Here is a 56,252-nt window from a genome sequence, read left to right as displayed (position 1 = left end):
GAGCAGGCTCGCTCCCACAGTGGGCTCGTGTCAGGCCTACAAATCCGCCTCCTGCACCACCCTCACCTTCTCCGCCTCCAACGCATACGCCGCGCTCGCCAGATCGTTGTCGACCTTTTCGATCTTCAGCGTGCCCGTCACCCAGAGCGGCGTGTAGATGTCATCCAGCTTCAGGCCCTTGGGGTAACGCACTAGCACCAATTGGTTAGGCGGCGGTGGCGGGACGTGAATGCAGGCGCCGGGGTAGGGCACCAGGAAGAACAGCGTGCTGTGGCCCTTGGCGTCAGTTTCCAGCGGCACCGGGTAACCGCCGATGCGGATGTGCTTGTCGTTCATCGACGCCACGGTCTTGGTTGAATACATCACCGCCGGCAAGCCCTTGCTTTGCTTCAAGCCACCTTTTTCGGTGAAGGTCCCGTTGGCTTCCGGGGAGTTGTGGTCGATGTCAGGCATGGCCTCGAGGGCTTTCTGGTCCGACTTGGGCATCAGTTCGAGCCAGTCGGTTTCCGGCAGCTCGGCAGCATGGGCCAGGCCACTGCCCAGCAGAAGAAGGGTCAACACTAGACGGCGCATGAAAGGGCTCGGCAATGAATGAAAAGTGAAACGCCGAGCATTCTAGCCCCCTCAGCTCGCGACGCAGAGGGGGCCTTGATGCATTTGGATCAGTTTCTTTTGATCAGGCCGTAGATCACCAGCAGCACGATCGCGCCCACCAGGGCCCCGATGAAACCCGCGCCTTGGCCGGCCTGGTAGATGCCCAGGGCCTGGCCGCCGTAAGTGGCTGCCAACGAACCGCCGATACCGAGCAGGATGGTCATGATCCAGCCCATGCTGTCATCGCCCGGTTTCAGGAAGCGTGCCAGCAGGCCAACGATCAAGCCGATAAAAATGGTTCCGATGATTCCCATGGCATTCCCCTCTCATTGAGTCGCTAAGCCAAAGCCCGATCAGGTTTTGGCACTTAGCCATGAGAGAGGTTAGCCGACGAATGGTTCCAACGGTATGACAGATTATTGCTCGGCGATCAGCGTCTCGACCTTGATGATCTGCTGGGCCAGCGTGGCCCGATCAGCGCAGCGCAGGTTGGCGTGGCCAACCTTGCGCCCGACCTTGAACGCCTTGCCATAGTGATGCAGATGGCAGTCGGCGATCGACAGGACTTTCTCGGTGTCTGGCACCTTGCCGATAAAGTTGAGCATCGCGCTTTCGCCGATCTTGGCGGTCGACCCCAGCGGCAGCCCGGCCACCGCCCGCAGGTGGTTTTCAAACTGGCTGCACTCGGCGCCTTCGGTGGTCCAGTGCCCGGAGTTGTGGACCCGCGGTGCGATTTCGTTGGCCTTGAGGCCGCCGTCCACTTCAAAGAACTCGAACGCCATCACGCCGACATAGTCGAGCTGCTTGAGCACCCGACTGGAATAGTCTTCGGCCAAGGCCTGCAACGGGTGATCGGTGCTGGCGACGGACAGCTTGAGGATGCCGTCCTTGTGGGTGTTGTGCACCAGCGGGTAGAAGCGGATTTCACCATCGCGGGCACGCACGGCGATCAGCGAGACTTCCCCAGTGAACGGCACGAAGCCTTCCAACAGGCAGGCCACGCTGCCGAGCTCGGCGAATGTACCGGCCACGTCTTCAGGCTTGCGCAGGACTTTCTGGCCCTTGCCGTCATAACCCAGGGTGCGGGTCTTGAGCACGGCGGGCAGGCCGATGGCCGCGACGGCGGCGTCCAGGTCGGCCTGGGACTGAATGTCGGCGAAGGCCGGCGTCGGGATGCCCAGGTCCTTGAACATGTTCTTTTCGAACCAGCGGTCACGGGCGATCCGCAAGGCTTCGGCGCTCGGGTAGACCGGGACGAACTGGGACAGGAAGGCCACGGTTTCGGCCGGGACGCTTTCGAACTCGAAGGTCACCAGGTCGACTTCATCGGCCAACTGGCGCAGGTGGTCCTGGTCGCCGTAGTCGGCCCGCAGGTGTTCACCCAGCGCCGCGGCACAGGCGTCCGGCGCCGGGTCCAGGAAAGCAAAGTTCATCCCCAGCGGCGTACCTGCCAGGGCCAACATGCGACCCAACTGGCCGCCACCGATTACACCGATCTTCATTCGTCAACAACCTCAGGCAATGCGTGGGTCTGGATTGTCCAGGACGCTGTCTGTCTGCTCAGCGCGGAATTTTTTCAGCACGGTATGAAATTGTGGATGCTTGGCGCCCAGGATGCTCGCCGACAGCAGGGCCGCATTGATCGCGCCGGCCTTGCCGATGGCCAGGGTCGCGACCGGAATACCGGCCGGCATCTGCACGATCGACAACAACGAATCAACGCCCGAAAGCATCGACGACTGGACCGGCACGCCCAGCACCGGCAGGTGGGTCTTGGCCGCGCACATGCCCGGCAGGTGGGCCGCGCCACCGGCACCGGCGATGATCACCTCGATGCCACGCGCTTCGGCCTCTTCGGCGTACTGGAACAGCAGGTCCGGGGTACGGTGGGCAGAGACCACTTTCACCTCGTAAGGGATGCCGAGCTTTTCCAGCATATCGGCGGTGTGGCTAAGGGTGGACCAATCGGACTTGGAGCCCATGATCACGCCAACCAGTGCACTCATCGTCGTGCCTCTTCTCTCTGGGCGCCCGCAGGCGCGTCAAAAAACAACAAGCCACGCAGGAAACCGGCGTGGCTTGTTGTACGAATGATGGCCGGGCGAACCGACCGAAGGCCGGGCAGTATACCGAAAATGGTGCGTTAAACGCACTTTCGCCGACCATCTGTCATTTGCGCTGAAGCAGCGGTTTTATTGACTCGCAGGTCAGCGTCGGAACACCACAAATCCCTTGTGGGAGCGAGCTTGCTCGCGATAGCGCCAGGTCAGCCAATGCCGTTGTGAATGCCAGGCCCTCATCGCGAGCAAGCTCGCTCCCACAATGGCCCTGTGATCACTCTGATGTCCGTCACATCCACAGGGCTTGCATTGGTTTCAGGATCCGACAGCACCCTGCGCCACACCGCCTTCAAGCTTGCGCCACAACAACCGCACATTGGCCTTGCGCACCAGGGCGCAGCGGTACAGGCGGATCTCCAGGGGCACGTGCCATTGCGTGCCGCCGCAAATCACCAGTTCGCCCCGGGCCAGTTCGGCACGTACGCTCAGGTGCGGTACCCAGGCGATGCCCAGGCCTTCCAGGGCCATGCTTTTCAGGCTGTCGGCCATGGCTGTCTCGTAGATCGTGGTGAAGCGCAGCGCCCGCTGGCGCAGCAACTGGTTGACCGAACGCCCGAGGAACGCCCCGGCGCTGTAGGCCAGCAACGGCACGCTGGCCTCGCCTTCAAGGTCGAACAGCGGGTTGCCGTTGGCATCGGCGGCGCACACCGGAAGCATTTCAGTCTGGCCCAAGTGCAGCGACGGGAAGATTTCCGGGTCCATCTGCATGGCCGAATCCGGGTCGTAGAAGGCCAGCATCAAATCGCAGCCGCCCTCCCGCAAGGCGTGGACCGCATCGCCGACGTTGGTCGCCACCAGGCGCGTGGCGATGTTCATCCCTTCGTTGCGCAGTTGCGCGATCCAGCGCGGGAAGAAGCCCAGCGCCAGGGAATGGGCGGCGGCCACCTGGATGACTTCGCCCTGCCCGCCTTCCAAATGATGCAAATGGCGCAGCACTTCGCCCAGTTGCTCCACCACCGTACGCGCCGTCACCAGGAACAACTGCCCCGCCGCCGTCAGCTCGACGGGCGTACGTGAGCGGTTGACCAGGGTCAGCCCCAGCGCCGCCTCAAGGCTGCGGATTCGTCGACTGAACGCCGGCTGCGTCACGAAACGCCGCTCGGCCGCCTGGGAAAAACTGCGAGTAGCGGCCAGGGCACTGAAGTCCTCAAGCCATTTGCTTTCAAGATTCATCACGCCTCCCTACACGCACCAAAACAGGTCACACGTTCGCCGCATCGTCGGCGTCACACCGGCATTATGCCGAATATGCATAGGCCAGTGTTTAACAGCATTGGCCCTATTTTTCCCCAGAGCCTAGGATCCACAGCGTTCCGGCACAGACCGGGTCCTTATCGAGATGATTTCCGTCATGTCCTCCGCTGCATCATTCCGCACAGAAAAAGACCTGCTTGGCGTACTCGAAGTACCGGCGCAAGCGTATTACGGCATCCAGACCCTACGAGCGGTAAACAACTTCCGTCTCTCCGGCGTCCCGATCTCGCATTACCCGAAGCTGGTGGTCGGTCTGGCAATGGTCAAACAGGCCGCCGCTGACGCCAACCGCGAACTCGGCCAGCTCAGCGAAGCCAAGCACGCTGCCATCAGTGAAGCCTGTGCACGTTTGATCCGCGGCGATTTCCACGAAGAATTCGTGGTGGACATGATCCAGGGCGGCGCCGGCACGTCGACCAACATGAATGCCAACGAAGTCATCGCCAACATCGCGCTGGAGGCCATGGGCCACCAGAAAGGCGAGTACCAGTACCTGCACCCCAACAACGACGTGAACATGGCGCAGTCCACCAACGACGCCTACCCGACCGCGATCCGCCTGGGTCTGCTGCTGGGTCACGACGCGTTGCTGGCCAGCCTCGACAGCCTGATCCAGGCGTTCGCGGCCAAGGGTGAAGAATTCAGCCACGTCCTGAAAATGGGCCGCACCCAGCTGCAGGACGCCGTGCCGATGACCCTCGGCCAGGAATTCCGCGCCTTCGCCACCACCCTGAGCGAAGACCTGGCGCGCCTCAAAACCCTGGCGCCTGAACTGCTCACCGAAGTGAACCTGGGCGGCACCGCCATCGGCACCGGCATCAACGCCGACCCGCGCTACCAGGCCTTGGCCGTACAGCGCCTGGCAACCATCAGCGGCCAGCCGCTGGTCCCGGCCGCCGACCTGATCGAAGCCACCTCCGACATGGGCGCCTTCGTGCTGTTCTCCGGCATGCTCAAGCGCACCGCGGTCAAGCTGTCGAAGATCTGCAACGACCTGCGCCTGCTGTCCAGCGGCCCACGCACCGGCATCAACGAAATCAACCTGCCGGCCCGCCAGCCAGGCAGCTCGATCATGCCCGGCAAGGTCAACCCGGTGATCCCGGAAGCGGTCAACCAGGTGGCGTTCCAGATCATCGGCAACGACCTGGCCCTGACCATCGCGGCCGAAGGCGGCCAACTGCAACTGAACGTGATGGAACCGCTGATCGCCTTCAAGATCTTCGACTCGATCCGCCTGCTGCAACGGGCCATGGACATGCTGCGCGAGCACTGCATCGTCGGCATCACCGCCAACGAAGCGCGCTGCCGTGAGCTGGTCGAGCACTCCATCGGCCTGGTCACCGCCCTGAACCCGTACATCGGCTATGAAAACGCCACCCGTATCGCCCGCATCGCCCTGGAAAGTGGCCGCGGCGTACTGGAACTGGTGCGCGAAGAAGGCTTGCTCGACGACGCCATGCTCGACGACATCCTGCGCCCGGAAAACATGATTGCTCCGCGTCTGGTCCCGCTCAAAGCGTGATCGACACGGCCACCGCTCACCAGGTCGAGGGACTAGACACCTCTCACCTTTTGAGGGCTTGGGGATCTTCCCCAAGCCCTTTTTTTAATTGATAGCCGCCAAGGATGACTGAATCTGTGGGAAGGAACCTGCTCGCGATAAACGACGACGCGCTGCCCGTTGTAAACCGCGTCGCCAGCCAACGCGAGCAGGCTCGTCCCCACAAGAACCTGACCGGAAGGCCAGGTGTTTCAAAGGGTCCGCTTCGTCGGACGCACCACAACTGTGCAGACGGGCACCGCACTGATAGGTATAGTGCCGCCCCTCTTCGCATGACGGTCGTCCGCAACGAGACCTTTAAACATGCGAAAACCGAACTAATAACAAACCCGCGAAAATGGACCGGGACGAAACTCCGCCTCACCTGTCAGGCCGCGCGCCGACCGATGTAACGCGATGTTTCCAAATGGCCAGCATTTGCTTAAACAAAAAACAGCGAGGAATACTCATGCTCGAAGTCATCAACGACTTCCTATCAGGGAAAGTGCTGATCGTGCTCATTGTCGGGCTCGGTGGCTACTTCACGATCCGCTCGCGTTTCGTCCAGTTCCGTCACTTCTTCCACATGTTCACGGTGTTCCGTGACAGCCTGAAAAGCAGCACTGACCAGCTCAGCTCCTTCCAGGCCCTGATGCTCAGCCTGGCCGGCCGTGTCGGCGCGGGCAACATCGCCGGTGTCGGCATCGCCGTGACCCTCGGTGGTCCTGGTGCGGTGTTCTGGATGTGGGTGACCGCGCTGGTCGGCATGTCCAGCAGCTTCTTCGAATGCTCCCTCGGCCAGCTCTACAAGCGCTGCGACTCCGAAGGCCAGTACCGTGGCGGCCCGTCCTATTACATCCAGCACGGCCTGCAGAAACGCTGGCTGGGCATGATCATGGCATTCCTGCTGTTGGTGACCTTCGGCTTCGCCTTCAACGGTCTGCAAGCCCACGCGGTCACCCACTCCCTGAACAACGCCTTCGGCTTTGACACCACCTACACGGGCCTGGGCCTGGCGGTGCTGCTGGGCCTGGTGTTCATCGGCGGGATCAAGCGTATCGCCAAGGTTGCCGACCTGCTGGTTCCGGTCAAGACCCTGGCGTACATCGGCGTGACTCTCTACGTGATCGTGCTGCAGTTCGAACACGTACCGGACATGCTGGCGACCATCGTCAGAAGCGCCTTCGGTCTGGACCAGGCCTTCGGCGGCCTGATCGGCAGCGCCATCGTCATGGGCGTCAAGCGTGGCGTGTTCGCCAACGAAGCCGGCCTGGGCAGTGCGCCTAACGTTGCCGCCGTCGCATCGGTCGAGCACCCGGTCGCCCAGGGCGTGGTCCAGGCGTTCAGCGTGTTCCTGGACACCTTCGTGATCTGCACCTGCACCGCGCTGCTGATCCTGCTGTCGGGCTTCTACACCCCAGGTTTCGAAGGCGACGGCATTGCCCTGACCCAGAACTCCCTGGCGGCGGTCGTGGGTGACTGGGGCCGGATATTCATCTCCGTGGCCCTGTCGTTGTTCGTGTTCACCTCGATCCTCTACAACTACTACCTGGGCGAGAACAACCTGCGCTTCATGATCGGTGACAATCGCAAGGTCCTGATGGGCTACCGCGCCTTGGTCCTGGTCCTGATTTTCTGGGGTGCCATCGAAAACCTCGGCACCGTGTTCGCGTTCGCCGACATCACCATGACCCTGCTGGCGTTCGTGAACCTGATCGCGCTGTTCCTGCTGTTCAAGGTCGGCATGCGCATCCTGCGTGACTACGATGACCAGCGTGCGGCCGGCATCAAGGTCCCTGTGTTCGACTCCAGCAAGTTCCCGGACCTGGACCTGGACCGCAACGCATGGCCAGCCACCCCGTCGGCACCGGTTGCCAAACCTGACGCCGCGACTGCCGGCGTGGCCGCAGCGCAACGCTGAGCCGCAGACTATCGTAGAAAACCGGGCGCATCCCCTGCGCCCGGCGTGACACAGCGTAAGGTCGGCGTCATGCTCGGCCTTATGTTGTGGCGGCTGACCCAAGCCGCCGTTTTCGTCCTCGGAGAACAACCATGAATTCCTTGACCTACCCTGCCGCCCAGCACGTCATGGTGCTCTACACCGGCGGCACCATCGGCATGCAGGCCAGCGCCCACGGCCTGGCCCCGGCATCCGGTTTCGAAGCACGGATGCGCGATTACCTGCACAGCCAGCCCGAACTCGTCATACCGCAATGGCGCTTCCGGGAGATGTCGCCGCTGATCGACAGCGCCAACATGACCCCGACCTATTGGCAGCAACTGCGCGAAGCGGTGGTCGACGCCGTGGATGTGCAGGGCTGCGACAGCGTGTTGATCCTGCATGGCACCGACACCCTGGCCTATAGCGCGGCGGCGATGAGCTTCCAACTGCTGGGCCTGCATGCGCGGGTCTGCTTCACCGGCTCGATGCTGCCCGCCGGCGTGACCGACAGCGACGCCTGGGAAAACCTCAGCGGTGCCCTGGTCGCCCTCGGCCAGGGCCTGGCGCCGGGCGTGCACCTGTACTTCCACGGTGAGCTGCTGGCGCCGACCCGTTGCGCGAAAGTGCGCAGCTTCGGTCGCCACCCCTTCAAGCGCCTGGAACGCCAGGGCGGCGGCACCCCGGCACCGGCCCTGCCGGCGCAGTTGAATTACAACCAGCCCAAGCAATTGGCGAACATCGCGGCGCTGCCGCTGTTTCCCGGCATCAGCGCCCAGGTGCTCGATGGTCTATTGGGCAGCGGCATCCAGGGCCTGGTGCTGGAGTGCTACGGCAGCGGCACCGGGCCGAGCGACAACCCGGCCTTCCTCGCCAGCCTCGAGCGGGCGCGGGACAGCGGCGTGGTGGTGGTGGCGGTGACCCAATGCCATGAAGGTGGCGTTGAGCTGGACGTGTACGAAGCCGGCAGTCGCTTGCGCGGTGTCGGCGTGCTGTCCGGTGGCGGCATGACCCGCGAGGCCGCGTTCGGCAAGTTGCAGGCGCTGATTGGCGCGGGCCTGCCGGTGGAAGAGGTTCGGCGGCTGGTGGAGCTGGACCTGTGCGGCGAGCTGAGCTGATCCGAACCTGCATCAACTTGTGGTGAGGGACTTTTGTGGCGAGGGAGCTTGCTCCCGCTCGGTCGCGCAGCGGCCGCAAGATTTTGGGGGCCGCGTCGCGGCCCAGCGGGAGCAAGCTCCCTCGCCACAAAAGCGACGTCATGCCAAAGTACCCGGCATATAACTTGCTCCATCTCCAGCCTAACCCAGGCTGGAAACGGACATGCTGCATTCCCACCTCACCACCCTCAACGCCGTCTCGTTGGTACTGAGCACCTTCAAAAACGAAGGGCTGTCCAGCGATGCCTTGTTGGCCGGCAGTGGCATCAGCGCCGCGGACCTGAGCCGGGCCGATACGCGCATCACCACCAACCAGGAGATGCAGGTCTGCGCCAACGCCGTGGCCCTCAAGCGCGACATCGGCCTGGAGCTGGGCCTGCGCATGCACGTTTCGTCCTACGGCATGCTCGGCTATGCCCTGCTCACCAGTGCCACCTTAGGTGACGCCTTGCGCCTGGCGCTGCGCTATCCGGCGCTATTGGGAACACTCTTCGAGCTGAACCTGGACGACGACGGCGAGCACATCTGGTTCAGCGCCAGCGACTATCGGGAGAACCCGGCCCTGGCGGTGTTCAATGCCGAGTTCTGCATGGTTTCGCTGAAGGTGATCTGCAATGACCTCCTCGGCCATGTTTTGCCCTTGCACGCTGCGCGCTTCGAACATCCGGCGCCCGACTACCAGGCGCGCTACACCGCACTCTTCGATTGCCCGGTGCGCTTCGACAGCGTCGATAACGGGTTTGCCTTCGACCGCCACTGGCTCGAACAACCCTTGCCCCTGGCCGACCCCATCACCCATCACGCCATGGCCGAACGCTGCCGCCGGCAGAACACTGAATTCACCGGACGCCAGGCCTGGCTAGGAAGGATCCGCCAGTTGCTCGACGCCCAACTGAACGCAGCCCCCGGCCTGGAAGGCTTGGCCGAGCAAATGAACTGCTCGGCGCGCACCTTGCGGCGGCACCTCAAGGACCTGGGCTGCAGCTATCAGGAACTGCTGGACGAACTGCGCTTCGAACGAGCCAAGCAGATGCTCTGCGAGGAGCAATTGCCGATCCATCGAATCGCCGAACGACTGGGCTTCAGCGAAACCGCCAGCTTCCGCCATGCCTTCGTGCGCTGGAGCGGCGTGGCGCCGAGCCAGTTCAGGGCCTGAATTGTCCCTTTCATATACCAGGATATGGCTAATCCCTGTGGTGAGGGTTGTGACTTGAAACAGGGGTGTTTGTGCTGCCGCCATCGCGAGCAAGCTCGCTCCCACAGGGGTTTGGCGGTGGGCACCCGTTTTGTGGACGTCTCGGAACAATGTGGGAGCGAGCTTGCTCGCGATGGCGATCCCGTCAACGCCGCAAAAACGCCTGGTGCAACTCGTCCACCGTCTGGAAGTGATACGCCGGGCGTTCGGTGTTGAGTTCTTCGTGGCTGCCGAACCCATACCCCACCGCCGCCGCATCCAGGCCATTGCTGTGGGCGCCGATCAGGTCGTGCTTGCGGTCGCCGATCATCAGGGTGCTGGCCGGGTCGAGGCTTTCTTCGGCCAGCAGGTGGGCGATCAGTTCGACTTTGTCAGTGCGGGTGCCGTCCAGTTCGCTGCCGTAGATCACCTTGAAGTGCCGGGCGAAGTCGAAATGGCGGGCGATTTCCCGGGCGAACACCCAGGGCTTGGAAGTGGCGATGTACAGATGGCGCCCTTGGCCGCCCAAGGTTTCCAGCAGCGGCATCACGCCGTCGAAGACCCGGTTCTCATAAAGGCCGGTGACCTTGAAGCGTTCACGATAGAAATTCACCGCCTCCCAGGCCTTCGCTTCGTCGAAGTCATAGAACTGCATGAAGGCCTGCAACAACGGCGGGCCGATGAAATGTTCGAGGCGGGTCAGGTCGGGTTCGTCGATGCCCAGCTTGGCCAAGGCGAACTGGATCGAACGGGTGATGCCTTCACGGGGGTCGGTGAGGGTGCCGTCGAGGTCGAAGAGTACGGTCTGGTAGTGCATGGCAGGTCCTGGCAGTGGCATCACGTGGCGAGGGAGCTTGCTCCCGCTTGAGCGCGAAGCGCTCACAAAAATGGGTCTGCTGCGCCCGAAGCGTCGGACCGGCCCAGCGGGAGCAAGCGCCCTCGCCACAATGGGTCATTCAACACTTCGGGGGGCGCTTCACGGTTGGTCGTAGCCTTCGGCCAGATGCAGGTCCTTGAGCTTCACGTAGTTCGCCGCGCTGTAGGTGAAGAACGCGCGCTCCTTGTCCGTCAGTGGCCGGGCCTGCTTCACCGGGCTGCCCACGTACAAAAAGCCGCTTTCCAGGCGCTTGCCCGGCGGTACGAGGCTGCCGGCGCCGATGATCACATCGTCTTCGACCACCGCGCCGTCCATGACGATACTGCCCATGCCGATCAGGATCCGGCTGCCCACCGAGCAGCCATGGAGCATGACCTTGTGGGCGATGGTCACGTCGTCGCCGATCAGCAACGGGAAGCCATCCGGATTGAAGGGCCCTGCATGGGTGATGTGCAGCACGCAACCATCCTGGACGCTGGTACGCGCACCGATACGGATGCGGTGCATGTCGCCGCGAATGACCGTCAGCGGCCAGACGGAGCTGTCTTCGCCGATTTCGACGTCGCCGATCACCACCGCGGTGCTGTCGACAAAAGCCCCACGGGCAAGCTTCGGGCTGTGGTTCTGGTACGTGCGAAGGGTCACGATAGGCTCTCTCTTATCCGGTGATAGGCGCTGCTAGCTGCGGTGAACGTCGATTGTAATTAAGATGGGCCGATGTTTCTTCCAGCCAAGGTGTCGACCGTGAGCGTGAACAACCCTCTTTTGCAGCCCTATGACCTGCCGCCATTCTCGGCGATCCGTGCCGAGCACGTACAACCGGCCATCGAGCAGATCCTGGCGGACAACCGTGCGGCCATCGCCGAAATCCTCAAGACCCAAGTCCAACAGCCTACCTGGGCCGGCCTGGTGTTGGCGATGGACGAGCTCAATGATCGTCTCGGCGCAGCCTGGAGCCCGGTCAGCCATCTGAACGCCGTGCGCAACAGCCCGGAACTGCGCGAGGCCTACGAGGCCTGCCTGCCGGCGCTGAGTGCCTACTCCACCGAGCTGGGCCAGAACCGCGAGCTGTTCCAGGCCTTCGAAGCCCTGGCGAACAGCCCGGAAGCAGCCAGCTTCGACGTCGCGCAGAAAACCATCCTGGAACATTCCCTGCGGGATTTCCGCCTGTCGGGCATCGACCTGCCGCCCGAGCAACAGAAGCGCTACGCCGAAGTGCAGAGCAAACTGTCCGAGCTGGGCAGCCGCTTCTCCAATCAACTGCTGGACGCAACCCAGGCCTGGACCAAGCACGTCACTGACGAAGCCGCCCTCGCCGGCCTGACCGACTCGGCCAAGGCGCAAATGGCCGCCGCTGCCCAGGCCAAGGAACTGGACGGCTGGCTGATCAACCTGGAGTTCCCTAGTTACTACGCAGTGATGACCTACGCCGAAGACCGCGCCCTGCGCGAAGAAGTCTACGCGGCCTACTGCACCCGTGCCTCGGACCAAGGCCCGAATGCCGGCCAGAACGACAACGGCCCGGTGATGGAACAGATCCTCGACCTGCGCCAGGAACTGGCCCAACTGCTGGGTTTCGCCAACTTCGCCGAATTGAGCCTGGCAACCAAGATGGCAGAATCCAGCGATCAGGTCCTCAGTTTCCTGCGTGACCTGGCCAAGCGCAGCAAGCCGTTCGCGGCCCTGGACCTGGAACAGCTCAAAGCCTATGCCGCCGAGCAGGGTTGCCCCGACCTGCAAAGCTGGGACAGCGGTTTCTACGGTGAAAAACTGCGCCAGCAGCGTTACAGCGTGGCCCAGGAAGCCCTGCGCGCCTACTTCCCGATCGACAAGGTACTGAGCGGCCTGTTCGCCATCGTGCAGCGCCTCTATGGCATCGAGATCGCCGAACTGAAAGGCTTCGACAGCTGGCACCCGGACGTGCGCCTGTTCGAAATCAAGGAGAACGGCCAGCACGTCGGCCGCTTCTTCTTCGACCTCTACGCCCGCGCCAACAAGCGTGGCGGTGCCTGGATGGACGGTGCCCGCGACCGTCGTCGCACCTTCGACGGCGTCCTGCAAAGCCCGGTCGCCAACCTGGTGTGCAACTTCACCCCGGCCGACAGCGGCAAGCCGGCGCTGCTGACCCACGATGAAGTCACCACCCTGTTCCACGAGTTCGGCCATGGCCTGCACCACCTGCTGACCCGCGTCGAACACGCCGGCGTGTCCGGCATCAACGGCGTGGCCTGGGATGCCGTGGAACTGCCGAGCCAGTTCATGGAAAACTGGTGCTGGGAGCCCGAAGGCCTGGCGCTGATTTCCGGTCACTACGAAACCGGTGAACCGCTGCCCCAGGACCTGTTGGAAAAAATGCTCGCGGCGAAAAACTTCCAGTCCGGCCTGATGATGGTCCGTCAGTTGGAGTTCTCGCTGTTCGACTTCGAGCTGCACGCCACCCACGGCGATGGCCGCAGCGTGCTGCAAGTGCTCGAAGGCGTGCGTGACGAGGTCTCCGTCATGCGTCCGCCGGCCTACAACCGCTTCCCCAACAGCTTTGCGCACATTTTCGCCGGCGGCTACGCGGCGGGTTACTACAGCTACAAATGGGCGGAAGTGCTCTCGGCCGATGCCTTCTCCAAATTCGAAGAAGACGGCGTGCTCAACGCCGACACCGGCCGAGCCTTCCGCGAGGCGATCCTGGCCCGTGGCGGTTCCCAGGAACCGATGGTGCTGTTCGTCGACTTCCGTGGCCGCGAGCCGTCGATTGACGCACTCTTGCGCCATAGCGGCCTGACCGAGGACGCGGCAGCATGAGTGAGGGTCCTGTGATTACCAAGCGACGCTTTATCGCCGGGGCGGTCTGCCCGGCCTGCAGCGAGCCGGACAAGTTGATGATGTGGAACGAAGACGGCGTGCCGCACCGCGAATGCGTGGCCTGCGGTTATTCCGACACGCTCAACGAGCAAGGCCTGTCGGTGCCCAAGGAATTGGGCACCCGGGTCAATACGTCGGCGCTCAAGACGCCGGATGCGAAAGTCCAGGCCGTGCAGTTTTTTCCCAACCCGAAGCTGAAGAAAAAAACCGACTGACATCGTTGGCATTACCTTCCGGGCCGCCCGGCCCGGAAGCGATACATATGTACCGCAGCGCCTCATGCATTCCTCATCAGACTGGCCTGACACGTCCAGACTGACAGGAAGCCTCCATGCATCGCCCTTATGATCCCCTCTTGCAGGCCTATGTCCTGCCGCCCTTTTCAAACATCCGCGTCGAACACTTCGCTCCCGCGCTAGACCAGATCATTGCCGAAAGCCGTGCCAAAGTCGCCGAGATCATCAAGACCCAGACACCGTTCCCTACGTGGGATGACCTGGTGTTGGCGATGGATGAAATCCACGCACGCTTGAGAAGCTTCGGCTTTGTACTGGAACTCATGGCGTCGACCAGGACTGATGATGCCTGGGGGCAGGTTTCGGACGATTGCCAACAACGGCTGCAGGATTTCCAGGGATCGCTGATGCGACATCCCGAACTGTTTCAGCTTTACCAACGCTTGGCCGACAGCCAGATCGCCCTGCATTTCTCCCCCGTGCGCAAAAGAACGCTGGCAAAAATCCTGCGGCGGTTGCGCCAGCACGGAATGGGATCGCCGTCACCGCAGAAGCTCAATGACCTGAAGCTACGAATCCAAGGCGCCCAGACCTTGTTCCTTGAGCACTTGCACGCAGCGAACAACGCGTGGAGCAAAATAATCCACGATGAAGCCCAGTTGAGTGGCCTGCCGCCATCCTTCAAGCGGCGCATGGCCGAGCAAGCCCGTGAAAAGGGCGGCACAGGCTGGCTGCTGACTCTCAACGACGAGTCGTTTCGCATCGTCACCCGATACGCCGACGATCCTGCCTTGCGCAAGCAAATGTACGTTGCCTATAGCACCCGCGCATCGGATCAAGGGCCGCAAGCCGGGGTCTACGACAACGGCGAAGTGCTGCGCCAATTGCTCAGGGATCGGTATGCACTGGCCAAACTGCTGGGCTATTCAAGCTACGCGCAGATGGCTGTCGAGCCCGAGCAAGCGCAGTCGCCAGAAGACGTCATGACGTTCCTGCAAGGGCAGCTCGACCAACAGCAAGCCGTGTTTGCCGAAGATACGAAGCAACTGCAGGCGTTTGCCAAGACGCAACAGGTCAACGAATTAACGCCCTGGAATGTGCAGTACCTGGCAGAAAAGCTTCGTCGGCAAACAGCCGGTATCTCGGAGCAGGACGTCAGCGCCTGGTTCGCACTGGAACCGACGTTTACCCAGCTGCTGCTGATCGCCACGGATCTGTTTGGCGTGGACTTCATCGAGCGCCAGGACGTGACGAACTGGCATCCGCAAGTGCGTCTTTTCGAAGTCCGGGAGGGGGACGAAACCCTCGGCTACTTTTATTTCGATCCCTTCGAATATCCGGATCAGAATGGCTTTCCCAGTACCACTACCCTGCGAAACCGCCGCATCACCGCCGAGGGCCGGCCGCGTTATCCCGTCGCGGTGCTGCATGGCTGGTTGCCGCGCGGTTCCAGCACCACCCCTCTGTTGCTGGATTATCGGCAACTGCGAGTGCTCTTCCACGAGTTAGGGCACTGTCTGCACCATGTGTTGAGCCGGGTTGAATACCGCGACGTCTCGGGCATCACCGCGCTCAGCCGGGACGCGGCCGAATTCGCTGGCGTGTTGTTCGAACAGTGGTGCACCTCCAAGGAATTCCTCATGCGGATATCGAAGCACCACCAGACCGGAGCACCGTTGCCGGACAAAGACGCCGACCAGTTGATGGTTTATCTACAGACCCAGACCAGTTGGGGCATTGCCGGACAGATACGCGATGCGCTATTCGACATGGAACTGCACCACAGCCACGGTGACGGTCGTACGGTCCAGCAAGTATTCGAGCAAGTGCGTGCAAAAGTAGGCCACTTACCGGTGTTCATGAACGAACGCTGGCCCAATGGCCTGGATTACCTGGTCACGGGCTACGATGCCGGAATTTATGCCTACCTTTGGTCCAGGAGCCTGGCCAGGACCGTGTTCGAGCCATTCAAGCGCAACGGCTTATTCGATAGGGAAACCGGCAGGGTGTTGCGTGAAACGATATTCGAGTGGGGCGACTCACGGCCTCTATCGGAGTCCATCGAGGCTTTTTTGCACGCAACCGCTCACCGTGCGGGAGCCAGCGCTTGAGGGTTGAGGTGATGCGCCGGGGTCGTTGAATTGACCCAGCTTTCCAGGGAGCAAAGGGCGAAGACGCTGGTGCTGCAATCGCCGTTCGCCAACGCCACGCGCAGTTTGTCGACATCGGCCTGCATCATGTAGCGCACGCCGTCCTTGAAGTGATGGCTGTCGCCGAAGCCACCTTCGGTCATTTCATTCAACGCGTCCTCTTTGCTCCAGCCCTGCACCACCACCCGGTACATGGCGGCCACCAGCCCGGTGCGGTCCGAGCCGTGCTTGCAGTGCATCAGCACCGGCCCCTTGGTTTCGGCCGCCTGGACGGCGCGCAAGGCCTTGAGTATGTCGCTGTCATCGACATGATTGGTGCGGTAGGGCAACTGCACCTGCTCGATGCCGGGGGTGGACAGCCAGCGCTTGTCCGACTCCGGCAGGAAGGTGATGACCGTGCCGATCCGCAGCTTCGTCAGCAAAGGCACGGCGCCGCCGTCTGGCAGGGAGCTGCGGTAGAGGGTCGGTGACATCTGGTAGAGGTTGTAGTCCTTTTCCACCGGCTGCGCCCATTCAGCGGGCCTCGCCTCAGGGAGATCGGCCGCTTGGACGGGCGCCTCGGCCAGTCCGGCAAGCAAGGCCAGGCACAACAACGAACGGGAACAGAGCTTGAGCATGCACGGACGACCGAGAGCGAAGGAATACAGGAGGCCCAGTGTCGGCTCGCTGCGGTTAAAAGCCCGTGAGGAGAACGTCAAAGCCTTGTGAACGCTGATCCGGTAGTTGGACTGCCGAATGGCACTGGCCCTAATCGAACACAGCGAATACTGTATGCACATACAGCTTTCGGAGTATTCCCCATGCCTGCCTCCCTTCCACCTCGCGGCCGCGGCACCGCGACCAACCCGCACAACCGCTTCGCCCCGAATCGCTCGGTGGTCGAGGATGACGGCTGGTACCAGGAAGTCCCGCCGACCCAGGGCACCGAAGTGCGCATCGAAACGGCGAAGACCATCATTACCCGCAACACCTCGTCCGATATCCCATTCGACCGCTCGATCAACCCGTACCGAGGCTGCGAACACGGTTGCATCTACTGCTATGCGCGGCCCAGCCATGCCTATTGGGACCTGTCGCCGGGGCTGGATTTCGAAACGAAGCTGATCGCCAAGACCAATGCCGCCGATGTGCTGGAGGAGCAATTGTCCCGGCGCGGCTATCAATGCGCGCCGATCGCACTGGGTTCCAACACCGACCCCTATCAGCCGATCGAACGGGAACAACGGATAACCCGGCGGATCCTCGAGGTACTGCTGCGTTATCGGCATCCGGTGACCATCGTCACCAAGGGCTCGCTGATCCTGCGCGACCTGGACCTACTGACCGAGTTGGCGCAACAACGCCTGGTGCACGTGATGATCAGCCTCACCACCCTGGACGATGAACTCAAGCGCATTCTCGAACCCCGGGCGGCGGCGCCCAAGGCGCGGCTGCGGGCGATCAAGGTCATGCGTGAGGCAGGCATCAACGTGGGCGTGCTCTGCGCACCGATGATCCCGATGATCAACGACAGCGAGATCGAGAGCCTGCTGACCGAAGCCCACGCCGCCGGTGCGCAGAATGCCGCCTACGTGATGCTGCGCCTGCCGCTGGAAGTCGCGCCGCTGTTCGAGGAGTGGCTGCAGGCGCACTACCCGCAACGCGCCGCCCATGTACTGAGCCTGGTGCGCCAGAGCCGTGGTGGCGAACTGTATGACAGCCGCTTCGGTGCGCGGATGCGCGGCGAAGGCCCATTCGCCGACCTGCTGGCCCAGCGCTTCGCCAAGGCGCTCAAGCGCCTGGGACTGGAGCGACGCGACGGATACACTCTCGATTGCGATGCCTTCTGTCCGCCGGGCCGACAGATGTCGTTGATTTGATTAAAGTTGACCCTGGAAAGACCACTGGACATGAGCTGCGCCAGTGTTTCGCCACCCCTGGAATCATTGTCCTAGAGCCTTCGATTTCAGTTTGAGTTAAGTTTCGGCCGCTACCTTGTTCAGCGAGTGACTGACGGGTCGCAGATGTCGACCTGGATGTTTTAGCCACTGGCGTCATACCGTCAAAAGAGGATGAATCATGAGTGACAAGGATAATCAGCCGTTGGCTGCGTCGGCTTCAGCCCAACCCGTGGCGGAAACCGCCGATGCAGCGCTGCAGCATATTGTTGACGGCTTTTTGCATTTCCATCACGAGATCTTTCCGCAACAGGAAGAGCTCTTCAAGAAACTCGCCACCGCCCAGGCGCCCCGTGCGATGTTCATCACCTGTGCCGATTCGCGCATCGTGCCCGAGCTGATCACCCATAGCTCCCCCGGCGACCTGTTCGTGACCCGTAACGTCGGCAACGTCGTTCCGCCTTACGGGCAGATGAATGGCGGCGTCTCCACCGCCATCGAATACGCCGTGCTGGCCCTCGGTGTGCAACACATCATTGTTTGCGGCCATTCCGATTGCGGCGCCATGCGTGCCGTGCTGAACCCGGACACCCTGGAAAAAATGCCCACGGTAAAAGCCTGGCTGCGCCACGCCGAAGTGGCCAAGACCATGGTCCACGACAACTGTCCGTGCGGCGACGAAAAACAGACCATGCCCATCCTCACCGAAGAAAACGTGATCGCGCAGTTGCAGCATCTGCGAACGCATCCCTCGGTCGCATCGCGCATGGCCAGCGGTCAGTTGTTCATCCATGGCTGGGTGTACAACATCGAGACCAGCGAGATCAAAGCCTTTGACGCGGACCAGGGACGTTTCCTGCCGCTCGATGGCAGCCATCCGATACCGGTGGCGACGCCCAAAGCGCGCTTCTAACCACTCCTAATCATCCTTGTGTGGTTCTAGCCTTACCGCTATTTGCGCGGTAGGGCCTCGCCATGCCTGAAGAAACTTCGGGAGAGTCGCCATGCGTGCTGCTCAATTAAAAGCTGTTCTGCCACGGGAGCTATTGGCTTCGGTGGTTGTGTTCCTGGTGGCGCTGCCCTTGTGCATGGGCATTGCCATCGCCTCCGGCCTGCCGCCGGCCAAGGGCCTGATTACCGGGATCATCGGTGGTCTGGTCGTGGGTTTTCTGGCTGGCTCGAAGCTGCAAGTCAGCGGCCCGGCCGCCGGGTTGGCGGTGTTGGTCTTCGAACTGGTGCGCCAGCATGGCGTGGCGATGCTCGGGCCGATCCTGCTGCTGGCCGGCCTGCTGCAACTGTTGGCCGGGCGCTTTCGCCTGGGTTGCTGGTTCCGGGTCACTGCGCCTGCGGTGGTGTACGGGATGCTCGCGGGTATCGGCGTGCTGATCGTGTTGTCCCAGGTCCATGTGATGCTGGACGCGGCGCCCAAGCCCTCCGGGCTGGATAACCTCGCGGCGTTCCCGACGGCAGTGGCCCAGGCCTTGCCGTCCTTCGGCTGGCAGGCCGGCCTGCTCGGTCTGTCGACGATCGCGGTGATGTGGCTGTGGGAAAAGTTTCGCCCCCACAGCCTGCGCTTCGTTCCCGGTGCCTTGCTGGGCGTTGGCCTGGCGACCGTCGCCAGCCTGCTGCTGGCCTTGCAGGTCAAGCGCGTGGAGGTTCCGGAGAACCTGGCCGAAGCCATTGATTGGCTGCGCCCGGCGGACCTGCTGAACCTGGCCGACCCAACGCTGCTGATCGCCGCGTTCGCGGTGGCCTTCATCGCCAGTGCCGAAACCCTGCTGTCGGCGGCCGCCGTGGATCGCATGCACAGCGGTGAACGTGCGGACTTCGACCGGGAACTGTCGGCGCAAGGGATCGGCAACATGCTCTGCGGCCTGCTCGGCGCCTTGCCGATGACTGGTGTGATCGTGCGCAGTTCGGCCAACGTCCAGGCCGGGGCCACCACGCGGATGTCGACGATTTTCCACGGCCTGTGGTTGCTGCTGTTCGTGCTGTTGCTGTCCAGCGTGCTGCAAAGCATTCCGGTGGCGAGCCTGGCCGGCGTGCTGGTCTACACCGGTTTCAAACTGGTGGACCTCAAGGCGTTTCGAAGCCTGGGCCGTTATGGCCGGATGCCGATGTTCACCTACGCCGCCACGGCGCTGGCGATCATCTTCACCGACCTGCTGACCGGTGTGCTGATCGGCTTCGGCCTGACCCTGGTGAAACTGGCCTGGAAAGCGTCGCGCCTAAAAATCAGCCTGATCGACCTGCCTCAGGAAGGCGAGATGGAACTGCGCCTGGTGGGTGCGGCCACCTTCCTCAAGGTGCCGGCGCTGACCCAGGTGCTGGGCACCATCCCAACGGGCGCGACCGTGCACGTGCCGCTCAATAACCTGAGCTACATCGATCACTCGTGCCTGGAGTTGCTGGAAGAATGGGGCCGGGCGAATGCCAGCAAGGGTTCGAAGCTACTGATTGAATCCCGCGGGCTCAAGCGTCGGCTGGAAGGACGGTTGCGGACCACGGTGGGGGTTGGTGCAGCGGCCGGTTAACCATGCCCCTGTGGGAGCGAGCTTGCTCGCGATGGCGGAGTGTCAGTCGACTGCGATGTGGCTGACCCTATGCCATCGCGAGCAAGCGCGCTCCCCAAGGGGGCCGGGGGAGGAACTATGATGGCTGAACACCCCAAATCCACTGTGGGAGCGCGCTTGCTCGCGATGGCGGAGTGTCAGTCGACTGCGATGTGGCTGATGCAATGCCATCGCGAGCAAGCTCGCTCCCACAGGGGGTTTGTGTTTTTTCGGAGGATCAAGCCGCCGGCTGATCCAGCTCCAGGCCCACGCCCAAGCGACGGGACATGCACGGCCAGCGCTTCCAGGCTGCGCCAGTCTCAGGGCTGCTGAGCTTCTCGCGATAGGCTTCTACTGATTCCAGGGCAAACGTCTCGTCGTTGAGCATCTCGTCGAACGTGTGATGCACCACTTCATCGAGCTGGTTGGCAAATGCCTCACCGATCAACTGGTGGGCGATCAGGTTGGCGACCGTCATGTCCAAGGGGATCAGTGGCTGGCCGAAATGCTTGATATAAAGGTCATTCACCTCTTCGACAAACCGGTGCGCCAGATAGGCTTCGTCCAGCAGGCTGTCGAGCCCGACATGCCCGGCCATGATGGTCGGCGGCTGGAGGAAATACTGTTCGGCAATCTTCAGTACCGGTTTGATCTGCGACTCGATACCCGCTTCCCTCGCCACGTCGTTGGCTGCGTCCAGCAGGTCGGGCACTTCATCGATGTACGCCGCGACAAACCGCGCGAGGGCGTTATTGGGGTTCGTGTCCGGCAATTGAATGGTGCGGTGCAGATGCGGTAACTGGGCCTCCAGTTGGCGGGTCAGTTGGCCGGTCTCGGCTTCGTGTTGTTGGGCTTTTTGGATCTGCTCGCGCAATGCGGCGGTGTTCATGACAACTCCAGGAAACAAAGGCAATGAAATAGGGAAGACATAACTTAGCTGGCGCAAAAACACTCCTAAGACCTATTTTTCATAACTGCCCCTTCCTTGCTGCGTCACAGTTATATCGGTTTGCCATCACTCAGTTCGCATCCTTCTCCATTCGTGGGCTCTAGCGCAAGCCCCGGCTGTTTCAAACGATTTACGCCATCGCGTTGCGAGGTTGCAGGTGCTGTCTATACTCGGTTTGGAATGGAGTTAGCTGATGACACCCGATTGCATGTGCAGCAAGGCGCGGCGAGTCAATTAAGCAGTCTGAATAGCCGATCCCTTGCCGCAGGTTTTACGCCTACGGGATAACAAGAACGATAAGGGGAACCCGCAATGACGCGACATCCACACGTATGGATGGGCCTCCTGTTGTGGTCGATTTTCAGTCAGGCACAAGCGGCCTGGACTGTGAATATGGCGCCTGGAGCGACACAGATCAGCAACGCAGTGTTCGACCTGCACATGACCATCTTCTGGATCTGTGTGGTCATCGGCATCATCGTCTTCGGCGCCATGTTCTGGTCGATGATGATGCACCGCCGCTCAACCGGCCAGAATGCCGCGCACTTTCACGAAAACACCCGCGTCGAAATCCTCTGGACCATCGTGCCCTTCCTGATCCTGGTGCTGATGGCGATTCCTGCCACCGCGACCCTGATCAAGATGTACGACTCCAGTGAGTCGGAGATCGATATCCAGGTCACCGGCTACCAGTGGAAGTGGCACTACAAGTACCTGGGCCAGGACGTCGAGTTCTTCAGCAACCTGGCAACCCCCGCCGAACAGATCCACAACCAGAGCGCCAAGGGCGAGCACTACCTGCTGGAGGTCGACAAGCCGCTGGTGCTGCCGGTCGATGCCAAGGTGCGCTTTTTGGTGACCTCCGCCGACGTGATCCACTCCTGGTGGGTACCGGCCTTCGCGGTCAAGCGCGATGCCATCCCGGGGTTCGTCAATGAAGCCTGGACCCGGGTCGACAAGCCCGGCATCTATCGCGGCCAATGCGCCGAGCTGTGCGGCAAAGACCACGGCTTCATGCCGATCGTGGTGGAGGTCAAGAGCAAGCCCGACTACGAGAAATGGCTGGGCGAACGCAAGGCCGAAGCCGCGCAGCTCAAGGAGCTGACCAGCAAGGAATGGACGCGCGAAGAGCTCGTCGAGCGTGGCGACAAGGTCTACCACACCACCTGCGTGGCCTGCCACCAGGCCGAAGGCCAAGGCTTGCCGCCGATGTTCCCGGCGCTCAAGGGCTCGAAAATCGCCACCGGGCCGATCAAGGATCACCTGAACATTGTCTTCCACGGCAAGCCCGGCACCTCAATGGCGGCGTTCGGCAAACAACTGTCGGAAGTCGATATCGCTGCGGTCGTGACCTATGAACGCAACGCCTGGGGCAACAACAAGGGCGACATGGTGACGCCTAAAGAAGTGCTGGAACTCAAACAGGCGGAAAGCCAATGAGCCGGCCCGACGCTCGTTCCCATAACCGGTCGGGGCGCGTTGCCCCGCGCCGTCCAGCCCATTGGTTCGAAGGAGAAAGGACATGAGTGCTGTGATCGATGACCACGGTCATGCCGACCACGCCCACGGCCCCGCCAAGGGCCTGATGCGCTGGGTGCTGACCACCAACCACAAGGACATCGGCACGCTGTACCTGTGGTTCGCCTTCTCGATGTTCCTGCTGGGCGGCTCGTTCGCCATGGTGATCCGCGCCGAGCTGTTCCAGCCCGGCTTGCAGATCGTCCAGCCGGAATTCTTCAACCAGATGACCACCATGCATGGCCTGGTGATGGTCTTCGGCGCGGTGATGCCGGCGTTCGTCGGCCTGGCCAACTGGATGGTCCCGCTGATGATCGGCGCGCCGGACATGGCCCTGCCGCGCATGAACAACTTCAGCTTCTGGCTGTTGCCGGCGGCGTTCCTGATGTTGGTCTCGACGCTGTTCACTCCCGGCGGCGGGCCGAACTTCGGCTGGACCTTCTATGCGCCGCTGTCCACCACCTATGCGCCGGAAAGCGTGACGTTCTTCATCTTTGCCATCCACCTCATGGGCATCAGCTCGATCATGGGGGCAATCAACGTGGTCGCCACCATCCTCAACCTGCGCGCGCCCGGCATGACCCTGATGAAAATGCCACTGTTCGTCTGGACCTGGCTGATCACTGCGTTCCTGCTGATCGCGGTGATGCCGGTGCTGGCCGGTTGCGTGACGATGATGCTGATGGACATCCACTTCGGCACCAGCTTCTTCAGTGCCGCCGGTGGCGGTGACCCGGTGCTGTTCCAGCACGTGTTCTGGTTCTTCGGCCACCCCGAGGTGTACATCATGATCCTGCCGGCCTTCGGTGCCGTCAGCTCGATCATCCCGGCGTTCTCGCGCAAGCCGCTGTTCGGCTACACCTCGATGGTCTACGCCACGGCCGCCATTGCGTTCCTGTCGTTCATCGTCTGGGCGCACCACATGTTCGTGGTCGGCATCCCGCTGGTGGGCGAGCTGTTCTTCATGTACGCGACCCTGCTGATCGCCGTGCCCACCGGGGTGAAGGTGTTCAACTGGGCCAGCACCATGTGGCAAGGCTCGCTGACCTTCGAGACGCCGATGCTGTTCGCCGTGGCGTTCGTGATCCTGTTTTCCATCGGCGGTTTCTCCGGGCTCATGCTCGCCATCGCCCCGGCGGACTTCCAGTACCAGGACACTTACTTCGTGGTCGCGCACTTCCACTACGTGCTGGTGCCCGGGGCGATCTTCGGGATCTTCGCCTCGGCCTACTACTGGCTGCCGAAATGGACCGGCCACATGTACGACGAGACCCTCGGCAAGCTGCACTTCTGGCTGTCGTTCATCGGCATGAACCTGGCGTTCTTCCCGATGCACTTCGTAGGCCTGGCAGGCATGCCCCGGCGGATTCCCGACTACAACCTGCAGTTCGCCGACTTCAACATGGTCTCGTCCATCGGCGCGTTCATGTTCGGCACCACGCAGATCTTCTTCCTGTTCATCGTGATCAAGACCATCCGCGGCGGCCCGCCCGCACCGGCCAAGCCATGGGATGGGGCCGAGGGGCTGGAATGGAGCGTGCCGTCGCCGGCGCCGTATCACACGTTTACTACGCCGCCGGAAGTGAAATAGATGACACCGGGGCCTTATGTGGGAGCGAGCTTGCTCGCGATAGCGGTGGAACAGGCACACCGCGTCGCCTGCATCGCGAGCAAGCTCGCTCCCACAGGGTTCTCGGTAGGGACTGGAAATCATGGCTGACTCGATCTCGCTGAAAAAACTGGTCACCCGCCTGCTCCTGGTGGTGGTGGCCATGTTCATCTTCGGGTTTGCCCTGGTGCCGATCTACGACGTGATGTGCAAGGCGTTCGGCATCAATGGCAAGACCGGTGGGCAGTACGAAGGCGAGCAGGTGGTCGATGAGTCGCGCCAGGTGCGTGTGCAATTCCTGTCGACCAACGCGGTGGACATGGTCTGGGACTTCTACCCCAAGGGCGATGAGCTGGTGGTCAAGGCCGGGGCGGTCAACGAGATGGTGTTTGTCGCGCACAACCCCACCGACCGGCCGATGAGCGCCCAGGCGGTGCCGAGCATCTCGCCGAGCAACGCGGCGGCGTATTTCCACAAGACCGAATGTTTTTGTTTTACCCAGCAAGTGCTGCAACCCGGCGAACGCATCGAAATGCCCATGCGCTTCATCGTCGACCGGGACATGCCCAAGGAAGTGAAGCATCTGACGCTGTCCTACACGCTGTTCGACATCACCGCTCGTCATCCACCGGTGGCTCTAAACACTGACCGATAGCGTGCCCGATAAGGAGAACAATAAATGGCAACTCATGAGCACTATTACGTTCCGGCCCAGAGCAAATGGCCGATCATCGCCACGGTCGGGATGTTCGTCACGGTGTATGGCCTGGCGACCTGGTTCAACGACCTGAAAGCCGACCGCCCGGATTCCCACGGCCCGCTGATCTTTTTCGTCGGCGGCCTGCTGGTGGCCTACATGCTGTTCGGCTGGTTCGGCGCGGTCATCAAGGAAAGCCGCGCCGGGCTGTACAGCGCCCAGCTCGACCGCTCGTTCCGCTGGGGCATGAGCTGGTTCATCTTTTCCGAAGTGATGTTCTTCGTCGCCTTCTTCGGTGCGCTGTTCTATGTGCGCATGGTCTCGGCGCCGGGGTTGGCCGGTGAAGGCAGCAAGGGTTTATCGGAAATGCTCTGGCCGAACTTCGAATACGTCTGGCCGTTGTTGAACAACCCCGATCCCAAGCTATTCCCACCGCCCAAGGATGTGATCAGCCCTTGGGGCTTGCCGCTGCTCAACACCATCCTGCTGGTCAGCTCCAGCGTCACCGTGACCATCGCCCACCATGCCCTGAAAAAAGGCCATCGTGGCGCGCTGAAAATCTGGCTGGCGATCACCGTGCTGCTGGGTTGCGCCTTCCTGGGCTTCCAGGCCGAGGAATACATCCACGCCTATAAAGAGCTGGGCCTGACGTTGGGCTCGGGAATCTACGGCGCGACGTTCTTCATGCTCACGGGCTTTCACGGCGCCCACGTCACCATCGGCACGATCATCTTGTTCGTGATGCTGATGCGCATCATGCGCGGGCATTTCGACAACGAGCACCAGTTCGGCTTCGAGGCCGCGAGCTGGTACTGGCACTTCGTCGATGTGGTGTGGATCGGCTTGTTCTTCTTCGTCTACATCCTCTGAGGCAGCCGTTACCAGGGCGGCTCTTTACCAAGGAGCATGCGACACCAACTGGCCGCTGAAAAAGCCCCAGGCGATCAAGCCGACGGTGACGGCGGCCAAGGCGACACGAATCGCCAGGGCGATGGCCAGTCGATTGGAACTGCTGTCGTCCTTGACCAGAAAAAACAGGCCGCTGAACAGGCTGGCAATCGTGGCGATCAGCATCAGGGCGATGGCTGCTTTGAGCATTAGGGACACTCCGGGGGGACGCGATGCACGTGAGTATAGCTATCCCGTTCGACAGCTTTCGGGCGACGCCATGAAAGGCTTCCGGCCGGGCATCATGCCGTCATTGGTGGTGGCCGTGCTGGTGCCAGTGATGGTGTGCCTGGGGTTCTGGCAACTGAGCCGGGGCGAACAGAAGCGTGTGCTCATGGACACTTACGCCGAGCGCCGCGTGGCGGCGCCGATGGACAGCAGCGAGCTGGCGCACACCTCGGACCCGGCCTTTCGACCGGTCACGCTGCAAGGCCAGTTCGACGCCGAGCACAGCATCCTGCTGGATAACCGCCAGCACGGCGGCAAGGTCGGCGTCGAATTGCTGCAACCGTTCCTCGACCACCGCACCGGGCTGTGGCTGCTGGTCAATCGCGGCTGGCTGCCCTGGCCGGACCGGCGCATCCCGCCGGTCTTCAACACCCCGGAACAACCCGTGAGCCTTCAGGCCTGGGTCTATGTCGCACCCGGCGCCACCTTCCAACTTCACGCCGACCCGGCCGGTGCACCCTGGCCGCGACTGGTCACCGCCATCGAGCCGGACAAGCTCTGGGCCGACCTCGACCGCAACGGCTTCGCCTATGAATTACGCCAACAAAGCGGCCCCGGCGCCTACCGGACCGATTGGCCGGTGGTGGCCATGGGGCCGGAAAAACACCTCGGCTATGCCGTGCAGTGGTTCGCCATGGCGGCGGCGCTGTTCGGCCTTTTCCTCTATCTCGGATGGCACAACGCAGGGAGACACCATGGGAAACACCATGAATCCAACCAACACGTCTGAGGCGCCCGACGCACGCAGCCGTCGCAAGGGCCGCGTGCAATTGCTGCTGATCGTGCTGGGCGTGATCGGCCCGATGATCCTCGCCACCGGCATGTACAAATTCCAGTTCTGGGTGCCCGACAGCCGCAGCTACCACGGCGAGCTGATCGGCACCGGCCAGACCCGCGCCGAGATTGGCGTACAAGCCGATGAGCAACGCTGGCAGATCCTGGTCACCGCGCCGCAGGAGTGCTCGGTGGACTGCCGCCAATTGGTCTATCTGGCGCGGCAGGTGCAGATCGGCCTGGGACGCGACGCCGGCCGCGCCAGCCATGCCCTGGCCATCGCGCAGCCGCTGGACAGCGAGTACGACGCCCAACTGCAACGCGAGTACCCGCAACTGCAACGTTATCCACTGGACCTGCCGGCGTATCAGAAAGGCGCCCAAGGCTCCGGCGGCGCCCAACTGTGGATCATCGATCCCCACAGCAACCTGGTGCTGCGCTACGACGCCAGGGTCAAGGGCAAGGACCTGCTCAACGACCTGCGCCACCTGCTGAAACTGTCGAACATCGGATGAGGGCATCGACATGGCCAAACCTGGATTTCGCCTCGCGCTGTTTGCCACGCTGCTGGCACTGATCGTCGTCCTGCTGGGCGCCTACACCCGGCTCACCCACGCCGGCCTCGGTTGCCCGGACTGGCCCGGTTGCTACGGCTTCATCAGCGTGCCCAAGAGCGAAGCCCAACTGGCCCATGCCGAGCTGCATTTCCCCGACACCCCGGTGGAAGCCCACAAAGGCTGGAACGAGATGGTCCATCGCTACTTTGCCGGGGCCCTGGGGCTGATGATTACCGCCCTGGCCGCTCGAGCCTGGATGAACCGTCGCCGCCCCGGCCAGCCTTTGAAATTGCCGCTGTTCTTGCTGGCCGTGGTCTTCGCCCAGGCAGCGTTCGGCATGTGGACCGTGACCCTCAAGCTCTGGCCGCAGGTGGTCACCGGGCATCTGCTGGGCGGGTTCGCGACGTTGAGCCTGCTGTTCCTGCTGACGCTGAGATTGTCTGGCGTATTACCCGCGCTGACCGTGCCCAAGCGCCTGCAACATTGGGCCACCGCCGGACTGCTGTTGGTGATCGGCCAGATTGCCCTGGGCGGTTGGGTCAGCTCCAACTACGCCGCCGTGGCCTGCATCGACTTCCCCACCTGCCACGGCCAATGGCTGCCGCCGGCGGATTTTGCCAACGGCTTCCACCTGACCCAGCACATCGGCCCCAACTATCTCGGCGGGCAACTGGACAGTGACGCCCGCACCGCCATTCACCTGACCCACCGCATCGGCGCCTTGCTGGTAACCGTGGTGCTGCTGGGCCTGGCCTGGCAATTGAAAAACGTCGGCATGACTCGGCTCGCCGGGCTGGTGCTGGCAGCATTGGCGGCACAGATCACCCTGGGCATCAGCAACGTGCTGTTCCATCTGCCGTTGCCAGTGGCCGTCGCCCACAACGCCGGGGGCGCCGCGTTGTTGCTGACCCTGGTATTGGTCAACTATCACGCCCGTACCAGCCTGGTCCGGGTCAAGCATCAGGTCCCGCTGCGCTGGCGCTTCAACCCGCATAAACACAGCGTCAGCCCTATAACAATAAAAGGAGAGATGCCATGGCAACCCTGACCGGTGAACGCCACAGCCAAGCGATCTGGCGCGATTACCTGGAGCTGACCAAGCCGAAAGTGGTGGTGTTGATGCTGATCACCTCGCTGGTCGGCATGTTCCTCGCCACCCGTGCCGGCGTGCCATGGACCGTCCTGGTGTTCGGCAACCTCGGCATCGCCCTGTGTGCCGGCGGGGCGGCGGCGGTCAACCATGTGGTGGACCGGCGCATCGACGCGGTGATGGCGCGCACCCACAAGCGGCCCTTGGCCGAGGGCCGGGTCTCGCCGGCCGCCGCACTGACCTTCGCCCTGGCCCTGGCGGTGGCCGGCCAAGCCATGCTGCTGGCCTTCACCAACCCGCTGACGGCCTGGCTGACCCTGGCCTCGTTGCTGGGGTATGCGGTGGTCTACACCGGTTTCCTGAAACGGGCGACGCCGCAGAACATCGTCATCGGCGGCCTCGCCGGCGCCGCGCCGCCACTGCTGGGCTGGGTCGCGGCCACCGGGCATGTCAGCGCCGAGCCGCTGTTGCTGGTGCTGATCATCTTCGCCTGGACCCCGCCGCACTTCTGGGCCCTGGCGATTCACCGCAAGGAGGAATACGCCAAGGCCGACATCCCGATGCTGCCGGTGACCCACGGCGAGCACTACACCAAGATCCACATCCTGCTGTACACCCTGGTGCTGCTGGCGGTGAGCCTGATGCCGTTCGTGATCCAGATGAGCGGGATGCTGTACCTGATTTGCGCACTGGTGCTGGGTGCCCGGTTCCTGCAATGGGCCGTGGTGTTGTACCGTGGCAGTCGGCCGCACGCGGCGATCAACACCTTCAAGTACTCTATCTGGTACTTGTTCCTACTGTTCATCGCCCTGCTCGTTGATCACTACTTACTGTTGAGCCTATGACTCGAACCCAGAAAACCGTCTTCATCCTCGCGGCCGTGATCGCAGTGATCCTCGGCCTGACCATCAACAAAGTGCTGTCCAGCAAAGGCCAGGGCGACCCGACCGCGTTGATCGACGCCGGCATCATCCTGCTGCCCCAGAGCCGCAACCTGCCGGACGTGAAAATGACCGACCAGGATGGCCAGCCCGTGGCGATGGACGGGTTGAAAGACAAATGGAGCCTGCTGTTCTTCGGCTACACCTTCTGCCCGGACATCTGCCCGACCACCCTCGCCCAACTGCGCCAGATCAAAAGCGAACTGCCGCCCGAGGCGGTGGCCAAATTGCAGATCGTACTGGTGAGCGTCGACCCGAACCGCGACACGCCCAAGCAACTCAAGCAGTACCTGGGTTACTTCGATCCGCAATTCAAAGGCCTGACCGCTTCATCAGTGGAAGACCTGCAGAAACTGGCGAATGCGGTGAGCATTCCCTTCATTCCGGCGGATACCAGCAAGCCCAACTACACGGTTGATCACAGCGGCAACCTCGCCGTGATCGGACCGGACGGCACCCAGCGTGGGTTTATTCGGGCGCCGTTGAATAATCAGAAGTTGGTGGCGCAGTTGCCGGAGATGCTTAAGCGGAAATAAGGCCAAGGCGAGGCCGCCTGCTCTCTGCAGCCTGGGGCATCAGTGGGAATACAGATCCCCTGTGGGAGCGAGCTTGCTCGCGATGACGCCAGCCCAGACACCACCCGTGGCGAGGGAGCTCGCTCCCGCTCGGCTGCGCAGCAGTCGCAAAACCAGACGATGCGGTTTATCTAAAATAATGCAGGGGCCTGCTGCGCAGGCCAGCGGGAGCAAGCTCCCTCGCCACAGAGGTTAGTGTCGAACCGAACATCCAGCCCAACGCCACGTACTGTGGGAGCGAGCTTGCTCGCGATGACGCCAGCCCAGACACCACCCGTGGCGAGGAAGCTTGCTCCCGCTCGGCTGCGCAGCAGTCGCAAAGCCGGACGATGCGGTTTGCCTGGAAAAATGCAGGGGCCTGCTGCGCAGGCCAGCGGGAGCAAGCTCCCTCGCCACAGGGGTTAGTGTCGAACCGAACATCCAGCCCAACGCCACGTACTGTGGGAGCGAGCTTGCTCGCGAAAGCAGCGGGTCAGCTTGCATCAATATTGAATGTGACACCCTCTTCGCGAGCAAGCTCGCTCCCACACCGGGCGGTGGCGAACACAACATCCGCAACACCCCGATCCCCTGTGGGAGCTAGCTTGCTCGCGATGACGCCAGCCCAGACCCCCCCCGTGGCGAGGGAGCTTGCTCCCGCTCGACTGCGCAGCAGTCGCAAAACCAGACGATGCGGTTTACCTGAAATAATGCAGGGGCCTGCTGCGCAGGCCAGCGGGAGCAAGCTCCCTCGCCACAGAGGGTTGGGTTCCCCTCTTCAGTCTCGATATTCCAAGCCTTCCTCAAATGAATAGTTAGAAATCGATAGTCCCCGAAAACTTCACCAACCGCGGATCCCCCTGCGAAAGGTAGCCGCCGTTCGCCGAGGCCCAGTAGTTCTTATCGGTAATGTTTTCCACGTTGACGCGCAACGTCAGGTCTTTCTCCACGAATTTCATCTTATAACGTGCGCCAGCGTCGAACCGGTTCCAGGTCGGCAAGCTCAGGTTGTTGGCCTGGTCAGCGTACTGCCCGCCCGTGCGCAACATCCTCGCGCTGAGCGCGGCACCTTCGATACCCGGGACATCCCAATCCACGCTGGCATTGAGCTGAAACGTCGGCACGCCGATGGCGTGGTTGCCATCGTTGAGGCCGCCCGCGGTGTTTTTCAGTTCGGACGTCATGCGGGTACCGCCGGCCATTAACCGGAGGCCTTCGATGGGCTCGCCGAATACGCTGATCTCCAGCCCCTTGTTGACCTGCTCACCATCACGCACATAGAGGTTCTGCGCGTTGTCGACGTAACCATCGGAGGGTTTCTCGATGCGGAAAACACCCACGTTGGCACCGAAGGTTTGCATGTCCAGCTTGATGCCCGCTTCCAACTGTTTAGTGCGGCCAGGGGGAAAGGCTTGGCCCAGGTTGGTGATGCCTGAACCGGACGCCACTGGCCCTTTTGCAAGGCCTTCGATTCGGTTGGCGTAGAGCGACACGCTCTCCACAGGCTTGTAGACGATGCCGTAGACCGGCGTGGTAACGGCTTCATCGTAGAGCGTACTACGGCTGCCATCGTTTGCTGGATTGGCGACACCGTTTGAAGTGGTGCCATCGTACTTGTAGTTTTCGACACGCAACTGCTGACGACGAACACCATAAGTGACCAGCAACTTGTCATCGAACAAACCCACCGTGTCGGAAATCGCCAGGCTACGGTTGCGGGTTTTGCCGGTCACCCCGGGATCGCCCATTTCACCGCCGGTGCTGGACACCGTCGTCGGCTTGGGAAGCTTCGGAGTGTCATAAATATTGCTGTTGCCGATAACGGGACGATAGAACGTGTAGGCGTTTTCCTGCTCGGTCCAAATCGTTGAGCCGCCGATCGCAACCTGGTGGGAGACAGGGCCCGTGTTGAAGCGCCCGTTCAACCCGCCACTGAACGATGTGTTGTCTTCATTGTGAGGAATTTCCGAGCCGCCAATCGTCGCTACGCCGTTATTGCCGACCAGTGTCGGTGTGGCGTAGACCCCTGTTTCTCGGGTGTGCTTTACACCGCCAGCCAGGTAGGCGGTCCAGTTTTCGTTCAAATCCCAATCGCCACGAACCATGCCGAAGGTGTCTTCGGTTTCGGAGTAAGTCCAGTCCTGGCCAAAATTGTGGCTCGCGTGCGGAGCCGTGGGAATGCGGGTGGCGCTGCCGATATTCACCGAGTTACGCAGGCCGTTGATACGCTGTTTCTGGTAGCCGAAATCGGTGGAGACGCGGAAGTCATCACCTCGATAGTCCAAGCCCGCCACGAACAACTTGGTGCGCTGATCCTGATTGTCGATCGCTGTATCACCTTCCCGCTGGCTCAGGTTCAACCGGGCGCCAAACCGATTGTCCTCGCCGAATCGCTGCCCAATATCCAAATGCTCGCCAATGCGGCCATCGGTGCTGATGTCCTGGGTATAACGACGCGTCGGGACATCCTCCGCGCGTTTAGGCTGCAGGTTGACGCCGCCCCCCAAGCCCGAGCCCGTCGGGCTGACACCGTTGATAAACGCGTTGGGGCCCTTGAACACTTCGACACGCTCGATCGCATCCGTCGACAGAATTTGACGCGGTAAAACGCCGTACAGCCCGTTGTAGGAAATGTCGTCGCTGGCAAGCGGCAGGCCTCGAATCACGAACACCTGGGATTGGTTACCAAATCCATAGGATTGACGCACCGACGGATCATTGAGCAGCACATCACCCACGTCTTCCGCTTGTTGATCTTCAATCAACTGCGAGGTGTAACTCGTCATCACGAACGGGACATCCATGTTGTCCTGATTGCCCAGCACCCCCATCTGGCCTCCGCTCGCCACCTGCCCACCCGCATAGGGCGTTGGTAGCGTGTTGGAGTTGGTTTTGATCGCATCGGCAGTAACGTCGGTCACGCCCAATTCAATGGGCTCTGCCGCCTGGGCAAGGAAACTGACTGAGCAGCACGCGGCGAGCAACGTAAGGCGAGAGGGAAATAGCATGGGGTGATTACCTGCGGGGAAACGGAAGCCAATACAGCTAATGCTAATGATTCGCAGATAGATTAGCTATAGCCACTTGGTGCGCAGCTCAGCAGATGAGTAAGGACAACGGCACGACCTGGACAGTCGGCCGAGGCTCGCAATTGCGCGTCGCGGATGTGGATCGCCGGTTCGGACGCACGGGCTCTATGAGTGCTGCGCACTCAAGCGGGAGCAAGCTCCCTCACCACGGCGAGTTCGCGAAAAGGCGCGAAAAGGGGATTAAATAAGACTCAACAAATCATTCCATTTAGCCCACTCATAAACTCCAGGCCTACGATAGTCACACTCCTGATGAAAATAACCAAACATCCCACCCGCCAACTGAACCCTTATAAAACTTGGTACATCCAGCGCAAATCTAGTCCTAAACATAGTGGAAGGTGATGGCGCTTGATACCAGCAAAAACGGTAATTTATTACCGTATAGTGAGGCGTGTAAAACTGTTCTGGCAACAGCCCCGACCCCAGTTCGAATTCTTTATAACGGCGTTCCGCGAGGGTTTTCTTGTACCGTTTAAAAGTCATCCAATCTTGCTCACCAGCGATACGATGGATATATTCATAGGTATTAATAATCGCCTGAATTATGATATTGGTACCGCGATCCCAAAATTTATTCGCAACATCAGTAGGATCATTCAGGTAAACCTCACCGCTTGGATCCAAAAGAAACTGAAAATCGTTGAAATACTGACCTTTCTCGAACATCAGATCCCAGGCGCTGAGAAGTTGACAAAGTGTCTCGCCATGAATAGCTAAAGCATCCTTACTGCGCGGGCAAGGTGTTGCCATGTCAGGATTGATATAGTCCGTCAGATGTTTTTTGTAACCGATAATTGTTTTGCTATCAACACAGCCGTTAACACGGTCCATGATAATCTGAATTCTGCCGCGATGAATTCGCAAATCATGCAGTACTGTGCGCAACCCCATGGCCCCCATCTTAACCATGGCATTGTACTCCTTCGAAGTTCCACCGACTTTCGCACCACCGTCCTTCATCAATACACCTGGATGTTCCTTGACGAGATATACGCTATTTGTACCCCCCTTGCCAATTTGCAGACCACGGGTAATCTGGCTTGGAATAAAAGCTGGCAACTGAGCTAGAAGACGAAATGTAGAATTTGAAGAAAGGGCCCAATGCACAGCATCAAACGAAAGAAAGTGTCCTTGACTATCCCCTCCCGTCTGCAACGACATCTTGTCCCGCCAGACAGTCAGCACCAGCCTGGAAGTTTGCTGATCGGTAAACATTATTTCGGTCAGTTCTTCAATGGTTAAAAAATGCAACACCATAAGTTTGATATTTTCAGGCAGAGAAGACCAGCTCATCGTCATGCTCCTTGCGTGAATGCCTTAGCGATGGGGTGCTTAAGGTATATCTCACAAAACTCGATTACGCGAACCCGCATTAAGTGATGAACCCGGGGCAATTTCGCGGCTGCATAGGGCGAAGCGTTGTAGGGCAAAACGAATAAATCGATCGTTCCAACGCTCCTGCGTGGGAATGTCGCCAGGGGCGCTCCGCGTTCCGCTTCTGGAAGCTGACGCAGAGCGTCACGAAATTCATTACCACGCAGAGCGTGGGAACGATCAAACGAAAAAACCCGGCCTCCAACGCCGGGTTTTTGGTTTTTCTCGAAGACCAACGGATGAGGGTCAGTCATCCCGCTTTACGAGATCATCCTTTGGAACTGGCCTGCGCCGCTTCAACGATCAGCTCTGCAACCTTCCCCGGATTGGACGTCATCACCACATGGGAAGCCCCTTGAACGGTGACGGTCTTTTTCGAGCCAGCGCGTTCGGCCATGAACTTCAGGGCCGCCTCGGGGATGTTCTTGTCCGCCGAGCCGTAGATGAACCAGGACGGCAGTTTTTTCCAGGCCGGGTCGCCAGACGCTTCCTTCAAGGCCGCCTCGCTGATGGGGCGTTGTGTCGCAGCCATCAGCGCGGAATCAGCCGCTGGAACGTCGGCGGCAAATTGTTGGCCGAATTTGTCCTGCTGGATGTAGAGATCCTTATTGCCATCGTCCAACTGCACCGGAGCCGCCAAGGTCGGGCCAAGGGTGCCGCCAGGGTAGCGACCGGACAGTTCGATGGCGGTTTCGCCTTTGTCCGGCGCGAAGGCTGCGACGTAGACAAGCCCCTTGACCTTGGGGTTGTTGTGCACGGCGTTAGTGATCACGGCGCCGCCGTAGGAATGACCCACCAGGATCACCGGGCCGGCGGTTTGCTCGACGATATCGGCGACATAATCAGCGTCCTGCTTCACGCCCCGCAGCGGGTTGGCCGCGGCAACGACCGGATAACCCTGGGTCAGCAACTGGGCGGCAACGCCATTCCAGCTGGACGATTCGGCGAAGGCGCCATGCACCAGCACGATGGTGGGCTTGGTGGTGTCGGGTTGCGCGGCGGTTGCGTTTTGAACGGATGTGAGTGCCAGCGCAGCGGTGATGGTGACGGCCAACAGCGATTTAATAGTGAGCATGATCATTCCTTTTTTCATCGATGAGTGGGGTGACGCTGCAGCGATGGGTTCACTTGGCCAGGAAATCCAACAGATCCTGGTTGAGGCGGTCCTTGTGGGTGTCGGTCAGGCCGTGGGGCGCACCCGGATAGACGATCAACTCGGCGTCCTGCACAAGCTCGGCGGCGGCATGGGCGGAGGCGTCAATCGGGACGATCTGGTCGTCGTCGCCATGCACGATCAGTGTCGGCACGTCGAACTTGGCCAGGTCGGCGCGGAAGTCCGTCGCCGAGAACGCCGCGATGCAGTCATAGGTATTCTTGTGGCCCGCTTGCATGCCTTGCACCCAGAACGAATCGATCAGCCCCTGTGAGACGTTCGCCCCGTCGCGGTTGAAGCCGAAGAACGGGCCAGACGCGATGTCGCGATACAGCTGCGAGCGGTTGTCCAGCGAGGCCTTGCGCAGGCCGTCGAACACCTCGATCGGCAGGCCGCCTGGGTAGTCTTCGGTCTGGAGCATCATCGGCGGAACGGCGCTGATCAGTGCGGCCTTCTTCACCCGGTCGGTGCCGTGGCGGCCGATGTAGCGGGTGATTTCGCCACCCCCGGTTGAGAAACCCACCAGGGTGACGTCGTTAAGGTCCAGGGTGTTGATCACAGCGGCCAGGTCATCGGCGTAGTGATCCATGTCGTTACCTTCCCACGGCTGGCTGGAACGGCCATGACCGCGGCGGTCGTGGGCGATGACCCGATAGCCTTGGTCCGCCAGGAACAACATCTGCGATTCCCAGCTATCCGAGTTCAGCGGCCAGCCGTGGCTGAAGGTGACGACTGGCCCATCTTTCGGCCCCCAGTCCTTGTAATAGAGCTGTACGCCGTCCGGGGTGGTGATGTAGCTGGCTGCTTGAGCGCGGGAGGACTGGGTATTCATGGCAAGATCTCCTTAGGTCAGGGCTCGCCACCGGGGATCCGATGGCGACTTGATGGGGAGCATTCTTGCAGCGGCATGTATACCGGAAATGTTCGACACCCGGCCGTTATGCGTTGTTTTGAGTCTGTAGATGCGCTGGATACAGTGGCTTACAAATGCATGCCACTGATCCTGACGTGCAGCCCGCGCGGCCTACTGATCGACGCCGAAGTCGAGGGTCACGCAAAGCCCGCCGCCGTCGCGGTTGCGCAGGCTCAGCGTTCCACCAATCGCGACGGTCAACTGCTGGGCGATGGCAAGGCCCAGGCCGGTGCCGCCGGAGCTGCGGTTGCGTGAGCTTTCCACCCGATAGAAGGGCTTGACCACCTCGGCCAGGATTTCCTCGGGAATGCCCGGCCCTCGGTCAAGCACACTGATGGATACGCCGGTGCTCGCATGGCCGCCAATTTCCACCTCGGCGGTGCCGGCATACTTCAGCGCGTTATCCACCAGATTCACCAAAATACGCCGCAGCGCATGGGGTCGTGTCTCGATGATCGCGCCGTTCTGGCCGCGCAGGCTGACCTCGCGACCGGTGTCCTGGTAGTCGCACACCAGGCTGTCGAGAAAAGAATCCAGGCTGATGCGGCAACTGGTCTCCGTCGCACCGTGGACACTGCGCGCATAAGCGACACCCTCGCGCACCAGATGCTCGATCTCGTTGAGGTCGTTGCCCAGTTTGTCTTTCTCAACCGAGTCGTCCATGAATTCGGCGCGCAGCTTCATGCGGGTGATGGGCGTCTGCAAGTCATGGGAAATCGCCGCGAGCAATTGCATGCGCTCCTTCAGGTAAGCGGCAATGCGCGCCTGCATGCTGTTAAAGGCGCGGGCGGCGTAGGCCACTTCCCGTGGACCGGTTTCATCCAGCTGCACCGGATGGGCGTTCGGGTCGAGGTTCTCGACCGCCTCGGCCAGGCGACTGAGGGGGCGTATCGCGATGCGCACGGCCAGCCAGGTGCAGCCGATCATCAACAGCAACTGACCGAACAGGACAAAGGGCAACCAGGGCGACAACGGCCTGACCGAGGGACGCACATCAATGGTCACCGGGCTGCCGTCGGCCAGTCGCACCTGGGCTTGAAAATGCTGGCGTGGGCCCGGGATCTCGACAATGGTCAGGTCATAGTTGCGGCCCAGCGAGACTTGCAGGGATTGCGCCGCCGTCGCCGCGAGATCGTTGGAAGTGAGCGGAATGCCAGGATCATGTTCCCGCAGCAAATAGTCATAGTTACGACGCTGCAGACGCTTGGTCCATGCCAGGCGCTCGTCGGCAGGCAGACGGTCGAGGATGGCGATGGAGGTCGCCGTGTCGTGCTCAAAGTTGCCCAACATCGCCGTCTTGGTGCTTTCGTAGCGTTCGTAGTACTGGGCTGCGAACGTCAGGGCCTGGGCGAGTATCAGGCCGACCAGGAACACCAGCCACAGCCGCGAGGCCAGCGTGCGAGGCCATTGCAACGCGAGTTTCATGCCTGCTCCTCAAGCATTTCCACCGCAAAGGTAAAGACGTAGCCTTCGTTGCGCACCGTCTTCAAATAGAGCGGCTCGCGGGCGTCATCCAGCAAGCGCTGACGCACGCGGCTGACCAGCAAATCAATGGAACGGTCGAAGATGTCCGCGTCACGGCCCTGCGTCAGGTTGAGCAACTGGTCGCGACTCAGCACCCGCTGAGGATGATCGAGAAACACCCGCAGCAGCCGGTACTCGGCGCCGCTCAGCGAGACCAGCGTGTCGTCTTCATCGAGCAGATGGCGGGCGGTGGTGTCGAGGCGCCAGCGGCCGAACTTGAGCATGCGGCCGCTTTCGCTGACGACAAAGTTCGGCGGCAGCATGCGCGTGCGCCGCAGCACCGCGTTGATGCGCGCCAGCAGCTCCCGGGCCGCGAAGGGTTTCGCCAGATAATCGTCGGCACCCATTTCCAGGCCAATGATGCGGTCGGTCTCGTCGCTGCGCGCCGTCAGCATCAACACGGGCGTCGCCTTATGCTTGCCGGCGCGCAGTTCGCGGCACAGCAGCAACCCGTCATCCCCCGGCATCATGATGTCGAGCACGATCAGGTCCACCTGATTGGCTTCGAGAAAGGCCCGCATCTGACGACCATCGGCGACCACCGTGGTGCGCAGGCCATTCTTCACCAGGTAATTGCCGACCAGCTCCCTGATTTCCCGATCATCATCCACGATCAATACGTGATCGACATGTTCCATGCCCTGCTCTCCGAAATGCGCGCATCGATTTGCGCAGTGTGACGATGCCGTGTTGCCGGTTGGCGACGCACCGTGCGTTCAGCTTATCCAGCCTTGAATCAAGCCAGCGCCAAGCAAAAACAGTGGCGATTGTATCGATCTGTATCGCAATTCACCTCAGATACGTACGCATCCAATCACGGCGTTTTTCGACACAGCCGAGATACCTCACGGACTTTTAATGAGCGCCATCCAACTCATTGAAGGGAAACAACCATGAACCTGAAAACCATCGCAACGGCTTGCCTGATCACCGCCCTGAGCGCCGGCGCATTACCCGCCTTGGCCCAAGACAAAGCAGCCAGCGAAAGCTATTCCTACGGCACACACCTGGACATCGACAAAGTGATCTCGCTGACTGAAGACAGTGGCCAGACCTGCGGGTTGGTGAATGCGCAGATTACCTACCTCGATTCAATGGGTGTGCAGAAAGCCCTGACGTACCTCAAGCACGGGGCCAGCTGCAACAATGAAGGGAGCTGAGGCGTGGCTCGGCGGTGAGTTCGATTTCCCAGGCCGCCGCAAATCCCTTTGTGGGAGCGGGCTTGCTCGCGAATACGGTGGATCAGGTTGCATCAATGCTGAATGTGCCAACGCCTTCGCGAGCAAGCCCGCTCCCACACTTTTTTCGGTGGTGTTCATAAATACTGTGTGCCACACAAAACCCTGTGGGAGCGAGCTTGCTCGCGATGAAATCACCCCAGTTCCAGCGCAGAACACACCACCCGAATCGCCAAAAAAACCTCTCTCCTACAGCCCTCACCTACATGCTCTATCAAGCTACGCATCCTTGCGCCTTTGCCTACAACTACGCCAGAATCCGCCCGCTTGTGCGCCTTGTCCCGGGGTTCTATTGTCTTCCTGCCACTGCCCATCAGTGGTCGGGTTTAGTAGCCCGAGGTAATCGAAGTTGTACAAGCGCGTCTCAAACAGGGCCCTACCCTGTTCTTGATGGTGGCTGTACGCAGGGCGCTCAGGCGCGCCGGCTTCTTCGGTTCCCCGGTCTACTAACCTGCGTACAGCTGCCACCCCATTGTTTAGTAGCTTCGGGGTGTCGGCATCACATCTGGAACCGAAGCTTATGTTCAAAATAACTCCGAATCCGCCAGAGGCAGATTCCACTTCCCAATCCGCAAAATCCAAAGCCAAGCAGCAAGACGAAACCACTAAACGGGTGCTCGATCACTACTTGCTACCGAAGCCGGATAAATCCAAAGACGACCCCAAACCGGGGCAGCTATACACCGTCGTGAAAGACCTCGATAACGAATGCCTGCTTGCCAATCTCACTGAGACGTTGGCTTCGGCTGATGCGATGGTGAGTGACCTGGCGTTTGATCTGGAGGGATCGAGACGTCATGTGGCGCAGGGGATTCAGCAGTTGATTGAGCTGAGTTCGTTGTTGGCAAATCGGGTGTTGGATAACGTGGAGCCGCGGCAGTAGGATTTATTTCAATGAAAAAACCCGACGTTTTTGCGTCGGGTTTTGGTTTTCCCATCCGTAGAATCGAACAAAGAGTCTCTAAATAACCTTAAATCCTTTCCCGTTTTCCAGCACCGTCCTTCCTTAATTCAGTTCTAGCGGTCATCCGATTCAATGCTGCCATAATGCTGTCATCTCCAGACTCGATGTCTCTCTGAAGATCATATACAGATTGGTGGAAGGAGCGCCGGAGGAGTCTTCCATTCCGAATGGTGATCACATGCCCCAACCGATATTCGCCCTCATTCAGCAAGTGATGGCCGGGGGCGGGGATATTTATAAATCCCATAAAGTGGCCGAAAATTCCCACTGCAACGCCAAAGCAATCGTAACCCGGGATCAACATGACGCAGGATTCTCGGTGCTGGGCAGCGATCAGCCACATTATTTGATGTTCTGTGTCGTCTATCGATTGCCACCGATCCAAGCACCGTACTTCGGAGTTGATACTTCCAAGGTCGCTGCACATCATTATTGACCGTGCTTGGCTATGATCGACTTGATATCTGAAGGAATCCCCGTATGCAAAATAACCAGCGCTGAGCGCGACTTTTGCGACAAACCGTAGCGGGTCATCCAAGCCGATACTAATGCCTCCTACCTGAACGCTTTGGCCTGCGAACTCATGCTGTTCTAAATCTCTACGGTCACGAACATCAAAAACCTTTAATCCTTTTTTCCCGAAAGTGACTTGAACCTTCCTATCATTGAAAGTTGAATGTTTTGCCTTTGGCTCAGGTAGTTTTCCGCTGTGCCCCGCGGCGTTCAAATCTCTGCGATCAAAGAGAATCGTGAAGTCATTTGAAATAGCGCTGTCGACCTTCGAAGCAACGCCATTATTTAATGATCTATCAGCAGAAATATTGAAGCTGTCATGGCCGCCAAGTGAAAGCGGAACGACGTGTTCCAGACTTAAATCGTTGCTTTCAGCGTCTTTGTAAATACAGTATCCGTTGACCGGTTCTTTTTTCATCGATTCAATGCTCCCGCCTGTCACAGCCCCTCTACCCTCCCCAGCATTCGTTACTCTATAAGACGTGGTCTGCCCAGGCTTTTGTCAGTTTTAAGCATAGATAATTAGGACAGCGAGCGGCGTAACGAAGCCGAGACATTATTAATCGAGCAGTCCCCGCCAATGAACCAAGAAACCGAAATTTTTCGTCCACCTGCGAGAATTCTTAGGACGTGCTCAATCAAGAACGGTTTGAAATCAAGTGCCTTTTTTATGTCTGAAAGACTCGTAAAGCCATTATTTACAATAGCTGAGACAACTGAGCGAAACACCATCTGGTAGTTTTCCACATGGTCGCGCGCGTACAGTTCAAAGCCAGAATCAGTTACTGATATGGATGGAAATTCCCCACCCAAACTATGCTGAAGGTCGAAAGTCCCGTGTTCCCCTAGCACCTCAATTGACTCTCTTAATTGATGCTCTGGGATGATCAACTCTCCATTTTTGCAAAAGGCCGAAATGCTAACATGTCTGGAGCCTGTTTCCAGCGCGAACTCACATGCGAGCATGCATATCAGGCTGTCTAGATTATTATGACCGGCGACACCTACGCCGAAGCCATCTACATATGCTGGTGCTTTTCCCAGAGCCGGCTTCTCCGAAGCACCAAAAATCGAAGCGACAATACGTTCAAGACTGGGCTGATATAAGGCCGTATCATGAATACACTCCCAAAGAGTCGCCTTCAGAACTTCCGGAACTTTACAGTCGTCGATAACGACAGGAATTAACTTACTTCCAGTATTGATTCGCTTCACACATGCAGCATCAAGTTCATGTTTGACCCAAGGCTTTTCAACGCTATTTTTCGACAAAACCACTATTACTGCCTGGGCTTCCTTAATCCCTTCCTCAAAAATTTTCGTTATGAGACTATCGCCAGGTAACATTTCCCATTTATCAAGCCACGCATCAATTCCATTAGCCCTTAACTGCTTTGCAAAATCCAATACAAAGCGTTCCTTATCTTCACTTGCATGACTTATAAACACTTTGGGGAACATTTCCATTCTCGCATTCCTATGGTGCCGAATTATGAGCACAGCTGCGAAGGATTCGCCACCCATCAATTGGGTGAATCAGTTACTCCGAACACTTTCAACGTTGAATAAAGGACGGAGCAGATAGCGTTCGGAATTACTTTTTGGTCGGGTAAACGACCTATCGTTTTCGAATATCATCCAGTCCTTTCACCCATTTGGCTAGATCTGCGTACTCATTGGCACTCGAGTTAATCCAGAGATTCTTTCTCGACGTGTTGTTTATGGTTACGATGTCAACGTATGGATAAACCCCAAGATATTCTTCTCCCTTGAATGTATTTTGCGTGTGCTGGAGAACAGGGAGTATCCCCACGACGCCCTTCACGCCATCAAAGAAACCAAGCTCCCAAGGCATCCAGCGAGATTGTGTCGAATGTCGGCTGTAGACGTAGAGCAATGAGCTGGACTGGCGCATCCGTGCGCGCAAGATTTCCGCAGTCTCAGGCGTCACATAGGCCGGCGAAATCTGAGGATCATCGACCTTGTCGAGATAGACTTTGAGCTGCGCGTCTTCCAACAGGCCCTTGATGCCGAAAATTATGTCATCAGGTTCATTGGAGGAGTGGCTCAAAAACACGTCAAAAGTCTCAGAAGAGGCATAGGCTTCATTAGACGATTTGAACAGCTTGGTTGAGCGATTAACCGTTCGCGATCGCTCAATAACTTCTGCTTCCGTTAGAATTGCCATCAAAACATCTCGTATCAGTTAATTTTTTATGGTGTAGCCGGTTTCATGACGTTAAGCAGGCCCCGGATAATCAAAACTACGGCCTGGTCGACATAGGGAGTCGCTGCCAACGCTAAATTTTCGGCAGTAGATAGGCCGTTATTTAAGTTATCGATGCGGAATGCCGTGAAGCGATCAGAGCCTGGCCAACTCGGGGGTGAAGCCTGATGCGGGTTTTGAACGCCCATTACATCAAGAATGTCTCTCGTGCACCCGCCAAACCCGCCCAGCAGATAAACGGGCTTCTGGGCGTCCAGCGAGATCAAAACCTCCTCTGCGATTCCAGGCATATCACCTAAAAATCCTTGGGTTCTGCCACCAAGTACAATGCGTGCCATGGACTCATCTGTTGTCCGAATCCGCATCTGGGTCAGTGATCTGACCCAGTGCAGATGAGCAGAGGACCGTTCCTGCTTTGTGAAGGCCAACTCCGTCGGATTACCATTGATGTCGAGTAAGCAGATTTCAGCTGTATTCGACAAGTCGCTTTTAAGAGACGACAGCTCATCTGGAGTTGTTCTGATGATTGATGACCAAGGCAGATAATTTATGACGCTCGCAACGTTCTTAGCGTCGACTGAATCCTTTCGATAACGAGACACCAATTCGTATAGCAACCGCGTAAACCCTCGCGCTCGGAGGTCCCCTCCGTAAAGCAGCGTGGCACCAAGCGCTAGCATGTGTCTTGCGACTTCACACATGGCCTCAACCAAATGCGCTTCGCTGAGACCGAGCGCATCCATGTTTTCGCTTTCTGAGATCGAGATCGCGATTTTATTGCCGTCGAGGGCTTCTTTGTAGCTCATCTGATTGCCCCCGCCTTCCATTCGTTCAAACTGCGAATTTGCACATGAGGGGCCACCCGACTAAGGAGCCTTTCCTCCTCCGTACTCAACGGCGGATCAGGATAGATAAGCACCAAATCCTCAGAGTCCGTGCCGTGCCGATCCTCTGGGAATACTGAAGGAATGCAAGATAAAGATATAAGCTCAGGCGGGCGAGGTATAAAGATCGCTCGAACTGGAAGAGTAGCTCTGATTTCGTGTGTTTGGCATTTCCACAGGTAGTCTTTGAGCACCTCCTCGAGGAGCCTGCCAACCACGATATCGATCCGGTCCACTTTCGTAGGATCATGGCCTAGCCTAACCAGCGGTACGTTCCCCATGTAGGGGAAGCTCCGCTCGTCAACCGTGCTGATACTGTTGGCCACCACCAGAGGAACATTCCATGTCTTAGCCTCGATGATCTCCTTTCTGCACCACTCACGAGAGGAATAAGAATCCGTGTGTATCGCGACCATTGCACTGACCCGGACGTGATGAAGCAGAACCTCATCAAAGGGAAGACCTGCCGGAATATCGTGGACATCGAAAAAAGAAGCCAAACCGTGCCCTTGGTATATTCTCAAGCGTATTGCGTTGGCGATCTCCGTACCTTCATCGTCGTGTTTCGAATGACTCAAAAAAACCTGAACTTTCTTGAGATATTCACCAATATTTCTCTCGGTAGGCGCTTCAAGCTGGGCAAGGTTATAGCGCAGCATCCTGCAAAATTCATACGTCAATTCACTGCGTAGCTGCTGAACCTTCGCACTGTCGTCCCCCACCCAACTATCCCAGCGGAGGGCTTGCTGGGGTACGGACATGCTATTTAACACCCCCTTCTGGATCGATATAGGGAACAGCATTCGTTTGAAACCGCTGCGGGAAAACTCTTCTACCTGTGCAGATATATGCTTGATGTAATCGACCCATTCAACATGGGAGACGAGATGCTCGTCGAGTATGACTATTGTGGCTGATGCCTCAGAATCATCCAGAGTGAGTGGTATTGGCGTCCCAGCGCCTGGCAAGCACGCGCTTCGAAATACAACGGGGATTCCGTTTCCTCCCACGATATTCTTGTAGATGTCTCGTCGAAAATGCTGCATCAGAGCATCGGCGATCATCTTTCCTAGAACAGATTCGGGATGCCAGACGACGTGGACGACGAAGAAAGGTAACGCCAAATCCTCATCAACCGAATCAGCCATTTTTAGTTTTCTTCTCTCTGGAGTTGTCGATCAGTGACACCGATTTCTCTTTCGCAGCTTTGATGTATCCGTCGAGAGCGTCCGCCGAAGCAGTTATGGCTTCCCAGCTCAACAAGCTGGCGAAGCCGCTGACACAGTTATCGTGAAGGCGGTCAGGCACTATGATTTTCGTGCCGTCAGCGGAGCGTTTTGCCGTTGGCAGGTAGACCCCGATCAGCGCGTGTTTTTTATCCAGAGTGGCTTTGATTTCCCAGTCTATATACTTTCGAGTGTCGGTTTCAGCGCCGATCAGGACGATTGTGCATGACGTGCCTGTAAGGTACTCCTCCCGGATCTTTCTCATCACGTAATCGACGTTATCGCTGTCAATTTCTTTGTCCAGAGATTTATCGTGAATAGCTTCGAGGGTATCGTGAAAATGCTTGGAAAAAGCGTCGTAGTACCCTTGATCGAGAGAATGGTGATAGCTAATGAACGTCCTGTGCTTAACAGGCTTTTCGAGGCCCGCAAGCAACTTACGCATGATATCGTCTTGCATATATCTTTCCTTGATCTGTACCTGTGATGGGTGTGTCCCAATGTCGCGAGCTGAGTCTTTAGCAGAAATAAAACCAATAAATACCAGTGATAGCAATTTGATGCAACGACCTTGCTTTTTGCGCCACCTCTGCGAGGTGGGAAGGCCGCCCAGATGATTCTCTACCTTCTGCGGGCCAAGCCAGAACCTGACCACCGCACCTCCAAGCCACGCATCCTCGCGCCTTTGCCTACAACCGCACCAGAAACCGCCGGCTTTGCAGCCTTGCCCTCGGGCGCTATCGTTCCTTACCACTGGCCGTGCCGGTATCGATGACACTCAGGCACGCTAGGAGCCCTCGAAAGTCATTGGCCCGGGAAGTGGGAGGAGGTCCACTCTCTTATCCGTGAAGGACGCTAATGTGGCCTAGCTCGGGCAAAGAAGCGCTGCCATCCACTCTCGTACACTGCCCATCTGCGGCCTTAATACCTGTAGCAAAAAGGAGGTTTACATCGCCATGGAAATCCAGGAAATCAAGCAACGCCTGGCCCGCCCCGCCGTGAAGCTCATTGCCGGCGGCTTTCGTCCTGCTGGCACCGATGAAGAAAGCTGGCTGGGCAATGTCTTCCTGTTCCGACCGGATGAAGAGGTGCCCATTAATCAGGCGGGGCAACCGTTGCTCCCCTATGCGCAGTTTTACCTTCCCGCCCTGCCCATCAACAGCCCTCTGCTAGCAGGGGTTCGTGTGCTGACGGTGTTCATTTCAAACCCGTTCCCCGAGCACCTTGAGCCAATGGGGAATAATTGGGTCATCCGCGAGTATGGGCCGGATGATGTGTTGGTGCGCAAGTCTCTGTCGGTGGCAGATTCATTCCTCAAACCTTTCCCACTGACAGCGCAAGCGGTGCCGGAGGACTTTCCGCTCTGGGATGGCGGTGGTGTCCCGGAGGACCTTGAGCAAGCAATCCTCACGCTGGAACGCGCGGGCAAGATCCAGAGCTATTACGACTTGGTCACCCACACTTACGAACACAAGATCGGCGGTTACCCCTCGTTCTGCCAGTCGGGTGTTGATCCGGGTGAAGGCTTCGAGTTTGTGTTCCAGATATCATCGGACTCGAAGATCAATCTGAACGTGGTCGACAGTGGGAGCCTGATGTTCTGGAAGCACAGCGAAACTGGGGAGTGGGCGCTTTATTACGACTTTTACTAAGGACAGGGGAAGATACGATTGTGAGACAGTCCGATTACGGATGAGCCCAAATCGTGGCCTGTCCCCCGGTTTCCTCCCCTCACCACACACCGCTGGCCTTCATTCCTGGCGACGCATGAATTCTGCAAAAAGGGGAACTGTAAAATTCAGATATCCGTGATCTGTGCTGTAGATCATTCCCTTGGAAATGATGTTGGCCCGAGTCGGCCCCAGCGATGATTGAGGACGTCCCATCGCCTTCGCAATATCAGCGATGGCATAAGGGCCGTCGCCAAGCTCGGACATGGTCTTCACAAACTGCACTTCAGAAGGTGTAAGCCGATCAATGCGGACCCTGAAGAAACCTGCATCAAGGGAAGCTAATGTTTCGGAATAAGAATGGTCGACATCATCAAGCGTAATTTCAGGCCCCTCGGCGATGTTCCATGCCGTGGATGCCCACTCTTGAAGAAAGAACGGATAGCCCTGCGTCCGATCAACAATGCTGTCCAGCGCTGCAGCGTCGATAGAAGCCTCCTCCTCCAAGATCGGCTTTTGAACGGCTTGAGTCGCAGATGGTTGATCAAGCGCCCCCACCTCCGGGTAAAGGAAAAGCCGCTCGGCATATGACTTCGCCTCACCCGCCAGCCGAGCAACTTGCGGAAGACCTGCACCGACCAGCAGAACCGGAAGCCCTTCTTGCGACATGCGATGAATAGAGACAATCAGTGCCGATAGATCTGCTTCGGTGAGGTATTGGACTTCATCAATGAGAAGAATCCAGCCTTTGCCGGCGGCCTGTGCCGCTTCACCTATTACAGTAAAAAGGTCTGGAAGATCGTATTGAAGATTTCCGCTATCCGCGAGTCCAGGCTCAGGCTCGACACCAATCTCAATACCTCCAACATCGATCTTGAAGATTGATGCAAAGCTGCGGAGTCCTTTCAGCCCACGATTAGCAATTTGCTTAGCGGCCTCAACGCTGGAAAGCGCGCGCATGACCTTTCGCATTTCAGGATAAAGAAGACGTGCCAGGCTTTCACGTTCTGGCGACTCTACCTTGGAAACGAGAAGGCCTTCCTCCTTCGCAATTCTGCCTATCTCATTCAACAGGACCGTCTTACCCGTGCCCCTTAAGCCAAGGAGCATGATGGAACGAGCACTTCGCCCGTTGAGGGCTCGTCCACAGGCAACTCTTGCGGCCTCAAGAATCAAGTCGCGTCCCGCCAATTCAGGGGGCCTGCTGCCCGCGCCGGGCGCAAACGGATTACGGTAGGGATCCATGCTGACCTCACAGACTAGCAAATTCTATAGAAAGATAGCCAAAGCTAGCTCAACTAACTATCTTTAGCTATAGATCGCTAGCATTTTATAGAGTCGGATTTATTTCTGATTATTTATGAGTGCTGCGCACTCAAGCGGGAGCAAGCTCCCTTGCCACAAAAGCGGTTTTGTGTGAAGTCAGGGATGGCGATCCAGCTTCTTGAGGAACACGGTCATTTCTTTTTCGGCTTGTTTGTCGCCGTGGGCGCGGGCGGCTTCCAGGCCTTGTTCCCAGGCTTGGCGGGCTGCGGCGGCGTCGCCTTGGCCTTGGTGGGCCTTGCCCAGTAGTTTCCAGGCGGCTGAATACTTGGGGTCGAATTCGACGCAGCGTTGGAGGTGTTCGGCGGCGCGGAGGAATTCGCCTAGGTCGAGGTAGCCTTTGCCGAGGCCGAAGCGCAGGAGGGGGTTGTCCATGCCCTTGGCGAGCATTTTTTCCAGGGAGTCGAGCATGGGGCGTCCTTATCGGTGTGTCAGGGGTTGATCAGTGGCTGTTGGATAGCTATCGCGAGCAAGCTCGCTCCCACAGGGGTTGGGGGTTGCTCACGATATTTGTGAACAATGGAGACCCTGTGTGGGAGCGAGCTTGCTCGCGATGAGGCCATGACTGCCACCGCAAAACCTGGAATCAGAAGAAACTCAACCCCACATGAAACAGCTTCTCGACATCGCGAATGTGCTTCTTGTCCACCAGGAACAGGATCACATGGTCGCCGGTCTGGATCACAGTGTCGTCGTGGGCGATGAGCACTTCTTCGTCGCGGATGATCGCGCCGATGGTGGTGCCGGGCGGCAAGCCGATGTCGCGGATGGCTTTGCCGATCACTTTGCTGGATTTGGCGTCGCCATGGGCAATCGCCTCGATGGCCTCGGCCGCGCCGCGGCGCAGGGAGTGGACGCTGACGATGTCGCCGCGGCGTACGTGGGCCAGCAGGGTGCCGATGGTGGCCAGTTGCGGGCTGATGGCGATGTCGATGTCGCCGCCCTGGATCAGGTCGACGTAGGCCGGGTTGTTGATGATGGTCATGACCTTTTTCGCGCCCAGGCGCTTGGCCAGCAGCGAGGACATGATGTTGGCTTCGTCGTCGTTGGTCAGGGCCAGGAAGATGTCGGCGTCGGCGATGTTTTCTTCCAGCAGCAGGTCGCGGTCGGAGGCGCTGCCTTGCAGCACCACGGTGCTGTCGAGGGTGTCGGAGAGGTAGCGGCAGCGTGCCGGGTTCATCTCGATGATCTTGACCTGGTAGCGGCTTTCGATGGCCTCGGCCAGGCGTTCGCCGATCTGGCCGCCACCGGCGATGACGATGCGTTTGTAGTTTTCATCGAGGCGGCGCATTTCGCTCATGACCGCGCGAATATTCGCCTTGGCGGCGATGAAGAACACTTCGTCGTCGGCTTCGATCACCGTGTCGCCCTGGGGCAGGATCGGCCGGTCGCGGCGGAAAATCGCGGCGACGCGGGTCTCGACATTCGGCATGTGCTCGCGCAATTGGCGCAGTTGCTGGCCCACCAGCGGGCCGCCGTAGTAGGCCTTGACCGCCACCAGTTGCGCCTTGCCTTCGGCGAAGTCGATCACCTGCAAGGCGCCGGGGTGTTCGATCAGGCGCTTGATGTAGTTGGTCACCACCTGTTCGGGGCTGATCAGCACGTCCACCGGGATCGCTTCGTTGTCGAAGAGGTCGGCGCGGGTCAGGTAGGCGGCTTCGCGCACCCGGGCGATCTTGGTCGGGGTGTGGAACAGGGTGTGGGCGACCTGGCAGGCGACCATGTTGGTTTCGTCGCTGTTGGTCACGGCCACGAGCATGTCGGCGTCGTCGGCGCCGGCCTGGCGCAATACCGTCGGCAAGGAACCGCGCCCTTGCACGGTGCGAATGTCGAGACGGTCGCCGAGGTCGCGCAGGCGTTCGCTGTCGGTGTCGACCACGGTGATGTCGTTGGCCTCGCTGGCCAAATGTTCCGCCAGCGAACCGCCGACCTGCCCTGCACCCAGGATGATGATTTTCATCCATTCACTCCTATCGAATCGGTTTTAACCGCGTGCGGCGGCGATTTTGATCAGCTTGGCGTAATAGAACCCATCGTGGCCGCCTTCCTGGGCCAGCAACTGGCGGCCGTGAGGCTGCTTGAGGCCGGCCTGGGTAGCGATGTCCAACTCCCGGGCGCCCGGCGTGCGGGCGAGGAAGGCTTCGATCACTTCAGTGTTTTCCGTCGGCAAGGTCGAGCAGGTGGCGTAGAGCAGCATGCCGCCCACGTCCAGGGTCGACCACAGGGCGTCGAGCAGTTCGCCTTGCAACACGGCCAATGCGGCAATGTCGTCCGGCTGGCGGGTGAGCTTGATGTCCGGATGGCGGCGGATCACGCCGGTGGCCGAGCACGGCGCGTCGAGGAGGATGCGCTGGAACGGTTTGCCGTCCCACCACGCAGCCGTGTCGCGGCCATCGGCGGCGATCAACTGGGCTTCAAGGCCAAGGCGTTCGAGGTTTTCCTTCACTCGCACGAGGCGCTTGGCTTCCAGGTCCACAGCCACCACGCCGGCCAGTTTCGGCTCGGTTTCGAGGATGTGACAGGTTTTGCCCCCAGGCGCGCAGCAGGCATCCAGCACCCGTTGGCCGGGCGCCAGCTCCAGCAGGTCGGCGGCCAACTGCGCGGCTTCGTCCTGGACGCTGATCCAGCCCTCGGCGAAGCCCGGCAGTGCGCGCACATCGCCCGGGGTTTCCAGGATGATGCCGTCGCGGCTGTATTGGCACGGGATGGCCGGGATGCCCGCCTCGCCCAGCAACGCCAGGTAGGCGTCGCGGGTGTGGTGGCGACGATTGACCCGCAGGATCATCGGCGGATGGGCATTGTTGGCGGCGCAGATGGCTTCCCATTGCTCGGGCCAGAAGGCCTTGAGGGATTTCTGCAACCAGCGCGGGTGGGCGGTGCGTACCACCGGGTCGTGTTCCAGTTCGGCCAGCAGGGTTTCGCTTTCCCGTTGGGCGCGGCGCAACACGGCGTTGATCAGGGCCTTGGCCCAAGGTTTTTTCAGCTTGTCGGCGCAGCCCACGGTTTCGCCGATGGCGGCGTGGGCGGGCACACGGGTGTAGAGCAGTTGATAGAGGCCCACCAGCAGCAGCGCTTCGACGTCGGCATCGGCGGCTTTGAATGGTTTCTGCAACAGCTTGGCCGCGAGGGCCGAGAGGCGCGGCTGCCAACGGGCGGTGCCGAACGCCAGGTCCTGGGTGAAACCGCGATCACGGTCTTCGACCTTGTCCAGTTGGGTCGGCAGGGAACTGTTCAGCGAGGCTTTGCCGCTGAGGACGGCGGCAAGTGCCTTGGCGGCGGCCAGACGCGGGTTCATGAGGCGTCCGCCGCTTGGCCGAGGACGGTGCCGACGGCGAACTTCTCACGACGGCTGTTGAACAAGTCGCTGAAGTTCAGCGCCTTGCCGCCGGGCAGTTGCAGGCGCGTCAGGCACAGGGCCTGTTCGCCACAGGCAACGACGAGGCCGTCCTTGCTGGCGCTGAGGATTTCTCCTGGTGCGCCCTTCCCTTCGGCCAAGTTGGCGGCCAAGACTTTCAGGGCTTCGCCGTTCAAGGTGCTGTGGCAGATCGGCCAAGGGTTGAAGGCCCGCACCAGGCGCTCCAGCTCGACGGCCGGGCGGCTCCAGTCGATGCGGGCTTCGTCCTTGTTCAGTTTGTGCGCATAGGTGGCGAGGCTGTCGTCCTGCACTTCGCCTTGCAGGGTGCCAGCCGCGAGGCCGGCAATGGCTTGGACCACCGCTGGCGGGCCGATCAGCGCGAGGCGATCGTGCAGGCTGCCGCCGGTGTCTTCGGCGCTGATGGGGGTGCTGGCCTTGAGCAGCATCGGCCCGGTGTCCAGGCCGGCTTCCATGCGCATCACGGTCACGCCGCTTTCGGCATCGCCCGCTTCCACGGCGCGCTGGATCGGCGCGGCACCGCGCCAACGCGGCAGCAGCGAGGCGTGGCTGTTGATGCAACCCAGGCGCGGGATGTCCAGCACCACTTGCGGCAGGATCAGGCCGTAGGCGACCACCACCATCAAGTCTGGCTTCAGCGCCGCCAGTTCGGCCTGGGCCTGGGCGTCGCGCAGGGTCGGCGGCTGCAACACCGGCAAACCATTTTCCAGTGCGAGTTGTTTGACCGGGCTGGGCATCAGTTTTTGCCCGCGACCTGCGGGACGATCCGGCTGGGTGTAGACCGCGACGATTTCATGGGGGCTGGCCAGCAGGGCCTTGAGGTGTTCGGCGGCAAACTCGGGAGTGCCGGCAAAGACGATGCGCAGTGGCTCAGTCATGGAAAACTCTCAATTACAAAGCAGTCGCAAAAAGAAAAAGGCTTGCCGCGGCAAGCCTTTGAAGAGGGGCATCAAGCGTTCTGGCGATGGATCTTTTCCAGTTTTTTCTTGATCCGGTCACGCTTGAGATTAGACAGGTAATCAACGAACAACTTGCCGTTGAGGTGGTCGCATTCGTGCTGGATGCACACTGCCAGCAGGCCTTCGGCGATCAGCTCGTAAGGCTGGCCGTCACGGTCCAGGGCCTTGATCTTGACCTTCTGCGGACGATCGACGTTTTCGTAGAAGCCCGGCACCGACAGGCAGCCTTCCTGGTATTGGTCCATCTCGTCGGTCAGGGTTTCGAACTCGGGGTTGATGAACACCCGGGGCTCGCTGCGGTCTTCGGAGAGGTCCATGACGACGATACGCTTGTGCACGTTGACCTGGGTCGCGGCGAGGCCGATGCCGGGCGCCTCATACATTGTTTCAAACATGTCATCGACCAGCTGACGCACTTCGTCGTCCACTACGGCCACCGGTTTGGCGATAGTGCGCAGGCGCGGGTCCGGAAATTCGAGAATGTTCAAAATGGCCATAAGCTTGATAAATGCACGTGTGAGGTAAAGTCGGGTGGCTGGCCTGGCGTGTGTCGGGATGCAGGCTACCGTTGTAAAACGTTGCTCTTGAACAGAGCGAGCCACGGGGGCTCTGGCGTTTTACGCGAACGCACATAATAAAGGGATTCACCGCATGAGGAAATCACTACTCGCCCTGCTGCTCCTGGCCTCGGCCGGTATCGCGCACGGGCAAGTGCAACTTCGGGAAGGTTTTCCCCAGCAATACACGGTGGTGACGGGGGACACGCTGTGGGACATTTCCGGTAAATACCTGCGCGAGCCGTGGAAATGGCCGGAGCTGTGGCAGGCCAACCCACAGATCGAAAACCCCAACCTGATCTATCCGGGCGACACCCTGTCGCTGGTCTACGTCAACGGCCAGCCGCGCCTGACCCTCAATCGCGGCGCCTCGCGGGGCACCATCAAGCTGTCGCCGCGCATTCGCAGTTCGCCGGTGGCCGACGCCATCCCGAGCATTCCGCTGCAAGCCATCAACAGCTTTTTGCTGAGCAACCGCATCGTCGACACGGCGGAAGATTTCAACAAGGCGCCCTACGTCGTCGCCGGCAATGCCGAGCGGGTGCTCAGTGGCATGGGGGACCGGGTCTTCGCTCGTGGTGCATTCGATGAGAACCAGACGGCGTACGGCATCTTCCGCCAGGGCAAGGTCTACACCGACCCCGAAACCAAGGAATTCCTGGGTATCAATGCCGACGACATCGGCAGCGGCGAAGTGGTCGCCACCGAGGGCGATGTCACCACCCTGGCCCTGCAACGCACCACCCAGGAAGTACGCCTGGGTGATCGCCTGTTCAGCGGCGAAGAGCGCTCGATCAACTCGACCTTCATGCCCAGCGCGCCGAAATCGGACATCCAGGGCTTGATCCTGGACGTGCCTCGGGGCGTGACGCAGATCGGCGCGCTGGACGTGGTCACCCTGAACAAGGGCCGGCGCGACGGGCTGGTGGAAGGCAACGTGCTGGCGGTGATGAAGACCGGTGAAACCGTGCGCGACCGCATCACCGGCGAGCCGGTGAAAATCCCCGATGAACGGGCCGGCCTGCTGATGGTGTTCCGCACCTACGACAAACTCAGTTACGGCTTGGTGCTGTACGCCTCGCGATCCTTGGCGATCCTCGACAAGGTGCGCAATCCATAACGGGTCTCACAAGTTACCAACAGAGTTATCCACAGCTTGTTCCCGTTTCAACGGGACGATAACGATCAAGGATTGATCACATGCCATTGCCTGAATCTGCTTCGGTTCCGCCTGCGGAACTGGAGGCCCGTCTGCGCTTGCATCGCTTGCCGGAGCTGGGACCTAAACGTTTCATGACCTTGATGGAGGCCTTTGGCTCGGCGTCCAAAGCCATCAGCGCGCCGGCCAGCGCCTGGCGGGCGCTGGGGTTGCCGGCCACGTGCGCCGAGGCCCGACGCGCTCCGGACATACGCGACGGCGCCGCCCACGCACTGGCCTGGCTAGACGGCCCGGCCCAGCATTTACTGATGTGGGACCAGCCTGACTACCCGGCGCTGCTGGCACAGATCAGCGACGCGCCGCCGCTGCTGTTCGTCGCTGGCGACCCCTCGATCCTGGAAAAACCGCAGCTGGCGATGGTCGGCAGTCGCCGGGCATCGCGTCCCGGAATGGACACGGCGGCGGCGTTTTCCAGAAGCCTGGCCGGGGCGGGTTTTGTCATTACTAGTGGCCTGGCGTTGGGCATCGATGCGGCGGCTCATCAGGCGGCCCTGGATGTCGGTGGGCAAACCGTCGGCGTACTCGGCACGGGCCTGGAAAATTTTTATCCACAGCGTAATCGTCGGCTGGCGGAGGCGATGATTGCCCAGGGCAGCGCGGTGGTTTCGGAGTTCCCGCTGGACGCAGCGCCCAACGCCAGCAACTTTCCGCGCCGCAACCGAATCATCAGCGGTTTGTCCCTGGGGGTGCTGGTGGTAGAGGCGAGTGTCGCCAGTGGTTCGCTGATCACCGCCCGCCTGGCGGCGGAACAGGGTCGCGAGGTGTATGCCATTCCTGGCTCGATCCATCACCCTGGGGCCCGGGGCTGTCATCAACTGATCCGCGACGGTGCGGCGCTGGTGGAAACCGTAGAGCACATTCTCGAAGCATTGCGCGGTTGGCAGCGGCTGCCGCTGGCCGCCGAGCCTGTGCCCGTGACCCATCCGCTGCTGCGCCTGCTGCATGCCGCGCCGCAGAGCAGCGAGGCGCTGGCCGACGCCAGTGGCTGGGGTTTGCCCAAGGTGCTGGCGGCGTTGACCGAGCTGGAAATGGAGGGGCGCGCCGCTCGTGACAACGGACGCTGGTTCGCACGCTAGGTTTTATGGGGAAGATCGGTAAACTGCCCACAGCCTTAATTGCGTTGCGGGAGAATCTTTCATGGTCAACAGTTGGCGTGTGCAACAAGCCGCGCGAGAAATTCGCGCCGGGGCGGTGATTGCCTATCCAACCGAAGCGGTCTGGGGCCTGGGTTGCGACCCATGGAACGAGGAGGCCGTGGAACGCCTGCTGGCGATCAAGTCGCGGCTGCCCGACAAAGGCCTGATCCTGGTGGCGGACAACATCCACCAGTTCGACTTTCTGTTCGAAGACTTCCCCGAAACCTGGATGGACCGCATGGCCAGCACCTGGCCGGGGCCCAACACCTGGCTGGTGCCGCACCAGAACCTGCTGCCGGAGTGGATCACCGGGGTGCACGACACCGTTGCCCTGCGGGTCAGCGATCATCCTACCGTGCGTGATTTGTGTTCGCTGGTCGGGCCGCTGGTGTCCACCTCGGCCAACCCGCAGGGGCGCCCGGCAGCGCGCACGCGAATTCGCGTCGAGCAGTATTTCCGCGGGCAGATCGACCTGGTGCTGGGCGGCAACCTGGGCGGGCGCAAGAACCCCAGCGTGATTCGCGACCTGGCGACCGGCAAGGTCGTGCGGCCGGACTGAGCCCGAACACAAACGTTGCATCTTGCATAAACCACTGTGGGAGCGAGCTTGCTCGCGATAGCGCCAGGACAGCCAGCATCAATGTTGACTGATACACCGCTATCGCGAGCAAGCTCGCTCCCACAGGGGTTTTTGTTGAACACAGTACATATGAACA

General features: G+C 60.0%; 53 protein-coding genes. 25 read left to right on the top strand and 28 right to left on the bottom strand.

Annotated features, from left to right (window positions below):
- Positions 1–36: 36 nt before the first annotated feature.
- From ACIPQ1_RS25560 to ACIPQ1_RS25540, 5 genes are all read right to left on the bottom strand, one after another.
- Positions 37–573 carry a DUF3299 domain-containing protein gene (locus ACIPQ1_RS25560; protein ID WP_207963444.1) on the bottom strand — a complete coding sequence of 179 codons (537 nt, stop codon included), beginning with the start codon at positions 571–573 and terminating at the stop codon, positions 37–39.
- 89 nt (positions 574–662) lie between these two features.
- Positions 663–908, bottom strand: a complete 246-nt coding sequence (locus ACIPQ1_RS25555) for a GlsB/YeaQ/YmgE family stress response membrane protein (RefSeq protein ID WP_003187057.1) — start codon at positions 906–908, stop codon at positions 663–665.
- Between the two features lie 102 nt (positions 909–1,010).
- Entirely contained in the window at positions 1,011–2,096 is a 1,086-nt protein-coding gene (locus ACIPQ1_RS25550) for a 5-(carboxyamino)imidazole ribonucleotide synthase (RefSeq protein WP_186708248.1), read from the bottom strand.
- Between the two features lie 12 nt (positions 2,097–2,108).
- Entirely contained in the window at positions 2,109–2,600 is a 492-nt protein-coding gene (gene purE / locus ACIPQ1_RS25545) for a 5-(carboxyamino)imidazole ribonucleotide mutase (RefSeq protein ID WP_003196369.1), read from the bottom strand.
- Positions 2,601–2,969: 369 nt separating this feature from the next.
- On the bottom strand, positions 2,970–3,887 hold the full coding sequence (locus ACIPQ1_RS25540) for a LysR substrate-binding domain-containing protein (RefSeq protein ID WP_186708250.1): 918 nt from the start codon (positions 3,885–3,887) through the stop codon (positions 2,970–2,972).
- Between the two features lie 178 nt (positions 3,888–4,065).
- Between ACIPQ1_RS25540 and aspA the strand changes: the two genes are divergently transcribed.
- The 4 genes from aspA (at position 4,066) to ACIPQ1_RS25520 (ending at position 9,760) form a co-directional block, all read left to right on the top strand.
- The gene (gene aspA / locus ACIPQ1_RS25535; protein ID WP_186708252.1) at positions 4,066–5,490 is read left to right on the top strand and encodes an aspartate ammonia-lyase; all 1,425 of its coding nucleotides are present in this window, start codon (positions 4,066–4,068) and stop codon (positions 5,488–5,490) included.
- A 487-nt stretch (positions 5,491–5,977) separates the two neighbouring features.
- A complete protein-coding gene (locus ACIPQ1_RS25530; RefSeq protein WP_186708254.1) occupies positions 5,978–7,429 on the top strand; it encodes an alanine/glycine:cation symporter family protein in 1,452 nt (483 codons plus the stop codon).
- A 131-nt stretch (positions 7,430–7,560) separates the two neighbouring features.
- Complete coding sequence (locus tag ACIPQ1_RS25525) at positions 7,561–8,565, top strand: asparaginase (RefSeq protein ID WP_250963877.1); 1,005 nt, start codon at positions 7,561–7,563, stop codon at positions 8,563–8,565.
- Positions 8,566–8,767: 202 nt separating this feature from the next.
- Entirely contained in the window at positions 8,768–9,760 is a 993-nt protein-coding gene (locus ACIPQ1_RS25520; protein ID WP_446535003.1) for an AraC family transcriptional regulator, read from the top strand.
- Between the two features lie 184 nt (positions 9,761–9,944).
- Here the strand turns inward: ACIPQ1_RS25520 and ACIPQ1_RS25515 are convergent, their stop codons facing one another.
- On the bottom strand, positions 9,945–10,595 hold the full coding sequence (locus tag ACIPQ1_RS25515; protein ID WP_250963879.1) for an HAD family hydrolase: 651 nt from the start codon (positions 10,593–10,595) through the stop codon (positions 9,945–9,947).
- 159 nt (positions 10,596–10,754) lie between these two features.
- Positions 10,755–11,300, bottom strand: coding sequence for a gamma carbonic anhydrase family protein (locus ACIPQ1_RS25510; protein ID WP_446535002.1), 546 nt, complete (start codon positions 11,298–11,300; stop codon positions 10,755–10,757).
- A gap of 99 nt (positions 11,301–11,399) precedes the next feature.
- Between ACIPQ1_RS25510 and prlC the strand changes: the two genes are divergently transcribed.
- From prlC to ACIPQ1_RS25495, 3 genes are all read left to right on the top strand, one after another.
- On the top strand, positions 11,400–13,451 hold the full coding sequence (prlC, locus tag ACIPQ1_RS25505; protein WP_446535001.1) for an oligopeptidase A: 2,052 nt from the start codon (positions 11,400–11,402) through the stop codon (positions 13,449–13,451).
- Entirely contained in the window at positions 13,448–13,726 is a 279-nt protein-coding gene (locus tag ACIPQ1_RS25500; protein WP_039593397.1) for a YheV family putative zinc ribbon protein, read from the top strand. The genes prlC and ACIPQ1_RS25500 overlap by 4 nt, the downstream gene beginning before the upstream one ends.
- 116 nt (positions 13,727–13,842) lie before the next feature.
- Positions 13,843–15,858, top strand: a complete 2,016-nt coding sequence (locus ACIPQ1_RS25495; RefSeq protein ID WP_446535000.1) for a M3 family metallopeptidase — start codon at positions 13,843–13,845, stop codon at positions 15,856–15,858.
- On the opposite strand, the gene ACIPQ1_RS25490 is transcribed toward ACIPQ1_RS25495, so the two are convergent.
- Positions 15,834–16,514: a phosphatase domain-containing protein gene (locus tag ACIPQ1_RS25490; protein ID WP_411386103.1), complete on the bottom strand. Its 681-nt coding sequence runs from the start codon at positions 16,512–16,514 to the stop codon at positions 15,834–15,836. The two genes, ACIPQ1_RS25495 and ACIPQ1_RS25490, sit on opposite strands and share 25 nt — an antisense overlap.
- Positions 16,515–16,697: 183 nt before the next feature.
- Between ACIPQ1_RS25490 and ACIPQ1_RS25485 the strand changes: the two genes are divergently transcribed.
- The 3 genes from ACIPQ1_RS25485 (at position 16,698) to ACIPQ1_RS25475 (ending at position 20,308) form a co-directional block, all read left to right on the top strand.
- A complete protein-coding gene (locus ACIPQ1_RS25485; RefSeq protein ID WP_411386102.1) occupies positions 16,698–17,756 on the top strand; it encodes a PA0069 family radical SAM protein in 1,059 nt (352 codons plus the stop codon).
- Between the two features lie 199 nt (positions 17,757–17,955).
- On the top strand, positions 17,956–18,687 hold the full coding sequence (locus tag ACIPQ1_RS25480) for a carbonic anhydrase (protein WP_250963885.1): 732 nt from the start codon (positions 17,956–17,958) through the stop codon (positions 18,685–18,687).
- A gap of 91 nt (positions 18,688–18,778) precedes the next feature.
- Positions 18,779–20,308, top strand: coding sequence for a SulP family inorganic anion transporter (locus tag ACIPQ1_RS25475; RefSeq protein ID WP_446534999.1), 1,530 nt, complete (start codon positions 18,779–18,781; stop codon positions 20,306–20,308).
- 256 nt (positions 20,309–20,564) lie between these two features.
- On the opposite strand, the gene ACIPQ1_RS25470 is transcribed toward ACIPQ1_RS25475, so the two are convergent.
- Positions 20,565–21,215: a hypothetical protein gene (locus ACIPQ1_RS25470; RefSeq protein ID WP_186708274.1), complete on the bottom strand. Its 651-nt coding sequence runs from the start codon at positions 21,213–21,215 to the stop codon at positions 20,565–20,567.
- A 372-nt stretch (positions 21,216–21,587) separates the two neighbouring features.
- Here ACIPQ1_RS25470 and coxB point away from each other — a divergent pair, with 372 nt between their 5' ends.
- The 4 genes from coxB to ACIPQ1_RS25450 all read left to right on the top strand — a co-directional run bounded on the left by coxB (position 21,588) and on the right by ACIPQ1_RS25450 (position 25,969).
- Entirely contained in the window at positions 21,588–22,715 is a 1,128-nt protein-coding gene (gene coxB / locus ACIPQ1_RS25465) for a cytochrome c oxidase subunit II (protein WP_411386100.1), read from the top strand.
- A gap of 82 nt (positions 22,716–22,797) precedes the next feature.
- On the top strand, positions 22,798–24,384 hold the full coding sequence (gene ctaD, locus ACIPQ1_RS25460; protein ID WP_186708278.1) for a cytochrome c oxidase subunit I: 1,587 nt from the start codon (positions 22,798–22,800) through the stop codon (positions 24,382–24,384).
- Positions 24,385–24,505: 121 nt separating this feature from the next.
- Entirely contained in the window at positions 24,506–25,057 is a 552-nt protein-coding gene (locus ACIPQ1_RS25455) for a cytochrome c oxidase assembly protein (protein WP_186708280.1), read from the top strand.
- A gap of 24 nt (positions 25,058–25,081) precedes the next feature.
- Positions 25,082–25,969: a cytochrome c oxidase subunit 3 gene (locus tag ACIPQ1_RS25450; RefSeq protein WP_186708282.1), complete on the top strand. Its 888-nt coding sequence runs from the start codon at positions 25,082–25,084 to the stop codon at positions 25,967–25,969.
- Between the two features lie 24 nt (positions 25,970–25,993).
- On the opposite strand, the gene ACIPQ1_RS25445 is transcribed toward ACIPQ1_RS25450, so the two are convergent.
- Positions 25,994–26,197: a twin transmembrane helix small protein gene (locus tag ACIPQ1_RS25445; protein WP_186708284.1), complete on the bottom strand. Its 204-nt coding sequence runs from the start codon at positions 26,195–26,197 to the stop codon at positions 25,994–25,996.
- 70 nt (positions 26,198–26,267) lie between these two features.
- On the opposite strand from ACIPQ1_RS25445, the gene ACIPQ1_RS25440 reads away from it, so the two are divergent.
- From ACIPQ1_RS25440 to ACIPQ1_RS25420, 5 genes are read left to right on the top strand one after another with little or no spacing between them, the layout of a single operon-like run.
- Positions 26,268–27,005 (top strand): SURF1 family protein, encoded by a 738-nt coding sequence (locus ACIPQ1_RS25440; RefSeq protein ID WP_446534998.1) that lies wholly within the window; start codon positions 26,268–26,270, stop codon positions 27,003–27,005.
- A complete protein-coding gene (locus ACIPQ1_RS25435) occupies positions 26,971–27,564 on the top strand; it encodes a hypothetical protein (RefSeq protein ID WP_434704464.1) in 594 nt (197 codons plus the stop codon). Before ACIPQ1_RS25440 ends, ACIPQ1_RS25435 begins: the two co-directional genes overlap by 35 nt.
- 10 nt (positions 27,565–27,574) lie before the next feature.
- Positions 27,575–28,654: a COX15/CtaA family protein gene (locus ACIPQ1_RS25430; protein ID WP_186708290.1), complete on the top strand. Its 1,080-nt coding sequence runs from the start codon at positions 27,575–27,577 to the stop codon at positions 28,652–28,654.
- Entirely contained in the window at positions 28,642–29,541 is a 900-nt protein-coding gene (gene cyoE / locus ACIPQ1_RS25425) for a heme o synthase (protein ID WP_018600879.1), read from the top strand. Before ACIPQ1_RS25430 ends, cyoE begins: the two co-directional genes overlap by 13 nt.
- On the top strand, positions 29,538–30,173 hold the full coding sequence (locus ACIPQ1_RS25420) for an SCO family protein (RefSeq protein WP_411386097.1): 636 nt from the start codon (positions 29,538–29,540) through the stop codon (positions 30,171–30,173). Before cyoE ends, ACIPQ1_RS25420 begins: the two co-directional genes overlap by 4 nt.
- A gap of 833 nt (positions 30,174–31,006) precedes the next feature.
- On the opposite strand, the gene ACIPQ1_RS25415 is transcribed toward ACIPQ1_RS25420, so the two are convergent.
- From ACIPQ1_RS25415 to ACIPQ1_RS25390, 6 genes are all read right to left on the bottom strand, one after another.
- Positions 31,007–33,199, bottom strand: a complete 2,193-nt coding sequence (locus ACIPQ1_RS25415) for a TonB-dependent receptor (RefSeq protein ID WP_446534997.1) — start codon at positions 33,197–33,199, stop codon at positions 31,007–31,009.
- 261 nt (positions 33,200–33,460) lie between these two features.
- A complete protein-coding gene (locus ACIPQ1_RS25410; protein ID WP_411386095.1) occupies positions 33,461–34,576 on the bottom strand; it encodes a hypothetical protein in 1,116 nt (371 codons plus the stop codon).
- A gap of 349 nt (positions 34,577–34,925) precedes the next feature.
- The gene (locus ACIPQ1_RS25405; RefSeq protein ID WP_411386094.1) at positions 34,926–35,738 is read right to left on the bottom strand and encodes an alpha/beta fold hydrolase; all 813 of its coding nucleotides are present in this window, start codon (positions 35,736–35,738) and stop codon (positions 34,926–34,928) included.
- 43 nt (positions 35,739–35,781) lie between these two features.
- Positions 35,782–36,642 (bottom strand): alpha/beta fold hydrolase, encoded by an 861-nt coding sequence (locus ACIPQ1_RS25400; RefSeq protein WP_446534996.1) that lies wholly within the window; start codon positions 36,640–36,642, stop codon positions 35,782–35,784.
- 192 nt (positions 36,643–36,834) lie between these two features.
- Positions 36,835–38,148, bottom strand: coding sequence for an ATP-binding protein (locus ACIPQ1_RS25395; RefSeq protein ID WP_446534995.1), 1,314 nt, complete (start codon positions 38,146–38,148; stop codon positions 36,835–36,837).
- Positions 38,145–38,885, bottom strand: coding sequence for a response regulator (locus tag ACIPQ1_RS25390; protein ID WP_018600898.1), 741 nt, complete (start codon positions 38,883–38,885; stop codon positions 38,145–38,147). The genes ACIPQ1_RS25395 and ACIPQ1_RS25390 overlap by 4 nt, the downstream gene beginning before the upstream one ends.
- A 255-nt stretch (positions 38,886–39,140) precedes the next feature.
- On the opposite strand from ACIPQ1_RS25390, the gene ACIPQ1_RS25385 reads away from it, so the two are divergent.
- The gene (locus ACIPQ1_RS25385) at positions 39,141–39,407 is read left to right on the top strand and encodes a DUF2790 domain-containing protein (protein WP_446534994.1); all 267 of its coding nucleotides are present in this window, start codon (positions 39,141–39,143) and stop codon (positions 39,405–39,407) included.
- A 598-nt stretch (positions 39,408–40,005) separates the two neighbouring features.
- Positions 40,006–40,368 (top strand): DUF6124 family protein, encoded by a 363-nt coding sequence (locus ACIPQ1_RS25380; RefSeq protein ID WP_446534993.1) that lies wholly within the window; start codon positions 40,006–40,008, stop codon positions 40,366–40,368.
- Between the two features lie 88 nt (positions 40,369–40,456).
- Here the strand turns inward: ACIPQ1_RS25380 and ACIPQ1_RS25375 are convergent, their stop codons facing one another.
- From ACIPQ1_RS25375 to ACIPQ1_RS25350, 6 genes are all read right to left on the bottom strand, one after another.
- Complete coding sequence (locus tag ACIPQ1_RS25375) at positions 40,457–41,380, bottom strand: hypothetical protein (protein ID WP_446534992.1); 924 nt, start codon at positions 41,378–41,380, stop codon at positions 40,457–40,459.
- A 104-nt stretch (positions 41,381–41,484) separates the two neighbouring features.
- Complete coding sequence (locus tag ACIPQ1_RS25370; protein ID WP_446534991.1) at positions 41,485–42,429, bottom strand: toll/interleukin-1 receptor domain-containing protein; 945 nt, start codon at positions 42,427–42,429, stop codon at positions 41,485–41,487.
- A 151-nt stretch (positions 42,430–42,580) separates the two neighbouring features.
- The gene (locus ACIPQ1_RS25365) at positions 42,581–43,150 is read right to left on the bottom strand and encodes a toll-Interleukin receptor (RefSeq protein ID WP_446534990.1); all 570 of its coding nucleotides are present in this window, start codon (positions 43,148–43,150) and stop codon (positions 42,581–42,583) included.
- A 26-nt stretch (positions 43,151–43,176) separates the two neighbouring features.
- A complete protein-coding gene (locus ACIPQ1_RS25360; protein WP_446534989.1) occupies positions 43,177–43,995 on the bottom strand; it encodes a hypothetical protein in 819 nt (272 codons plus the stop codon).
- Positions 43,992–45,221, bottom strand: a complete 1,230-nt coding sequence (locus tag ACIPQ1_RS25355) for a toll/interleukin-1 receptor domain-containing protein (protein ID WP_446534988.1) — start codon at positions 45,219–45,221, stop codon at positions 43,992–43,994. The genes ACIPQ1_RS25360 and ACIPQ1_RS25355 overlap by 4 nt, the downstream gene beginning before the upstream one ends.
- Positions 45,214–45,759: a TIR domain-containing protein gene (locus ACIPQ1_RS25350; RefSeq protein ID WP_446534987.1), complete on the bottom strand. Its 546-nt coding sequence runs from the start codon at positions 45,757–45,759 to the stop codon at positions 45,214–45,216. The genes ACIPQ1_RS25355 and ACIPQ1_RS25350 overlap by 8 nt, the downstream gene beginning before the upstream one ends.
- Positions 45,760–46,255: 496 nt before the next feature.
- Between ACIPQ1_RS25350 and ACIPQ1_RS25345 the strand changes: the two genes are divergently transcribed.
- Complete coding sequence (locus ACIPQ1_RS25345; protein ID WP_446534986.1) at positions 46,256–46,951, top strand: DUF1963 domain-containing protein; 696 nt, start codon at positions 46,256–46,258, stop codon at positions 46,949–46,951.
- Positions 46,952–47,050: 99 nt separating this feature from the next.
- Here ACIPQ1_RS25345 and ACIPQ1_RS25340 read toward each other — a convergent pair whose 3' ends face one another.
- From ACIPQ1_RS25340 to def, 6 genes are all read right to left on the bottom strand, one after another.
- Positions 47,051–48,214, bottom strand: a complete 1,164-nt coding sequence (locus tag ACIPQ1_RS25340) for an ATP-binding protein (RefSeq protein ID WP_186614255.1) — start codon at positions 48,212–48,214, stop codon at positions 47,051–47,053.
- A 177-nt stretch (positions 48,215–48,391) separates the two neighbouring features.
- Positions 48,392–48,703 (bottom strand): tetratricopeptide repeat protein, encoded by a 312-nt coding sequence (locus tag ACIPQ1_RS25335; RefSeq protein WP_411386082.1) that lies wholly within the window; start codon positions 48,701–48,703, stop codon positions 48,392–48,394.
- 175 nt (positions 48,704–48,878) lie between these two features.
- The gene (gene trkA, locus ACIPQ1_RS25330; RefSeq protein ID WP_186730835.1) at positions 48,879–50,252 is read right to left on the bottom strand and encodes a Trk system potassium transporter TrkA; all 1,374 of its coding nucleotides are present in this window, start codon (positions 50,250–50,252) and stop codon (positions 48,879–48,881) included.
- Between the two features lie 24 nt (positions 50,253–50,276).
- On the bottom strand, positions 50,277–51,587 hold the full coding sequence (gene rsmB / locus ACIPQ1_RS25325; RefSeq protein ID WP_446534985.1) for a 16S rRNA (cytosine(967)-C(5))-methyltransferase RsmB: 1,311 nt from the start codon (positions 51,585–51,587) through the stop codon (positions 50,277–50,279).
- On the bottom strand, positions 51,584–52,543 hold the full coding sequence (fmt, locus tag ACIPQ1_RS25320; RefSeq protein ID WP_446534984.1) for a methionyl-tRNA formyltransferase: 960 nt from the start codon (positions 52,541–52,543) through the stop codon (positions 51,584–51,586). Before fmt ends, rsmB begins: the two co-directional genes overlap by 4 nt.
- A 71-nt stretch (positions 52,544–52,614) precedes the next feature.
- Positions 52,615–53,121, bottom strand: coding sequence for a peptide deformylase (def, locus tag ACIPQ1_RS25315; protein WP_030138961.1), 507 nt, complete (start codon positions 53,119–53,121; stop codon positions 52,615–52,617).
- 154 nt (positions 53,122–53,275) lie between these two features.
- Here def and ACIPQ1_RS25310 point away from each other — a divergent pair, with 154 nt between their 5' ends.
- From ACIPQ1_RS25310 to ACIPQ1_RS25300, 3 genes are all read left to right on the top strand, one after another.
- The gene (locus ACIPQ1_RS25310; RefSeq protein ID WP_446534983.1) at positions 53,276–54,301 is read left to right on the top strand and encodes a LysM peptidoglycan-binding domain-containing protein; all 1,026 of its coding nucleotides are present in this window, start codon (positions 53,276–53,278) and stop codon (positions 54,299–54,301) included.
- 80 nt (positions 54,302–54,381) lie between these two features.
- The gene (gene dprA / locus ACIPQ1_RS25305; protein ID WP_446534982.1) at positions 54,382–55,476 is read left to right on the top strand and encodes a DNA-processing protein DprA; all 1,095 of its coding nucleotides are present in this window, start codon (positions 54,382–54,384) and stop codon (positions 55,474–55,476) included.
- A 61-nt stretch (positions 55,477–55,537) separates the two neighbouring features.
- Positions 55,538–56,095 carry an L-threonylcarbamoyladenylate synthase gene (locus ACIPQ1_RS25300; protein ID WP_014335849.1) on the top strand — a complete coding sequence of 186 codons (558 nt, stop codon included), beginning with the start codon at positions 55,538–55,540 and terminating at the stop codon, positions 56,093–56,095.
- Positions 56,096–56,252 lie beyond the last annotated feature (157 nt).

The organism is Pseudomonas sp. LARHCG127 (assembly GCF_052871455.1).
This window is presented reverse-complemented; position numbering and strand designations above follow the sequence as displayed.

Coding starts and splice junctions, on each gene's coding strand:
- ACIPQ1_RS25560 (WP_207963444.1), bottom strand. CDS start 573: ATGCGCCGTCTAGTGTTGACCCTTCTTCTGCTGGGCAGTGGCCTGGCC.
- ACIPQ1_RS25555 (WP_003187057.1), bottom strand. CDS start 908: ATGGGAATCATCGGAACCATTTTTATCGGCTTGATCGTTGGCCTGCTG.
- ACIPQ1_RS25550 (WP_186708248.1), bottom strand. CDS start 2,096: ATGAAGATCGGTGTAATCGGTGGCGGCCAGTTGGGTCGCATGTTGGCC.
- purE (WP_003196369.1), bottom strand. CDS start 2,600: ATGAGTGCACTGGTTGGCGTGATCATGGGCTCCAAGTCCGATTGGTCC.
- ACIPQ1_RS25540 (WP_186708250.1), bottom strand. CDS start 3,887: ATGAATCTTGAAAGCAAATGGCTTGAGGACTTCAGTGCCCTGGCCGCT.
- aspA (WP_186708252.1), top strand. CDS start 4,066: ATGTCCTCCGCTGCATCATTCCGCACAGAAAAAGACCTGCTTGGCGTA.
- ACIPQ1_RS25530 (WP_186708254.1), top strand. CDS start 5,978: ATGCTCGAAGTCATCAACGACTTCCTATCAGGGAAAGTGCTGATCGTG.
- ACIPQ1_RS25525 (WP_250963877.1), top strand. CDS start 7,561: ATGAATTCCTTGACCTACCCTGCCGCCCAGCACGTCATGGTGCTCTAC.
- ACIPQ1_RS25520 (WP_446535003.1), top strand. CDS start 8,768: ATGCTGCATTCCCACCTCACCACCCTCAACGCCGTCTCGTTGGTACTG.
- ACIPQ1_RS25515 (WP_250963879.1), bottom strand. CDS start 10,595: ATGCACTACCAGACCGTACTCTTCGACCTCGACGGCACCCTCACCGAC.
- ACIPQ1_RS25500 (WP_039593397.1), top strand. CDS start 13,448: ATGAGTGAGGGTCCTGTGATTACCAAGCGACGCTTTATCGCCGGGGCG.
- ACIPQ1_RS25495 (WP_446535000.1), top strand. CDS start 13,843: ATGCATCGCCCTTATGATCCCCTCTTGCAGGCCTATGTCCTGCCGCCC.
- ACIPQ1_RS25490 (WP_411386103.1), bottom strand. CDS start 16,514: ATGCTCAAGCTCTGTTCCCGTTCGTTGTTGTGCCTGGCCTTGCTTGCC.
- ACIPQ1_RS25485 (WP_411386102.1), top strand. CDS start 16,698: ATGCCTGCCTCCCTTCCACCTCGCGGCCGCGGCACCGCGACCAACCCG.
- ACIPQ1_RS25480 (WP_250963885.1), top strand. CDS start 17,956: ATGAGTGACAAGGATAATCAGCCGTTGGCTGCGTCGGCTTCAGCCCAA.
- ACIPQ1_RS25475 (WP_446534999.1), top strand. CDS start 18,779: ATGCGTGCTGCTCAATTAAAAGCTGTTCTGCCACGGGAGCTATTGGCT.
- ACIPQ1_RS25470 (WP_186708274.1), bottom strand. CDS start 21,215: ATGAACACCGCCGCATTGCGCGAGCAGATCCAAAAAGCCCAACAACAC.
- coxB (WP_411386100.1), top strand. CDS start 21,588: ATGACGCGACATCCACACGTATGGATGGGCCTCCTGTTGTGGTCGATT.
- ctaD (WP_186708278.1), top strand. CDS start 22,798: ATGAGTGCTGTGATCGATGACCACGGTCATGCCGACCACGCCCACGGC.
- ACIPQ1_RS25455 (WP_186708280.1), top strand. CDS start 24,506: ATGGCTGACTCGATCTCGCTGAAAAAACTGGTCACCCGCCTGCTCCTG.
- ACIPQ1_RS25450 (WP_186708282.1), top strand. CDS start 25,082: ATGGCAACTCATGAGCACTATTACGTTCCGGCCCAGAGCAAATGGCCG.
- ACIPQ1_RS25445 (WP_186708284.1), bottom strand. CDS start 26,197: ATGCTCAAAGCAGCCATCGCCCTGATGCTGATCGCCACGATTGCCAGC.
- ACIPQ1_RS25440 (WP_446534998.1), top strand. CDS start 26,268: ATGAAAGGCTTCCGGCCGGGCATCATGCCGTCATTGGTGGTGGCCGTG.
- ACIPQ1_RS25435 (WP_434704464.1), top strand. CDS start 26,971: ATGGGAAACACCATGAATCCAACCAACACGTCTGAGGCGCCCGACGCA.
- ACIPQ1_RS25430 (WP_186708290.1), top strand. CDS start 27,575: ATGGCCAAACCTGGATTTCGCCTCGCGCTGTTTGCCACGCTGCTGGCA.
- cyoE (WP_018600879.1), top strand. CDS start 28,642: ATGGCAACCCTGACCGGTGAACGCCACAGCCAAGCGATCTGGCGCGAT.
- ACIPQ1_RS25420 (WP_411386097.1), top strand. CDS start 29,538: ATGACTCGAACCCAGAAAACCGTCTTCATCCTCGCGGCCGTGATCGCA.
- ACIPQ1_RS25415 (WP_446534997.1), bottom strand. CDS start 33,199: ATGCTATTTCCCTCTCGCCTTACGTTGCTCGCCGCGTGCTGCTCAGTC.
- ACIPQ1_RS25410 (WP_411386095.1), bottom strand. CDS start 34,576: ATGAGCTGGTCTTCTCTGCCTGAAAATATCAAACTTATGGTGTTGCAT.
- ACIPQ1_RS25405 (WP_411386094.1), bottom strand. CDS start 35,738: ATGATCATGCTCACTATTAAATCGCTGTTGGCCGTCACCATCACCGCT.
- ACIPQ1_RS25400 (WP_446534996.1), bottom strand. CDS start 36,642: ATGAATACCCAGTCCTCCCGCGCTCAAGCAGCCAGCTACATCACCACC.
- ACIPQ1_RS25395 (WP_446534995.1), bottom strand. CDS start 38,148: ATGAAACTCGCGTTGCAATGGCCTCGCACGCTGGCCTCGCGGCTGTGG.
- ACIPQ1_RS25390 (WP_018600898.1), bottom strand. CDS start 38,885: ATGGAACATGTCGATCACGTATTGATCGTGGATGATGATCGGGAAATC.
- ACIPQ1_RS25385 (WP_446534994.1), top strand. CDS start 39,141: ATGAACCTGAAAACCATCGCAACGGCTTGCCTGATCACCGCCCTGAGC.
- ACIPQ1_RS25380 (WP_446534993.1), top strand. CDS start 40,006: ATGTTCAAAATAACTCCGAATCCGCCAGAGGCAGATTCCACTTCCCAA.
- ACIPQ1_RS25375 (WP_446534992.1), bottom strand. CDS start 41,380: ATGAAAAAAGAACCGGTCAACGGATACTGTATTTACAAAGACGCTGAA.
- ACIPQ1_RS25370 (WP_446534991.1), bottom strand. CDS start 42,429: ATGGAAATGTTCCCCAAAGTGTTTATAAGTCATGCAAGTGAAGATAAG.
- ACIPQ1_RS25365 (WP_446534990.1), bottom strand. CDS start 43,150: ATGGCAATTCTAACGGAAGCAGAAGTTATTGAGCGATCGCGAACGGTT.
- ACIPQ1_RS25360 (WP_446534989.1), bottom strand. CDS start 43,995: ATGAGCTACAAAGAAGCCCTCGACGGCAATAAAATCGCGATCTCGATC.
- ACIPQ1_RS25355 (WP_446534988.1), bottom strand. CDS start 45,221: ATGGCTGATTCGGTTGATGAGGATTTGGCGTTACCTTTCTTCGTCGTC.
- ACIPQ1_RS25350 (WP_446534987.1), bottom strand. CDS start 45,759: ATGCAAGACGATATCATGCGTAAGTTGCTTGCGGGCCTCGAAAAGCCT.
- ACIPQ1_RS25345 (WP_446534986.1), top strand. CDS start 46,256: ATGGAAATCCAGGAAATCAAGCAACGCCTGGCCCGCCCCGCCGTGAAG.
- ACIPQ1_RS25340 (WP_186614255.1), bottom strand. CDS start 48,214: ATGGATCCCTACCGTAATCCGTTTGCGCCCGGCGCGGGCAGCAGGCCC.
- ACIPQ1_RS25335 (WP_411386082.1), bottom strand. CDS start 48,703: ATGCTCGACTCCCTGGAAAAAATGCTCGCCAAGGGCATGGACAACCCC.
- trkA (WP_186730835.1), bottom strand. CDS start 50,252: ATGAAAATCATCATCCTGGGTGCAGGGCAGGTCGGCGGTTCGCTGGCG.
- rsmB (WP_446534985.1), bottom strand. CDS start 51,587: ATGAACCCGCGTCTGGCCGCCGCCAAGGCACTTGCCGCCGTCCTCAGC.
- fmt (WP_446534984.1), bottom strand. CDS start 52,543: ATGACTGAGCCACTGCGCATCGTCTTTGCCGGCACTCCCGAGTTTGCC.
- def (WP_030138961.1), bottom strand. CDS start 53,121: ATGGCCATTTTGAACATTCTCGAATTTCCGGACCCGCGCCTGCGCACT.
- ACIPQ1_RS25310 (WP_446534983.1), top strand. CDS start 53,276: ATGAGGAAATCACTACTCGCCCTGCTGCTCCTGGCCTCGGCCGGTATC.
- dprA (WP_446534982.1), top strand. CDS start 54,382: ATGCCATTGCCTGAATCTGCTTCGGTTCCGCCTGCGGAACTGGAGGCC.
- ACIPQ1_RS25300 (WP_014335849.1), top strand. CDS start 55,538: ATGGTCAACAGTTGGCGTGTGCAACAAGCCGCGCGAGAAATTCGCGCC.